The organism is Streptomyces sp. NPDC058620 (assembly GCF_042717135.1).
Lineage (GTDB): Bacteria > Actinomycetota > Actinomycetes > Streptomycetales > Streptomycetaceae > Streptomyces.
The window spans coordinates 1-57,671 of sequence record NZ_JBHXQO010000025.1 but is presented as its reverse complement, the minus strand read 5'-3'; the positions used below and the strand labels follow the sequence as shown (position 1 = coordinate 57,671).

Annotated in this window: 49 protein-coding genes and 2 pseudogenes (1 of these 51 running past the window's edge); 20 read left to right on the top strand and 31 right to left on the bottom strand. The window is 69.8% G+C overall.

Translation table 11 applies throughout. The annotated features are described in order from the left end of the window. Positions 1–6,423, top strand: partial view of a DNRLRE domain-containing protein gene (locus ACFWSK_RS22420; RefSeq protein ID WP_383788979.1) — the 3' portion only. 2,139 nt of this gene lie to the left of the window's left edge; 6,423 of the gene's 8,562 nt are visible here — the last part of the coding sequence; its start codon lies beyond the left edge, outside the window; its stop codon occupies positions 6,421–6,423. Positions 6,424–6,493: 70 nt separating this feature from the next. Next, positions 6,494–6,949 carry a hypothetical protein gene (locus ACFWSK_RS22415; RefSeq protein ID WP_383788977.1) on the top strand — a complete coding sequence of 152 codons (456 nt, stop codon included), beginning with the start codon at positions 6,494–6,496 and terminating at the stop codon, positions 6,947–6,949. 236 nt (positions 6,950–7,185) lie between these two features. On the opposite strand, the gene ACFWSK_RS22410 is transcribed toward ACFWSK_RS22415, so the two are convergent. From ACFWSK_RS22410 to ACFWSK_RS22390, 5 genes are all read right to left on the bottom strand, one after another. After that, positions 7,186–7,746 (bottom strand): SDR family oxidoreductase, encoded by a 561-nt coding sequence (locus ACFWSK_RS22410; protein ID WP_383788975.1) that lies wholly within the window; start codon positions 7,744–7,746, stop codon positions 7,186–7,188. A gap of 61 nt (positions 7,747–7,807) precedes the next feature. Next, on the bottom strand, positions 7,808–7,954 hold the full coding sequence (locus ACFWSK_RS22405; RefSeq protein ID WP_383788972.1) for a class I SAM-dependent methyltransferase: 147 nt from the start codon (positions 7,952–7,954) through the stop codon (positions 7,808–7,810). An 82-nt stretch (positions 7,955–8,036) separates the two neighbouring features. Then, entirely contained in the window at positions 8,037–8,201 is a 165-nt protein-coding gene (locus tag ACFWSK_RS22400; protein ID WP_383788969.1) for a hypothetical protein, read from the bottom strand. Further along, positions 8,201–8,500 (bottom strand): hypothetical protein, encoded by a 300-nt coding sequence (locus ACFWSK_RS22395; protein WP_383788967.1) that lies wholly within the window; start codon positions 8,498–8,500, stop codon positions 8,201–8,203. The genes ACFWSK_RS22400 and ACFWSK_RS22395 overlap by 1 nt, the downstream gene beginning before the upstream one ends. Positions 8,501–8,580: 80 nt before the next feature. Continuing rightward, positions 8,581–10,554 carry a galactose oxidase-like domain-containing protein gene (locus ACFWSK_RS22390; RefSeq protein WP_383788964.1) on the bottom strand — a complete coding sequence of 658 codons (1,974 nt, stop codon included), beginning with the start codon at positions 10,552–10,554 and terminating at the stop codon, positions 8,581–8,583. Between the two features lie 340 nt (positions 10,555–10,894). Here ACFWSK_RS22390 and ACFWSK_RS22385 point away from each other — a divergent pair, with 340 nt between their 5' ends. Then, positions 10,895–13,159: a Dyp-type peroxidase gene (locus ACFWSK_RS22385; RefSeq protein ID WP_383788961.1), complete on the top strand. Its 2,265-nt coding sequence runs from the start codon at positions 10,895–10,897 to the stop codon at positions 13,157–13,159. Positions 13,160–13,233: 74 nt separating this feature from the next. After that, positions 13,234–13,386, top strand: a pseudogene (locus ACFWSK_RS22380) (VapC toxin family PIN domain ribonuclease); the annotation flags it as partial. 120 nt (positions 13,387–13,506) lie between these two features. Here the strand turns inward: ACFWSK_RS22380 and ACFWSK_RS22375 are convergent. From ACFWSK_RS22375 to ACFWSK_RS22345, 7 genes and pseudogenes are all read right to left on the bottom strand, one after another. Then, on the bottom strand, positions 13,507–14,553 hold the full coding sequence (locus ACFWSK_RS22375; protein WP_383788958.1) for a hypothetical protein: 1,047 nt from the start codon (positions 14,551–14,553) through the stop codon (positions 13,507–13,509). Next, positions 14,550–14,909, bottom strand: a complete 360-nt coding sequence (locus ACFWSK_RS22370) for a PadR family transcriptional regulator (protein WP_383788955.1) — start codon at positions 14,907–14,909, stop codon at positions 14,550–14,552. Before ACFWSK_RS22370 ends, ACFWSK_RS22375 begins: the two co-directional genes overlap by 4 nt. Positions 14,910–15,751: 842 nt before the next feature. Then, positions 15,752–15,949, bottom strand: a pseudogene (locus tag ACFWSK_RS22365) (DUF6328 family protein); the annotation flags it as partial. 29 nt (positions 15,950–15,978) lie between these two features. Continuing rightward, positions 15,979–17,334, bottom strand: coding sequence for a protein kinase (locus ACFWSK_RS22360; RefSeq protein WP_383788952.1), 1,356 nt, complete (start codon positions 17,332–17,334; stop codon positions 15,979–15,981). A gap of 523 nt (positions 17,335–17,857) precedes the next feature. After that, positions 17,858–18,655, bottom strand: coding sequence for a VOC family protein (locus ACFWSK_RS22355; RefSeq protein WP_383788949.1), 798 nt, complete (start codon positions 18,653–18,655; stop codon positions 17,858–17,860). Positions 18,656–18,734: 79 nt separating this feature from the next. Further along, entirely contained in the window at positions 18,735–20,201 is a 1,467-nt protein-coding gene (locus ACFWSK_RS22350) for an acyl-CoA synthetase (RefSeq protein ID WP_383788946.1), read from the bottom strand. 33 nt (positions 20,202–20,234) lie between these two features. After that, on the bottom strand, positions 20,235–21,446 hold the full coding sequence (locus ACFWSK_RS22345; RefSeq protein WP_383788943.1) for a nitrate/nitrite transporter: 1,212 nt from the start codon (positions 21,444–21,446) through the stop codon (positions 20,235–20,237). Positions 21,447–21,573: 127 nt separating this feature from the next. On the opposite strand from ACFWSK_RS22345, the gene ACFWSK_RS22340 reads away from it, so the two are divergent. Continuing rightward, positions 21,574–22,005, top strand: coding sequence for an Lrp/AsnC family transcriptional regulator (locus ACFWSK_RS22340; protein ID WP_383788941.1), 432 nt, complete (start codon positions 21,574–21,576; stop codon positions 22,003–22,005). Here the strand turns inward: ACFWSK_RS22340 and ACFWSK_RS22335 are convergent. The 3 genes from ACFWSK_RS22335 to ACFWSK_RS22325 all read right to left on the bottom strand — a co-directional run bounded on the left by ACFWSK_RS22335 (position 21,983) and on the right by ACFWSK_RS22325 (position 25,434). Next, on the bottom strand, positions 21,983–23,671 hold the full coding sequence (locus ACFWSK_RS22335) for a GAF domain-containing protein (protein ID WP_383788938.1): 1,689 nt from the start codon (positions 23,669–23,671) through the stop codon (positions 21,983–21,985). The two genes, ACFWSK_RS22340 and ACFWSK_RS22335, sit on opposite strands and share 23 nt — an antisense overlap. Before the next feature lie 27 nt (positions 23,672–23,698). Beyond that, positions 23,699–24,736: a rod shape-determining protein gene (locus ACFWSK_RS22330; protein ID WP_383788935.1), complete on the bottom strand. Its 1,038-nt coding sequence runs from the start codon at positions 24,734–24,736 to the stop codon at positions 23,699–23,701. A 131-nt stretch (positions 24,737–24,867) separates the two neighbouring features. Beyond that, the gene (locus ACFWSK_RS22325) at positions 24,868–25,434 is read right to left on the bottom strand and encodes a hypothetical protein (protein WP_383788932.1); all 567 of its coding nucleotides are present in this window, start codon (positions 25,432–25,434) and stop codon (positions 24,868–24,870) included. Positions 25,435–25,578: 144 nt separating this feature from the next. On the opposite strand from ACFWSK_RS22325, the gene ACFWSK_RS22320 reads away from it, so the two are divergent. Next, on the top strand, positions 25,579–26,358 hold the full coding sequence (locus tag ACFWSK_RS22320) for a hypothetical protein (RefSeq protein ID WP_383788930.1): 780 nt from the start codon (positions 25,579–25,581) through the stop codon (positions 26,356–26,358). Between the two features lie 31 nt (positions 26,359–26,389). Here ACFWSK_RS22320 and ACFWSK_RS22315 read toward each other — a convergent pair whose 3' ends face one another. Beyond that, positions 26,390–26,827 carry a MarR family winged helix-turn-helix transcriptional regulator gene (locus tag ACFWSK_RS22315; protein ID WP_383788927.1) on the bottom strand — a complete coding sequence of 146 codons (438 nt, stop codon included), beginning with the start codon at positions 26,825–26,827 and terminating at the stop codon, positions 26,390–26,392. 112 nt (positions 26,828–26,939) lie between these two features. On the opposite strand from ACFWSK_RS22315, the gene ACFWSK_RS22310 reads away from it, so the two are divergent. The 7 genes from ACFWSK_RS22310 to ACFWSK_RS22280 all read left to right on the top strand — a co-directional run bounded on the left by ACFWSK_RS22310 (position 26,940) and on the right by ACFWSK_RS22280 (position 34,407). Continuing rightward, the gene (locus ACFWSK_RS22310; protein ID WP_383788925.1) at positions 26,940–27,959 is read left to right on the top strand and encodes an NADP-dependent oxidoreductase; all 1,020 of its coding nucleotides are present in this window, start codon (positions 26,940–26,942) and stop codon (positions 27,957–27,959) included. Positions 27,960–28,057: 98 nt separating this feature from the next. Continuing rightward, positions 28,058–28,486 (top strand): organic hydroperoxide resistance protein, encoded by a 429-nt coding sequence (locus ACFWSK_RS22305; protein ID WP_383788922.1) that lies wholly within the window; start codon positions 28,058–28,060, stop codon positions 28,484–28,486. Positions 28,487–28,702: 216 nt separating this feature from the next. Then, positions 28,703–30,052: an extracellular solute-binding protein gene (locus ACFWSK_RS22300; protein ID WP_383788919.1), complete on the top strand. Its 1,350-nt coding sequence runs from the start codon at positions 28,703–28,705 to the stop codon at positions 30,050–30,052. Beyond that, on the top strand, positions 30,049–30,996 hold the full coding sequence (locus ACFWSK_RS22295) for a carbohydrate ABC transporter permease (RefSeq protein WP_383788916.1): 948 nt from the start codon (positions 30,049–30,051) through the stop codon (positions 30,994–30,996). Before ACFWSK_RS22300 ends, ACFWSK_RS22295 begins: the two co-directional genes overlap by 4 nt. Continuing rightward, positions 30,993–31,856 carry a carbohydrate ABC transporter permease gene (locus ACFWSK_RS22290; RefSeq protein WP_383788913.1) on the top strand — a complete coding sequence of 288 codons (864 nt, stop codon included), beginning with the start codon at positions 30,993–30,995 and terminating at the stop codon, positions 31,854–31,856. Before ACFWSK_RS22295 ends, ACFWSK_RS22290 begins: the two co-directional genes overlap by 4 nt. Before the next feature lie 7 nt (positions 31,857–31,863). Further along, positions 31,864–32,844, top strand: coding sequence for an arabinan endo-1,5-alpha-L-arabinosidase (locus ACFWSK_RS22285; protein WP_383788910.1), 981 nt, complete (start codon positions 31,864–31,866; stop codon positions 32,842–32,844). Between the two features lie 57 nt (positions 32,845–32,901). Further along, positions 32,902–34,407, top strand: a complete 1,506-nt coding sequence (locus tag ACFWSK_RS22280; protein ID WP_383788907.1) for an alpha-N-arabinofuranosidase — start codon at positions 32,902–32,904, stop codon at positions 34,405–34,407. 91 nt (positions 34,408–34,498) lie between these two features. Here the strand turns inward: ACFWSK_RS22280 and mmsB are convergent, their stop codons facing one another. From mmsB to ACFWSK_RS22250, 6 genes are all read right to left on the bottom strand, one after another. Further along, positions 34,499–35,725 carry a multiple monosaccharide ABC transporter permease gene (gene mmsB, locus ACFWSK_RS22275; protein WP_383788904.1) on the bottom strand — a complete coding sequence of 409 codons (1,227 nt, stop codon included), beginning with the start codon at positions 35,723–35,725 and terminating at the stop codon, positions 34,499–34,501. A 7-nt stretch (positions 35,726–35,732) separates the two neighbouring features. After that, positions 35,733–37,277, bottom strand: coding sequence for a multiple monosaccharide ABC transporter ATP-binding protein (mmsA, locus tag ACFWSK_RS22270; protein WP_383789054.1), 1,545 nt, complete (start codon positions 37,275–37,277; stop codon positions 35,733–35,735). A 17-nt stretch (positions 37,278–37,294) separates the two neighbouring features. Next, a complete protein-coding gene (gene chvE / locus ACFWSK_RS22265; protein WP_383788902.1) occupies positions 37,295–38,398 on the bottom strand; it encodes a multiple monosaccharide ABC transporter substrate-binding protein in 1,104 nt (367 codons plus the stop codon). Positions 38,399–38,430: 32 nt separating this feature from the next. Further along, positions 38,431–39,405 (bottom strand): hypothetical protein, encoded by a 975-nt coding sequence (locus tag ACFWSK_RS22260; RefSeq protein ID WP_383788899.1) that lies wholly within the window; start codon positions 39,403–39,405, stop codon positions 38,431–38,433. A 111-nt stretch (positions 39,406–39,516) separates the two neighbouring features. Next, complete coding sequence (locus ACFWSK_RS22255; RefSeq protein ID WP_383788896.1) at positions 39,517–40,536, bottom strand: zinc-binding dehydrogenase; 1,020 nt, start codon at positions 40,534–40,536, stop codon at positions 39,517–39,519. Next, a complete protein-coding gene (locus ACFWSK_RS22250) occupies positions 40,533–41,687 on the bottom strand; it encodes a mandelate racemase/muconate lactonizing enzyme family protein (protein ID WP_383788894.1) in 1,155 nt (384 codons plus the stop codon). Before ACFWSK_RS22250 ends, ACFWSK_RS22255 begins: the two co-directional genes overlap by 4 nt. A 112-nt stretch (positions 41,688–41,799) precedes the next feature. Between ACFWSK_RS22250 and ACFWSK_RS22245 the strand changes: the two genes are divergently transcribed. Further along, the gene (locus ACFWSK_RS22245; RefSeq protein WP_383788891.1) at positions 41,800–42,591 is read left to right on the top strand and encodes an EI24 domain-containing protein; all 792 of its coding nucleotides are present in this window, start codon (positions 41,800–41,802) and stop codon (positions 42,589–42,591) included. A 14-nt stretch (positions 42,592–42,605) separates the two neighbouring features. Next, on the top strand, positions 42,606–43,214 hold the full coding sequence (locus ACFWSK_RS22240) for a LysE family transporter (protein WP_383788888.1): 609 nt from the start codon (positions 42,606–42,608) through the stop codon (positions 43,212–43,214). On the opposite strand, the gene ACFWSK_RS22235 is transcribed toward ACFWSK_RS22240, so the two are convergent. Further along, positions 43,192–43,806 carry a TetR/AcrR family transcriptional regulator gene (locus ACFWSK_RS22235; RefSeq protein ID WP_383788885.1) on the bottom strand — a complete coding sequence of 205 codons (615 nt, stop codon included), beginning with the start codon at positions 43,804–43,806 and terminating at the stop codon, positions 43,192–43,194. The genes ACFWSK_RS22240 and ACFWSK_RS22235 overlap by 23 nt on opposite strands. 123 nt (positions 43,807–43,929) lie before the next feature. Here ACFWSK_RS22235 and ACFWSK_RS22230 point away from each other — a divergent pair, with 123 nt between their 5' ends. Next, a complete protein-coding gene (locus ACFWSK_RS22230; RefSeq protein ID WP_383788882.1) occupies positions 43,930–46,446 on the top strand; it encodes a glycoside hydrolase family 3 protein in 2,517 nt (838 codons plus the stop codon). 53 nt (positions 46,447–46,499) lie between these two features. Here ACFWSK_RS22230 and ACFWSK_RS22225 read toward each other — a convergent pair whose 3' ends face one another. Further along, a complete protein-coding gene (locus tag ACFWSK_RS22225) occupies positions 46,500–47,522 on the bottom strand; it encodes an aldose epimerase family protein (RefSeq protein ID WP_383788879.1) in 1,023 nt (340 codons plus the stop codon). Positions 47,523–47,533: 11 nt separating this feature from the next. Next, complete coding sequence (locus ACFWSK_RS22220; RefSeq protein WP_383788876.1) at positions 47,534–48,451, bottom strand: SGNH/GDSL hydrolase family protein; 918 nt, start codon at positions 48,449–48,451, stop codon at positions 47,534–47,536. A gap of 372 nt (positions 48,452–48,823) precedes the next feature. On the opposite strand from ACFWSK_RS22220, the gene ACFWSK_RS22215 reads away from it, so the two are divergent. Beyond that, positions 48,824–49,318 carry a DUF3145 domain-containing protein gene (locus ACFWSK_RS22215; RefSeq protein WP_383788874.1) on the top strand — a complete coding sequence of 165 codons (495 nt, stop codon included), beginning with the start codon at positions 48,824–48,826 and terminating at the stop codon, positions 49,316–49,318. 108 nt (positions 49,319–49,426) lie between these two features. On the opposite strand, the gene fabF is transcribed toward ACFWSK_RS22215, so the two are convergent. The 5 genes from fabF to ACFWSK_RS22190 form a co-directional block, all read right to left on the bottom strand. Beyond that, the gene (fabF, locus tag ACFWSK_RS22210) at positions 49,427–50,689 is read right to left on the bottom strand and encodes a beta-ketoacyl-ACP synthase II (protein WP_383788871.1); all 1,263 of its coding nucleotides are present in this window, start codon (positions 50,687–50,689) and stop codon (positions 49,427–49,429) included. A gap of 79 nt (positions 50,690–50,768) precedes the next feature. Beyond that, a complete protein-coding gene (locus ACFWSK_RS22205; RefSeq protein ID WP_383788868.1) occupies positions 50,769–51,017 on the bottom strand; it encodes an acyl carrier protein in 249 nt (82 codons plus the stop codon). A gap of 61 nt (positions 51,018–51,078) precedes the next feature. After that, positions 51,079–52,080 carry a ketoacyl-ACP synthase III gene (locus ACFWSK_RS22200; RefSeq protein ID WP_383788866.1) on the bottom strand — a complete coding sequence of 334 codons (1,002 nt, stop codon included), beginning with the start codon at positions 52,078–52,080 and terminating at the stop codon, positions 51,079–51,081. Between the two features lie 13 nt (positions 52,081–52,093). Continuing rightward, a complete protein-coding gene (locus ACFWSK_RS22195) occupies positions 52,094–53,032 on the bottom strand; it encodes an ACP S-malonyltransferase (protein ID WP_383789051.1) in 939 nt (312 codons plus the stop codon). A gap of 89 nt (positions 53,033–53,121) precedes the next feature. After that, positions 53,122–54,321 (bottom strand): PucR family transcriptional regulator, encoded by a 1,200-nt coding sequence (locus ACFWSK_RS22190; RefSeq protein ID WP_383788863.1) that lies wholly within the window; start codon positions 54,319–54,321, stop codon positions 53,122–53,124. Between the two features lie 115 nt (positions 54,322–54,436). Here ACFWSK_RS22190 and ACFWSK_RS22185 point away from each other — a divergent pair, with 115 nt between their 5' ends. After that, positions 54,437–55,108 carry a pirin family protein gene (locus ACFWSK_RS22185; RefSeq protein ID WP_383788860.1) on the top strand — a complete coding sequence of 224 codons (672 nt, stop codon included), beginning with the start codon at positions 54,437–54,439 and terminating at the stop codon, positions 55,106–55,108. Between the two features lie 30 nt (positions 55,109–55,138). Here ACFWSK_RS22185 and ACFWSK_RS22180 read toward each other — a convergent pair whose 3' ends face one another. Next, positions 55,139–55,957, bottom strand: coding sequence for a serine hydrolase domain-containing protein (locus ACFWSK_RS22180; protein ID WP_383788857.1), 819 nt, complete (start codon positions 55,955–55,957; stop codon positions 55,139–55,141). 76 nt (positions 55,958–56,033) lie between these two features. On the opposite strand from ACFWSK_RS22180, the gene ACFWSK_RS22175 reads away from it, so the two are divergent. Together ACFWSK_RS22175 and ACFWSK_RS22170 are read left to right on the top strand one after the other, a co-directional pair. Continuing rightward, positions 56,034–56,495 carry a MerR family transcriptional regulator gene (locus ACFWSK_RS22175; RefSeq protein WP_383788855.1) on the top strand — a complete coding sequence of 154 codons (462 nt, stop codon included), beginning with the start codon at positions 56,034–56,036 and terminating at the stop codon, positions 56,493–56,495. Continuing rightward, positions 56,495–57,508: an aldo/keto reductase gene (locus ACFWSK_RS22170; RefSeq protein ID WP_383788853.1), complete on the top strand. Its 1,014-nt coding sequence runs from the start codon at positions 56,495–56,497 to the stop codon at positions 57,506–57,508. Before ACFWSK_RS22175 ends, ACFWSK_RS22170 begins: the two co-directional genes overlap by 1 nt. Positions 57,509–57,671 lie beyond the last annotated feature (163 nt).

Below are 57,671 nucleotides of genomic sequence, written 5' to 3'. Positions count from 1 at the left end.
ACGAAGGACCGGCAGGTCCTCCCCGCGCAGACCCAGCTGGCCCGCCTCCCGAAGGCGGGCCGGACGACAAAGGTGCTGGAGGCGTCCGCCGACACCACCCTGTCCTCGGCTGAACCCTCGCTGGCGCACGACGCGCTCACCGAGGGCGGTCCGCAGAACTGGATCTCCGCGGGCAACAACTCCCTCACCTACGGCAAGACCCGTGCCCTGCTGAAGTTCCCGGCCCTGGGCATTCCTGCGACCGCGCGTGTGCTGGATGCGACGGTACGTCTGTGGGGCACCCAGACCAGTCAGGACGCGGCCGGAGCGGTCTACGAACTCCGACCTTTGACGCGGGACTTCGATGAGACGGCCACGTGGGTGAAGGCGGACGCCGCCACCACCTGGACGGCCCAGGGCGGTGACGTCGGCGCGGTCGTGTCCGACAACGGGTCCAAGACCAACGACCCGGCGCGCCACGACTGGAACGTCACCTCACTCGCGCAGTCCTGGGTGAGCACCCCGACGTCCCAGAAGGGCGTCGCCATAAAGATGGCCGACGAAACCCTCAAGCAGGAACGCACCCTGTTCCTGTCCTCGGAGGGAGCCGAGCCCAAGCTCCACCCGAAGATCGTCGTCACGTATATCGATTCGACGACCGGCTCGACGTACTTCGCGCCGCAGACCCCGGCCCGGATGACGCCGAACACCACCTACACGGTCGACTTCAACCTCACCAACACCACCACGACCACGTGGAAGGCCACCGACCAGGCCCTCACCTACAAGTGGGCCCTCCCCGACGGCACCGACGTCACCAACGGCGGCAACCAAATCCAGACCACCCTGCCCCGGGACGTCGCACCGGGTGATTCGGTCAGCCTCCAGGCACAGGTCAAGACCCCGATCAACTCCGACTCGGGCAACAAGCGCACCGACTACGCCCTGACCTGGGACGTATTCAACAAGACGACCAGCACCTGGGTGTCAGGCACCGCCGGCATCCCGGGCCTGAAGCAGAACGTCGCGGTGGAGGACCCCACCTCCAACCAGCTCGGCTTGGAGAAGTTCTACTCCTACGCGGGCAAGAACACCGGCGCCGGCTCCACCGTCATGAACAACACGGCCTCCGGGAACAGCGTCTGGTCCTACAACGCGTTCTCCAACCCCGGTCGTGGCATCAGCACCTTCGCCCGCTTCTCCTACAACACACTCGACACCTCCGACACCGTCCTCGGGCACGGCTGGTCCGGCCAACTGGCGGGGCCCACCCGCCTGGGCGCACCGCTGGAGTTCCACCCCAAGCCCCACCCGACCGAGGTCAAGCTCCCGGACGGTGACGGCACCACGCACATCTTCGCCAAGCAGCCTGACGGCAGATGGAAGGCCCCGGCCGGCGTCCACTACAAGCTGGAAGCCAAGCCGGGACTCGACTGCACCCCGCTCAAGGACCCGATCCCCGACGCCTGGACCATGACCCGTCCGGACGGAACTCGGTTCCTCTTCGGCTGCGACGGCTACATGACGTCGACCGTCGACAAGAACGGCAACACACAGACCTACACGTACGAAGAGCGCAAGTCGAACAACAAGCCCACCAAGTTCCTCAAGTACATCACCGACCCGGCCGCCCGCCAGAGCCTCACCGTCGAGTACTACGCCAAGGGTGAGGCCGGCACCAAGGTCGACGACCACGTCAAGTCGATGACCGACATATCCGGTCGCAAGGTCACTTTCGAGTACTCCGACAAGGGCCTGCTCACCAAGCTCACCGACGGCGCGGGCTCGTCACAGCCCAAGGTGTTCCTCTTCGAGTACGACGCCACCCAGGGCAACAAGAACGTCAAGCTGGTCAAGGCCACCGACCCCCGGGGCAATGCGACCGGCCTGGCGTATTACTACCCGAAGGAGGGCGACGACCCGAAGTACCACTGGTGGACCCAGTCCCTCACCGACCGGCTTCAGGGCACCACCGGGTTCGTGTACAAGGTGAACGCGGCCAACCCCAAGTTCACCGACACGACGGTCACCGACGCCGAGCAGCACAGTTCGGCCTTCGTGATGGACGACTTCGGCCGCGCGGTACAGACCGTCAACGCCAAGTCGCAGACCACGAAGCTCCTCTGGGACGCGGACAACAACGTGACGTACCTCGAAGAGGCCAACGGCGCCAAGACCGCGTACTGCTACGACCAGAAGACCGGCTACCCGCTCTGGCAGCGCGACGCCGAGAACAACAAGAGCGGCGTCCCCGAGCAGAGCGAATGCGCATCTGGCGTCGCCCCGGCCAACGCACAGAAGTACGAGTACAAGCCGCGTCCCGACGGCTTCGGAGCCGACCTGGCCAAGAAGATCTCGCCGGAGGGCCGCACCTGGCAGTTCGGCTACGACACCTTCGGGAACCTCACCAAGGTCACCGACCCGAAGGGCGTAGCCACCACGACGGTGGACGACTACACCACGACGTACGAGTACGACGTCTTCGGCCAGCTGACCAAGGCCGTCGACGCCAACGGCAACGCGACCGTGAACACCGGCTTCGCGGCGACGGGCTATCCGGCCACGATCACGGACGCGCTGAACAGGTCGACCGCGTTCGTCTACGACGAGCGTGGCCAGGTCACGCAGGTCACCGACGCACTGTCCAAGAAGACCACCCAGGGCTACGACGTCTTCGGCCGTCCAACCACCAGCACCTCGCCCAAGGACCAGAACGCCGGCGTGCTCATCACGACCCCGGCTCCGGTCTACGACGCGAACGACAACGTGACCCTGTCCAAGGCGCCCAACCTGGCCGAGTCGACCGCCGTCTACGACGCGGCCGACCAGCTGATATCGGCAACCGCGCCCAAGGACACGACCACCGCCGACGAGCGCGTGGCAACGTACACCTACGACAAGGTCGGCAACCTCAAGAGCTCGACCGAGCCCAAGGGGACGCTGACCACGACCACCCCGGACGACTTCCGCACAGTCAGCACGTACAACGAGATCTACCAGCTGACCTCGGTCTCCAACATGGTGGGCGACAAGATCTCGTACGAGTACGACAACGTGGGCAACGTCACCAAGGTCATCGACCCCAAGAAGAACGCGACTGCCGACTCCACCGACTTCACCAGCAAGACCGTCTACGACCTCAACCACCGGATAACGACGGTCACGGACGCCGCGGGCAAGTCGACGTCCAGCACGTACGACAAGGACTCGCTGACGCTGTCCTCGACCGACGCGGAGAGCAACACCACCCTGATCACCTACGACGAGCGGGGCATGCAGAAGGAGGTCAAGACCCCGCACGATGGCACCAGCCCCATCACCTACCGCACGGTCCGGTACGAGTACGACCAGGTCGGCAACACCACCAAGGTCCACTCTCCGCGCGGTACCGCCACGGGTGCCACCTCCGAGGACTTCGTCCAGGAGACCACCTACGACCAGATGAACCGGCCCAAGCGACAGATCCAGCCGTACGACCCGAGCGACACGCGCTACAACCACAAGGTCTGGTCGGAGACCGAGTACGACGAGGTGGGCCGGGTCAAGAAGACCTCCCTGCCTCCGTCGGAGGGGCAGACGGTCCGCAACGACACCGTTTTCCAGTACTTCGACAACGGCTGGACCAAGAATTCCACGGACCCGTGGGACATCGTCACCACGTACGACTACAACAACCTCGGGCAGCAGACCGCCCGTACGCTCACCTCGGCAGGCGGTTCGTCCAACCGGACCATGACCTGGGGCTTCTACCCGGACGGCAAGCTGAAGTCCAAGGCGGACGACGGCGTGCCGGTGGGCAGCTCGGTGGTCCTGGTCGACAACTCCGACACCCAGAACACCTCGTCGACGGGGACCTGGACGAAGGGCAGCATCACCGGCCAGCAGGGCTACGACCACCAGGTCTACGCCGCCGGGACCGGTACCGAGGCGTTCACCTGGAAGCTCAACATCCCGCAGGACGGCGCCTACACGGCCTACGTCAAGTACCCGAAGGTCACTGGCGCTGCCACGGCGGCGAAGTACACGGTGACGCATTCCGGCGGTACCACCGACGTGGCCAAGGACCAGAACGCGAACTCCGGGACCTGGGTCTCGCTGGGCTCGTTCACCTTCACCCGGGGAAATGCGGCCAAGCTTCAGCTGGCCCGGAACACCGGCGGCGCGGTCGTCGCCGACGGCGTGAAGCTGGTGCGGAACAACTCGGGCGACACGGACACCGAGAAGCGTTCGTTCTCGTACGCCTATGACGCCAATGGCAACCTGACGTCGATCGACGACACCTCGTCCGGTGCACGGGTCGACGCGTACACCATCGCCCACACGGGCCTGAACCAGGTCCAGAAGGTCACCGAGGCGCTCGCGGGCCAGGAGAAGAAGTCCACCTCCTACACCTACGACGCCAACGGAAAGCCGGAGACGGTGGTCCATCCCGACCAGCACTCCGCCTACACCTACGATCCCCGGGACCTCGTGAAGACGGTGTCGGTCGGCAAGACCGCAACCGACACGGCGCCCAAGGTCACGTCGTACACGTACACCGACCGAGGGCAGCGGCTCAAGGAGACCAAGGCCAACGGCAACACGGTGGATCACACCTACTACCTCGACGGTGTCGTCAGGACCCAAGCCGAGAAGAAGGCCAACGGCACCCTGGTGTCGTCGCACACCTACACCTACGACCCGAACGGTAACAAGTCGCAGGACGTGGCGAAGAAGATGAACGCCGACAACAACACGGCGTACCTCGACTCCACCACCGCCTACACCTACGACCCGGCCGACCGGCTCTCCAAATCGGTCAAGACCGGAAACGGCGCGGGCACCGACACGTACACCCACGACGACAACGCCAACGTCGTGTCCCAGACCGTCAAGGGCGACACGACCACGTACGACTACGACCGCAACCGGCTGCTCTCCGCGACCACCGCAGGGGCCACGGCCACGTACGACTACGATCCGTTCGGCCGCCAGCAGTCGGTGACCAGCGGTGGCAAGCTCGTTGAGCGCACCGTCTACGACGGCTTCGATCACGTCACCGAGAGCATGAGCCTCGATGACGCCGGGGCCGAGAAGACCACGAAGTACACCTACGACCCGCTGGACCGCACAGCGACCAAGACCGTGGACGCCAAGACCACCGACTTCGACTACCTCGGCCTCTCCGGCGAGGTGCTGGACGAGAAGGTGGCCGGCGAGCTGACCAAGTCGTACCAGTACAGCCCGTGGGGCGAGCGCCTGTCCCAGGTCAAGCACAACACCGACGGGACGAGCGAGGACGGCTTCTACGGCTACAACAGCCACACCGACGTCGAGACGCTGACCACCAAGGACGGAGACACCAAGGCCACCTACGGGTACACGGCCTACGGGAACGACGACGAGTCCGAGTTCACCGGGATCGACAAGCCGGAGGCGGGCGACCCGACGGAGGAGAGCTACAACCCCTACCGGTACAACGCCAAGCGCTGGGACGCCCAGTCCGGCACGTACGACATGGGATTCCGTAACTACAACCCGGGCCTCAACCGCTTCACCACCCGGGACATGTACAACGGTGCCCTCGCGGACATGGGCCTCGGCTCCGATCCGTACACCAGCAACCGCTACGCCTTCACCGGCGGCAACCCCACCAGCTTCATCGAGCTGGACGGGCACCTGCCGTGCGCCGAGGGCATCAAGGACGTGTGCGGCGGCGGCAGCACGATGACCAGCCTCTTCCTGGCACCCTCCAAGCCGGCCAGCGGTGGCGGCTACACAGAGGGCGCGCCAAGTGAGCCCAAGGTCACGTACGACGACGATTTCCCCTACGACCCCAACTCCAAGCCGACCGCGGGCGACTACGTGAGCTGGAACAAGTGGAAGGCCAAGATGATCGGTGGCGGCCTGCTCGCCTCGCTCGGCTTCTACGGTGACGGCGCCCTCGACGACGCCATACCGGCCTACGCCCGCTACAGGGAGAACACCGGGGCGGACTTCGAGGTGAACTACAACGAGGGGTACCACGAGGATGAGGCCATCGGAGCGTTCGTCGACAGCGAGATCGCCCGGGCACAGAACGCCGCGGAAATCCTCAGCGGGAAGACCGGGAAGTCCACCTTCGACATGACGGGCGGGGCGCGGAGCATGACCGGCGCCGGCCTGTACACGAAGACCGAGAACTGGGACAAGACTCTGGGCGATCACAAGATCTGGGGTAGCGCCGAAGTCACCTCACAGGGAGATAAGTTCACCATGACGGTCACGGTCCACGCCATGGACCGCTACGACTTCAACCAGGGAATGACGGACAAGGCATCGGGTGCGGCGGACGCCGAGAACGGCCGTTTCGCTACGCTCGGCTGGGCGAAACCGTTCATGGTGAGCGGATCGCTTACCCGAGTCGTCACATGGAACAGGGGAGACGTGGGAAGCAGCACGGTGGTGACCAATGGCCCGCGGTGACGTCCGTCGGACGCGCAGGGGAGTCATGCTGGTCGCGGCACTGGCACTGATCACCGGCTGCGGCAGCGGTGTGGCCGACACCGCGAGTGTCCGGAGTCCTGCGGGGTCTTCGGCCCGCTCGCCGGAGACGGCGGAGCCGGAGCAGACGATCGAGCGGGACAAGGGGCCGGTTCTCGAGCGGTTCCCGGAGTTCGGGGACATCACCGCCGTCGAATGGGTCACGAAGGAGTTCGGGAGGCCGTCGGAGATGGCGGGCCCCACAGACTTCCGTGTCTCGGGCGTGGCTCAGCTGGCGAGGGGCGATACCGAACGGCTCCAGCAGGAGCACGACTGGGTACCGGCCGAGGAAGCCCCGGCCACGCTGGGAGGGATCTCCCCGAAGGTGCCCAAGGGGGTGGCCTGGGAGGTGAGTGAGAGCTTCACCTCCCAGGTGACGGGAGGAGCGTTCGAAGCGACGTTCTTCCTTGATCCCAAGGCTGGGGTCATGGTGTTCGACGCCGTGAATCCGTCGGTCGCGAATCCCTGAGCACTGCTGGGCAGGCTGTTGGCCGTACGCGCATGCATACGGCCAACAGCCGGACCGGTGAGCTTCGGAGCAACGTCGCGAGGCGCGGGGCGGCAGACACGTAGGAACTGCGTGAGGATGGAGGCTCACGAATCCCGTTGCGGCGCAGGGTGGTCCGCGGCCCTGGGCGCCGGGCTCCCATCGCTCTTCGGGGGTGGTGGCTGTGCTGGGTGAAGGGAAATTGGTGTGGCGAACGCCTAACCGATCCCCGTTCGAGCGGGGTTCATGGTCGCGGGTGCGGGGCTGAGGAGATGGTGGGTGCGGTGGCCGGCCGTGTCCTGCAGGGCCAGGACGGCTGCGGCGGCGAAGTCGACGGGAGTGAGATCGACTCGTACGGGGGCGTCGGGCAGGTAGCCGATGAGCAGTCCGGCACGCACCAGAGCACAGATCCCGTCGCTGTGCGGGCAGGCCCCGGTCACTCCGTTCCCGCCGATACGGCCCGAGCGGATGATTGTGGCCGGGGGCACCGGATAGGGACAGCGGCCGAAGCCGGCTCCCTGCTCGCCCGGTTGCCGCAGATCCAGGGGCTGCCAGCCCGCTTCGCGGAGGAATTCGTGCGGGTCATGGGTGCCGAACTGCCAGGGACTTCCGTCGTCGGAGAGATTCTTCAGGAACGGGCGCGCGTACGGGTTGGTCAGCGCTGTGGCGCTGATGAAGTCGCCAGCCAGCACGGAACCCGGTGCGGAGAGTTCGGCGATGACGCCCAGCAGGCCGCGCACGGCAACGGCGGGCAGACAGAAGAACAGCCCCTCCGCCACCCACAGTGTGGGCCGCGCCGGGTCGAGGCCGGCGGCCGCCAGTGCCGGGGCCAGCCACCGGTCAGGTCGACCGGCACCTCCCGCCGCTCACACCCCTGTGCGTAGCCGTCGCCGAGAAGGCGGCCTTGACGGCCGGCAACTCGGGGTGGTCGACCTCGTACAGGATCGTGCCCTCCGGCCGGCGAAGACGTGCCGCCCGAGTGTCCATCCCAGCACGACCAGCGCCACCTGCCCCACTTCGCGGCTCGCCGCGGTGTGTACGGCCTCGTCGATATACCTGGTCCGCACCGTCAGGTACAGCCTGGTCCCCGCACCGGCGTAGCGGTCGAGCAGGTCGAAGCCCTGCCGCCGGCGAGGGTTCGCGCCCAGGGGTCGGCGGAGAGCGCATCGGACCGCTCGGACTCCAGCGCGCGGGCGGCGGCCGTCCACTGGGCGGTGCAAGAGACCGCTTCCATCAGACTTCCTTCGGTACAGCGAAGAAATGCCGTTCGACGGCGCTGAGGGTGCGGACCTGTTCCCGATCCACTTGGCCAAAGTCGACCGTGCGCCCGCTGAGTTGCTCAATGAGCGGCAGGAGCTCTACGTACAGCAGAGGGTCCAGGACCTGGCCGGTGATCAGATCGGTGCCGGCATTGAGGTCCAACGTCCGGCGTACTGCTTCCAGGGCGCGGGCGTTGTTGTCGGGGCTGATCCGTTTGCGGACTTTCAGCTCACCGAGATCACCGGGCAGGTCAGACCCGCCCGTACGCGACACCGGTGCTGTGCGGTCCGCGGCGAGCCCGAGCCGTGCCCCGTGACCAGGCTGGGGGCTCGTCCCGGAGAAGACAGCGGGTGTCAGTCGCCGGCCTTCATCTTGGCGGCGGTGGCCCCTGCGGCCGTCGGGGGCTTGAGCTGGACCCAGCCGGCCTTGCTCGGTGCGCCCTCCTCGTTGAGGAGGAAGAGCATGTAGTAGCCGGGCGGGGCCGCGGCGGCGGTCGGCGGGGCCTGGAGCTCCAGGAAGTTGCCGCTGCGGCTCTTGATGCGCAGTTCGAGGTGACGCTGGCTGGTGTTGATCGAGTGGGTGGCGGTGGTCGGTGCCAGCAGTACGGCGCGGGTGACGTCGTTGGGCGTGCTGGTGCTGACCGTGATCTTCTCGTTGTAGCCGACGCTGGGGTTGAAGATCAGGCCGAGCGAGGGGCGGCTGGCCTGGTGGAGGTAGGCCGGCTCGTAGATCTCGATGCTGCCGTTGTTGTTGTCGGTGATGTCGGGGTCGTTGGCGAGCTGCTGGAGCTCGTCGCCCGTGATCATGACGCGGCCGTCCGGGAGGACCACGCCGTTGGAGTGGTAGCCGCGTGGCAGCCGTTGGACGGGGCCGAGCTTCCAGTCGCCGTTCTCGTCGCGGAGTTCGACCTGGCGGTACTTCAGGTCGGCGTTGGGGTTGTACGGTCCGTTGCCGTAGTCGCGGATGTCGAAGGCGCCGTTGACGCTGAGCAGGTTGCCGTTCGGCAGGAGCAGGGTGTCGTCCTGGGTACGGCCGAAGGCGCGGGGCTTCTCGGTGCTCCACTTGCCGCCGGCCAGCCGGTAGGTGTTCGGGTCATTGCGGTCGCCGCCGAGGACCAGGACCGAGTCGGGGCCTCGGAAGCCAGCCGGCAGGGGGACCGCGGAGCCGTAGTTGCGCCTCCACTCCCCGCCGTCCGGGCCGGGCTTGTCCTTGTTGATGTCCGGGCGGTTCGGCAGGTCGGTCTTGGTGTCGGCGGCGGTGTCGAAGAGCCATTGCTGGTCCACGGAGCGGCCGAGGCCGTAGATCTTGCCGTCGCGCAGCGAGAACAGCTGCGGATAGTCCCACTTGAACGGGGCTTCGGTCGTGAGCTTGTCCACCCCCCAGCCGACGGGCTTGACCGACTTGTCGACGGGCAGCGGGTGGATCGCGGCGGGGAAGCGCTCGACTACCGGGGTGGGGGTGCCCCAGCCGAGTTCCGACTGACCGGACATGATCACCTGACGTCCGTCGGCGCCGGTGACCACGCTCGGGTACCAGCGGCCGACGGACATGTCCTTGTTCAGGTACCAATCCTCCGTCCATGGGTCGAAGACGAGGGACAGCTTGGCGCCGGAGCCTCCGTTGCCGCCGAGGTTGCCGCCGAAGACGCCGAGCATGCCGTTGGGCAGATAGGAGTGGCCGGCGCAGAAGAACGGGGCCGGGCGGGGCTCGTTCTTGCCGTCGGGCATGTTGATGACCGGCGGCTTCTTCTCGGTGAACGCGCTGGGGCCGGTCCCCTTGGCGGGGTCCCAGATCCAGGCGCGGCCGGCGTTCTCCTTGCCGATGGTGTCGGTGGGGGCGGGTTCCTTCTGCGGGTTGGTCTCGATCCGCTCGAAGGAGAACAGCAGGACCTTGCCGGTGGGCAGCAGCGCGATGTGGGCTGCGAAATCAGGGGACTGGAAGTACTCGCGGAACCGGCCGAACTCGGCGGCGTCGAAGGAAGCGTTGGCCTTCTCCTGGGAGGCGGTCAGTGCCTTGAGCCGCTCCGTACGGGTGGTCTGCGGGTACTCGCCGACGCCGGCCAGTGCCTTCCGGGTACGGGCGTGCTCCTCGGCGTGCTCCTTGCCGAGCGTCGCCGCCTCTGCCGGGTCGATGGTGACCGGTGCGGTCGCCGCCCGGGAGGCGGGGGCGTACGGAAAGGCTTCGCCCTGGTCTCCGTCACCGGTGTGGGCGAGTACGGGGCCTGCCGACGCCATTGCCATGGACGCGGCCATCGCGGTGGCGGCGCAGAGCGAGATCGCCGTGGCGAGCCTCCGGCGGGCGGGCATGGGTGGATTACTGCGGGACATGGGACTCCTTGCAGCAGAGAGGAGGGCGCAGCCGCGCCGACCGGGGACGCGTGGGGGACGGGCTGCGCCGGGACTGCCACGTGTTCACACACGGTGACGAAGCCCAGTGTTCCCGCGTGTCACCTGGCTGTCGCCCTGAGACATGCAGGCGGGTGATCCCGCCCCCGAAAGGCACCTCAACGCACCTCACGTGCCACCGACCAGCAAGGTTGTGGACAGCGAGCGGGTGACGATCGGGCTCATCGGCCAGTCGGTCAGTGGAAGGGTATGCGCGTGCTGCGTACTCTATTGACTACTCTGCGCAACATTGACGTGGAGGTGTCGATCTTCTGGAGAGAACATGGCGGACGATCTCAAACTGCGTGAGAGCGACGACATCCAGGGCGATGTGATCGCCGGCTTCAAGAAGGACCAGATGACCCTGCTGTTCCTCAAGTTCGAGGACCCGGCAAGGGCGCGCACCTGGGTCAAGGCCCTGGAACCGCAGATCTCCACGACGAGGCAGGTGGCGACCTTCAACGCCGCCTTCAGCAAGGCCAGGAAGGCGTCGGTCGGCGACGACCCGAAGGCGCTGAAGGCCACCTGGATCAACGTCGGTTTCACCTGCGCGGGCCTGCGGGAGCTGACCGGAAAGGACCCGCTTCCCTCCGTCAAGCCGGGTAGCGGCCTGGAAGCCTTCAAACAGGGCTCGGACAAGCGGGCGCTCGGGGACACCGGCGACAGCTCGCCGGAGATGTGGCTCTTCGGCAACGGCAAGGGCCAGGTCGTCCACGCTGTGCTCACCGTCGCCTCCGACACCGTCCAGGACCTCCAGGCGACGGTCAGACAGCAGCGCGAGGCGTGCGCCGCGGCAAAGATCGTGATCGTGTTCCAGCAGGACACCGCCACACTGTCCGGCAGCCGGAGGGGCAAGGAGCACTTCGGCTTCAAGGACGGCGTCAGCGAGCCCGGCGTGATCGGCTTCGACGAGCCGGACCCCGTCAAGCCCGAGTACGTCAAGGGCCACCACGGCACCCGGCTGATCCCGCCCGGCGAGTTCGTCGTCGGCCACGACCGCGTCGGCGGCGTGCCGCACGAGACGCCCGACTGGGCCGACAACGGCACCTTCCAGGTGGTGCGGCGTCTCGGCCAGGACGTCCCGGGCTTCTGGTCCCAGGTCGCCGGGCAGCTGAAGGTGCTCAAGGAGGCCAAGGTGGTGCCACGCGAGGCCACCTCGGAGTGGCTGGCGGCCCGCCTCGTCGGCCGGTGGCGCTCAGGCACCCCCGTCGCCACGTGCCCCAACGCCGACAGGCCCTCCAACGCGCTGGCCGGCGACGACAACGACTTCGGCTACCGCAATGACCCCGAAGGCTTCATCACCCCGCTCTTCTCGCACCTGCGCAAGACCAACCCCCGGGACGGCCTGCAGGAGAAGCCCGGTGATCCGCCGTTCGACGAGAATCCGGTGATGGACCGCCGCCGGATCATCCGCCGCGGTGCCCCGTACGGCGCGCCCTTCGACCCCGCCTCGGAGGGACCCGGCGGGCCCGACGAGAAGCGCGGCCTGCTCTTCGTCTGCTACCAGTCGGACCTTGTGCAGCAGTTCGAGTTCATCCAGAAGGCGTGGGTCGACAGCCCGGACTTTCCGCCCAACCGGCCCAACAAGCCCGGCCCCGACGGAATGGTCGGCGCCGCCGGAAAGCTCAGCTACGAGACCCCAGGCAAGACCACTCAGCTGAGCCTGGGTCAGTTCGTCGTCACCGAGGGGTCCGTCTACTCCTTCGTACCCTCGCTGGCCCTGCTGCGGCTGCTCGGTGATGGCCGGCTCACCGACAAGCCGCCCGCTGACGTCCGGCCGACCGACGCCTTCCTGCCCATCCCCGACATGCAGCGGGACAAGGGCAAGAGCTGGTACTGGGCGTACGGGACAGGCAGCGACGGCGCCGTCTGCCGGACCGTCTCCATCGCCGACGGGGACGAGCACGCCGACGTCCGCGAACGCCCCGACCGGCCGCTGACCACCTGGCCGTGCTACGCCGGGGTGAAGAAGGTCGACGCGATCCTGCCCGTTCCGGACGAGCAGCGAATCGACGGCCGCAGCCGGTTCTGGCTGTTCCACACCGTCGAAGGCCGGCAGGTCTACCGGAAGATCTCGATCGCCGACGGCGCCGAGTCCGGACTCCCGCCCGAGCAGACCTCCGCGATCGACCTCCCGGACCGCCCGCTCTCCGCCTGGGTCTCGTTCAACGGCATCGAGAGGGTGGACGCCTTCCTGCCGGTCCCCGACATGCAGCGGGTCGACGGCAAGAGCTGGTACTGGGTGTTCCACACCTTGATGGACCGTCAGATCTACCGCCTCATCTCGGTCGCCGATGGCAGGATGCACCGGGACACCCTCGAACGCGGCGACCGCGGCCTCGACCTGTGGCGATCGCTGGACGGGATCACGCGGGTCGACGAATTCCTCGCGGTACCGGACATGCAGCGGATCAACGGCATGAGTCTGTTCTGGGTGTTCCACCAGGACAAGTACCGGATCATCGTGATCCGCGACGGCCATGGCCACGAGGACCAGGTCACGGTCGAGGACCGACCGCTGACGATGTGGAGGTCCCTGACGGGCTGACCGGCCCCTGACCCTGGCTCCGGCTTCGAGGGCAGCCAGTGGCCCCTGCTACGGCCGCCCCCGGGGGCCCGCCCGGCCGTAGCAGGGCCGGAGGGGCCGGGGCCATCGACCTCTTGCTGTGTGCGACAGCGGTCCATCACGGTCACACGGTGCTCCACGTGGACAACGACTTCGCCACGGTGGCGGCGGTCCTCAAGGAAGTGCAGCAACGGGACGTACGCGCCTGACCACTGTCCTTCTCTGATTTCGCAGGCAGCCCCAGTCGACCAGGTTGCGGCGAAGGCTGGGCGGAGGCGTTCGCCCGCTGAGCTGGACGGGTGGTGTTCTTCCAGTTCCGGCGTGTTCTTTCAGGTGCGGGTTTTCAGAAGGTGTCCAGCCAGCCGCGACAGGGTTAGAGCCAGGGCCCCGAGACAGACCCACAAAGCCCAGCCAAAGTCGCTGTTGACGGCACGGTCCAGCCCGTAGCCCGCGAACAGCACGCCGAGCAGCGTGAGATACCCACCTTCGCGTGTCCACCAGGCCCGCCTGCCGGACTGGTCGGCCAACTCCAGGGCGTAGACCTCCACGGGACCGAACTCCTCAGCCGGTGCGCGCCCGGTGTCAGCGAGGTGAAGCCGGGCCTCGGCGACCAGTTGCCGCACGCGACTGCGGGGGATGCCATGTCTGCCGGACAGCAGGTCACCGAGGTGGCCGAACCACCGATCGGTCACCGCCGCGTCGGCTCCCACGGAGAACGCGGGTTCCGTGCCGCCCGTCTCCTGGGCCGACGCGGTCGTGGCTCTGCGTCGTGAGTCGGCCGAGGGTTCCAGCCGCCAGCCAAAGAGTGCGAGTGACGCCCCGCACACGGCGAACGTCCACGCCGGCAGCCGCCCGACAGGCTCGTGCGACAGTCCGAGGAAGGCAACGGCACCAGCCACGACCAGGACCAGGACGCCGACCGCAGCGGCGGCTGCGGCCTTGGCCCGGCCGGCAGTACGCAAAGCGAGAACCGAGCCACTTGCCGCCATCGCAGCCATGACCAGGACGGACCCGGCGACACCGGCGAAGGTGAGCTTCACCCACCACTCGCCGCGGACCAGCGCCATCCCAGCCCCGACCACCAGCAAGAGGGCAACGCCGTACACGCCTATGCGTAGATGGTCAGCCGGACGAAGTCCGGCCCAGTCCCGTCCGGCCCGCTCACCGACCGGGTCGCGCTCCCGGGCGGCCCGTAGGGCGTATTCGTCAGGATCCCCGAAAGCCTCCCTCGGGTGCTCGCCGGTCTCTGCGCAGTACTCGCCGACTTCGCCGAGTACATCCTCCACCGCGGCCCGGTCCATGCCCGGCTGCAGAGCTAACCGCTGCTCCAGACGCGCCGCCCACTGCTCACGCGTCTCACCGTGCTGTGCGGTCATCCGTCACCCTCGTTGCTTCGATCCGTTTCCAACAGGCCATCCATCAGGGCCGAGAACCTGGCCCACTGCCCCCGCTGATCCCGGAGCCTCTCGACTCCCGCCTCGGTGAGCGCATAGACCTTTCGCCCCGGCCCGCCCTCGCCCGGCTCCCACGTAGCGCTCACCATCCCGTCACGCTCCATCCGCCCCAGCACCGGATACAGGGCACCTCCCCGCACCTGCCCGAACCCCTGCGCGGCCAGGCGCTGCGCCAGCGCATAGCCATGTGCGGCTCCCTCGGCCAGGGCCGCCGCGAGAGCCAGTTCGAGAGCTCCCCGCAGCCACCCCGTCTGCCAGTCGGCCGTCGCGTCCGTCATTCCACCGCCTAAGGAGGATCCCGAGTACCCCCGAACTCATGCTAGTACGAGAATAGACTAGATGCCCTCGGGCAACAGCGATTGCACTCGACATGCATCTGGGCGGCGCCCTCTGCCGCGAGAGGGCGCCGCCCGCCCGTAGAGGTTGCCCGTTACCTTCTCTGCCGACGGCTGAATCCGACGCGTGTTGGTCGTCGAGGGGCCGTTGGCGGGGCTGAGTGTGTCCTCGAGGATGTTGATGACTTCTTCCCGGGGCAGTGAAACCGTGACCCGCACGGCCGCAGCTAAACGCCCTGTGAGGCCAAGGCGGGACTTCTGAGTCTCTGCGCCGGAGCTGGGGTCAGCGTGGGTACTCCTTGGGCGGAGTCGATCCTGCCGCTTTGCGCCCCCATCACTCATTTGTGGGCCTACGGCGTAGGTATTTCGGTCTGTGTGTTGCGAATGCAATGGATCTGCGGGCCGTGCTGACATGTCAACAGGGGAGTCGGATCGAAGGGGATCGAGCGGGATGCAGCCGGACGGACACAGGTTGGTATGCCCGCTTCATCAAGAAAAAGGCAAGTGAGGCGCGTCACCGGTTTGGGTTCGAGTCCAAAACGCACCACCGAGCATCCCCAAGCGGAATCGTTCTGACCTGGGGAAACGTGTTTCACGGGAGCCTTTTGCGCGTGGCGGGCGCCTTGCGAAGGTGCGGCGAACGTGGGTCCTCGCACATTGCGTCGCCTGCGGCCGTACCTTGCCGCGCACGCCGACGGGTCGGGCTCTCTCCGGCAGTCGCATGCAGCAGCGTGCTCAAGGTCGAGTACGTCCACCGTCACGCTTTCCGCACCCGGGCCGGGATCGCCCCCGGATGTAGCACCGAGCAGGATGGCTAGGACGTAGATCGTGCGGTCCGTAGTGCCGAGTTCCGTGAAGCGCGGTGTGAAGGCAACGCCGAGCAGGAAGGCCAGCAGGATCTGTACACCCGTCTGCGCCACCCGCACCTCCTGGAGCAGTTCCACCCAGCGCCGGTCAGCGCGCTCAGCAGCCGTCTCGCCGATCGGCGGACGCTCCTCGGCTGCCGCTCACGTCAACGACGCTTGCCTTTCCCCTCGTCGGTAGAGGCCGGACCCTTGTTTCTGGGAGCGTCGCCTCCGCGGGCGTGCTTCTTGCCGCCCTGGCCCGCGTTCTTCCCCGCCTTCTTGTCGCTCCGACTGTCCTGGCCGTGGGACGGCGCACCGGAGGAGGTGGTGGAGCCCGGGGAATCGGCCGACGGCTTGCCGGCGGACTCTCGAACGGGCCCGGGGGCCGAGGAGCCGACGGAGGGCTCCCCAGTGCTGTGCCGTACGGACGCGGATGTAGGCGAAGTGGGTGCTTCCTGCTCACTGGTGCCGCCTGGCATGAGGGCAGTGGTGGTGAGGGCAGCACCGATCAGAGCGACGAGCGTGGTGCCGCCGACAAGGAGCGTCCGCGCGCGCCGGGGGAGTGATGCCCTTGTGGGTGGCTGAGGTGTCTCCCCTCGCGGAGAGGTTGAGAGGGGAAAAAGTTTGTCGCCCTCCCCTTGATCTCCGACAGCGAGGTGGGACGTGGGGTCGGCCGGCCCCGGGGCGGCGGTGGGGTCCATGGCGAAGTCCGTCAGGGTGGCGGTGCAGTCATGTGCGTCCGGTCGTACGGCCTCGTCGGCGGAAGTCATGTCGCGCAGAAGGCCGGCCAGGGGCGCCGGCATGTGGTCGGGGATGACGGGCGGCCTGTGCAGGCGGGCCACTGCCGCTTCCACGGGCGGGCCGCTGTATTCGAGTTCGCCTTTGAGGCATTCGAGCAGAAGGAGCCCGAGTGCGTAGATGTCTGCCGCGGAGCCGGCCCCCTTACCGAGGACCTGCTCGGGTGCGAGGTAGGCGGCGGTGCCGACGAGTGCACCGGGGGCAGTGTGCGATGTGGCGTCGATGAGGCGGGATATACCGAAGTCCGTGAGATAGGGCTTGCGCTCCGCGTCCAGCAGGATGTTGGAGGGTTTGATGTCCCGATGCACGATTCCCGCTGCGTGCACATGGGCAAGAGCGTCGGCGAGGCGGACGCCAAGTCGAGCGACGGACTCCGGCGTCATGGGGGTGGCTGCGAGTTCCTGCCGCAAGGTGGGGCCCCGTACCAGCTGCATGATCAGGTACGAACGGTCCTCGTGCCGCCCGGCGTCGTACACAGTGACGAGCCCTGGATGCTGAAGGCGTGCCAGCAGCACGGCCTCGTCACGGAATCGCTCCTCGAGGACGGCGTCGGCGCCGGGTCGGAACATCTTCACGGCGACAGACCGCCCGAGGCGTAGGTCGGTCCCCTCGTACACGTCCGCCGCACCGCCCGCGCCGACCAGCTCACCGAGCCGATAGCGGTCGGTGAGGATGCCGTGTCCCCTTCTCGAGCCGACTCTGGTCGACGGCTTACGACCCGGCATGTGACCTCCCGCAGGCGAGGCGCACCGATGTGTACGCATGGACGACCCGAACGCTTCTCCGGTTACCCCGTACGCCGCCACCCATCCGCGGGGGTACCTGCGAATGGTGCTCTCAGGATCGAAGAGGACGCAGCAGGACTGAAACGGACAGACGAGCGACATCCCTCCCGGCCCCGGCGTCAGCGCGCGGTGTCCCCGGGCCTTCAGGAACGGGTGGCCGGTGGCGACTCCGGTGTCGAGGATGGCGATCGCACTGCCTTCGCCCGTCTTACCGGCTGCGGCGGCCTGGTCACCACCGATGAGGGAGACGCTGCCGTCCAGTGTCGGCCGCGCTCGGCAGGTCCGTGCGGTTCTCGGTGACGACGTTGACGCGGACGGTGCCGCCGCCGGCGGCCTCGTCGTACAGCGGCGGGCCGTCAAATCCCGTACTTGAGCGCGTGGTTGCTCGCAGCGCGACCAACGGGACCCGCAGCCGTGGGGAAACGGCCGGGGTCCCGCGTGAGATGTAGGTTTCTGCCGCCGCTCAGCCCGCGTCGCGCAGCGAGGGCATCTCGCCCTCGGTGGTGGTGACGTCGATGACCGAGAACTCCGCCCCCTGCGGGTCGGAGAGGGCCGCGAACCGTCCGAAAGGGCTACTCATCGGCCCGAACCGCAGCACCGCGCCGCGCTCCGTCGCCTTCGCCACCGCCGCGTCGCAGTCCGCGACGGTGAAGAACACGTTGACGTACGAGGGCACCTCGGGCGGGAAGTCGTCCGTCATCTTCATCCGGCCGAGGACGGCGTCCTCGCCCAGGTTGTAGACGGCGAAGTCGATGGCGTCGTCCTCCATCTTCTTCACCCGGTACGGGAAGAGGCGGGGGAAGAAGGTGTCCGACTTCTCCGGCGCCCGGGTGAAGACCTCCGCCCAGCAGAACGCGCCGGGCACGGCCTGCGCCTCGAACCCCTTGTGGGTGTCCGGCTGCCAGACCCCGAACACCGCCCCGCCCGGGTCGGCGGCCAGCACCATCGTGCCGAAGTCACCGACCCGCATCGGCTCCATCAGGACCTGGCCGCCGCTGTCGCGGACCTTGCCCGCGGTGGCGGCGGCGTCCGACGAGGCGAGGTACAGACACCAGGCGGCCGGGGCCTCCTGGCCGGGCATGGGCGGCGACACGGCGGCCACCGCCTTCCCGTCCGCGTACGCCTGGGTGTAGTTACCGAACTCCGGCGACGACTCGCCGAAGGACCAGCCCAGCACATCCCCGTAGAAGCTCTTGGCCGCTTCGATGTCGGGAAACGTGGCGTCCGCCCAGATCGGCGCGCCCTCAGGTGTTTCGGCCATGACGCTGTTCTCTCTTCGCTTGGTGATTGGTCCTGTTTTTCACGCTAACCAACCATTTATCACCTTGCGCGTCGGGACATCAGCGACCCAGTGACCGCTTCATGATCTTTCCCAGGTCGTTGCGGGGCAGGGCGTCCAGGTAGCGGACCGTACGCGGGCGCTTGTGCGGCGCCAGCAGGCCCGCGACATGGCCGGACAGCTCATCGGCCGAGGGGGGCGAGCCGGGATCGGCGGGCACCACCCAGGCGACGATCCGCTCGCCGAGATCCGCGTCGGGCTCGCCGGTGACGGCGGCCTCGCGGACACCCGGGTGGTCCAGCAGGGCGTTCTCGATCTCGCCCGCGCCGATCTTGTAACCACCGCTCTTGATCAGATCGGTGGCCTTGCGGCCGACGATCCGCACATAGCCGTCGGCGTCGAGCGTGGCCATGTCGCCCGTACGGAACCAGCCGTCCGCGGTGAGGGCGGCGGCCGTCGCGTCGGGCCGGTTCAGATAGCCGGTGAAGAGGTTCGGGCCGCGCACCTGGATCTCGCCGATGACGGCCGGGTCGTCGAGCACCGTGCCGTCCTCCTCGACCAGACGGAGTCCGACGCCGCGCAGGGGCGGGCCGACCGTCCCGGGGCGCGCCTCGCCGTCCGCGCGTACACCCGTGTTCATCAGGGTCTCCGTCATCCCGTACCGCTCGATGACCCGGCGGCCAGTGGCCGCCGCGATCCGCTCGTGGTCGTGGACCGGCAGCGCCGCCGACCCGGAGACCAGGAGCCGGGCGCCCGCGAGCGCCTTGGTGAGCCCGGGGGAGCCCGCCGGGTCGCCGAGCGCCTCGGCCAGCCGGTGGTACATCGTCGGCACACCGAAGAGCATCGTGCCGCCGGACAGCAGTTCCGCGGCCACGCCCTCGACGGAGAACCGGCCGAGGTGGCGCACCGAACCGCCCCGGCGCAGCGGCCCGAGCACGCCCAGGATCAGGCCGTGTACATGGAACAGCGGCAGGGCGTGGACGAGCACGTCGTCGCCGGTCCACTGCCAGGCGTCCTCCAGCGCGTCCAGCGAGGCGGCGATCGCACGGCGGGGCAGGATCGCGCCCTTGGGCGGGCCCGTGGTACCGGAGGTGTAGACGATCAGGGCGGGAGCCTCGGGGGAGGGCTCGGGGAAGGCGGCGTCCGGAGCGGCGGCGGCCGTATCGATGTCCAGGCGTGCGAGCCCGGCCAGCGCCGCCGGGAGCACGTCGGCGGCCCCGGCGAGCACCACCGAGGGCGCGCTGTCGGCGACGATGTGCGCGAGCTCGCGTGCGCCCGTCCTCGGGTTGACCGGCACGGCCGGCACTCCGGCGCGCAGCGCCGCCACCACCGCGACGACGGTCTCCGCGGTCGGCGTGGCCCAGACGGCGACCCGTCCCGCGCCCGCGATACGGACCGCGAGGGCGTCCGAGGCGGCGGCCATCTGTGCGTAGGTCAGGGAGAGTTCACCGAACCGGACGGCTTCCCGGGAGGCCATGGTGCCGGACGGGCCGGACGGATCCTGGAGTGCAGGCAGAAGAGTCGTCACCCGGCGAAGCCTAGGGGCCGCGCGGGCCGGGGGTCAGCCGTCGCGCTGGATCGTGCGCATCCGCCCGTACGCGTACACGCATCCGGCCAGCGCCAGATCGGACAGCAGCATGAAGCCGATCGAGTACGAGTCCTTGGCGCTGTAGATCGCGCCCATCACCAGCGGCGGTACGAAGCCGCCGAGACCGCCCATTGCGCCGACGATGCCCGTCACGCTGCCCACCTTGGGCTGCGGTGTCACCTGGGAGACCAGGGCGAAGACGCTGCCGCTCGCGGTGCCGAGACCGGCCGCCATGCAGAGCATCGCGATGGTGCCGCCGGGCACCAGGGGCGGGTCGAATGCCTGGACGATCGCCATCAGAGCGGCAGCCAGCAGGGCCACCGAGGTGACCATCGCCGGGTGGATGCGGTCCGAGAGCCAGCCGCCGATCGGCCGGAAGACGACGGTGACCAGGGCGAACCCGGCGGCGCGGGTGCCCGCGTCGGTCGGCGAGAGGTCGTACCAGGTCTTGAGGTACGTCGGCAGATAGACCCCGAAGGCGACGATGCCGCCGAAGCCGATCGCGTACAGCGCGGACAGCTCCCAGGTCACCCGCAGCTTCCCGGCCTCGCCCAGGCGGTGCGCCAGGGTGTCGGTCGGGATCTTCCGGTCGGGGCGGTCGGTGATCAGTACGGCGGCGAGGAGGGCGTAGAGCACGAGCGCCCCGCCGACCACGAGGAACGGCAGACTGTCTCCGCGCTCGGCGATGCGGGGCGTGAAGTAGCCGGACAGCGCCACGCCGCCCATGCCCATGCCGAAGACACCGAGCGCGAAGCCCCGCTTGGCGGGCGGGAACCACGAGTTGACCAGCGGGACGCCGATGGCGAACGTGGTGCCGCCGAGGCCCAGCAGGAATCCGACCGCGAGCATCGCGCCGTAGGAGTTCTTCGCCGGGATCAGCAGCAGCACGGGGACGACCGTCAGCGCCGAGATCAGCGGGAACATCAGCCGGGCGCCGTACCTGTCGGTGAGCGCGCCCACCGGGATGCGTCCCAGCGAGCCGACGAGCACCGGCACGGCGACCAGGACGGACTGCTCGAAGGAGCTGAGCCCCAGCCTGTCCTTGTAGTCCGCCGACATCGGGGCGATGAGATTCCAGGCCCAGAAGGTGAGCGCGAAGCCGACCGTGGCCATCGCGAGATTGCGGTAGGGAGCGGCGGACTGTTCCGCTGCGGGGGACGGCGGCTGCTTGACGGCGGTATCCACGGCACAAGTCAAGGGCGCGGACCCGGCGCGGGCCCGTCGGAGTGCTCCATGCGGGGTACGGCCGCCCGCGGACCGGGTTCCGGTCTCCGCACAGTCGCTTTCCCGCCCATGCTGCGACAATCGCAGTATGGACAGGCTCGACAGAGAAATCCTCTCCGTCCTCCAGGAGGATGCGCGGATCTCGTACCGAGACCTGGGCGTACGCGTGGGCCTCAGCGCCAACGCCGCGGGCGACCGGGTACGCCGCATGCGCCGTGACGGAGTCATCCGCGGCTTCACCGTCATCATCGACCCGGCCGCCGACACCCGCTCGGGCCTGGTCGTCTTCATCGATGTGTCCCTGCGCCTCGACACGACGAACGAGGAGTTCGAGCGCTCGGTGCTGATGCTGCCCGGCATCACGGAGGTGGTGCATGTGACGGGCGGCCACGACTACCTCGTCCGGGCGACGGCGGCGGACCCGGGCGCCCTGGACACGCTGCTGCGGCGGCTGAAACGTGAGGCGGGTGTCGCCCACTCCACCACCCGCATCGCCCTCAGAGCGGCGCCTGCCAGGTGACGGTCGGTGACCGCGCGCCGTCCTCCTCGCGCCCGTCGTCGGCGACCACCAGACGTACCGCCGCACCGCCCGTGGGCGTACGCACCGTCGCGTCCACCTCGACCTCGATGGTGTGGACCCCGGCCCTCCGGTGCGCGGCGGCCAGGGCGCCGCGCAGCGCGGCGAGCAGTTCCGTGTCGGCGGGTTCCCCGACGAGTGCGTCGACGGCCCCCGTGAAGTGCACCGACGGCTGAAAGCCGAGCACGGCCGCCGCGCCCCCCGTCTCGCGCAGGACCCGGCCGCGGAAGGTGGCGGGCACCTCGGCGGGCGGCTGCTGGAGGGCGAAGATCGTGGTCCGGACCTCCTGGATGGTGGAGTCGAGCTCGTCGACGGCCCTGCCGAGCAGTTCGTCCGTCTCCGGGGCCGTGAACCGGCGGCGCGTCGACTCCAGCATCATCTCGGTCGCGAACAGCCGCTGGACGACGAGGTCGTGCAGATCGCGGGCGATCCGGTCGCGGTCCTCGTAGACCGCGAGCTGCTCCCCGTTGTGCTGGGAGTCCGCGAGGACCAGGGCCAGGGCGGCGTGCGAGGCGAACTGTACGGCGAGCGTCCGCTCCACGGCCGAGTACGGGGGTTCACCGCGCCCGCGGGGCAGGGCGAGGGTGCCGATGAGCCGGCCCCCGCTCTGCAGCGGCAGCATCATGCTGGGGCCGAAACGGGACCGTACCGGCGTCGTCATCCGGGGATCGGACGCCGAGTCGTCGATGAAGACGGGTTCGCCGCCCAGGAGCTGGACGAGGACGGGGGAGCCGGGCTCGATGACCGTACCGACGATGCCGGCCGGGTCGTGGGGGGTGGAGGCCGTGACGATCTCCATCCCGCCCTCGGGGGTCGGCTGGAGGATCACCCCGGCGTAGGCCCCGGCCAGCACCCTGGCCCGCTCGGCGACCGTGCGCAGCGCGTCCGTGGCGTCGGCCCTGGTCAGCAGCGCCGTGGTCACGGCGGCGGCGCCCTCGATCCAGCGTTCCCGCTGGCGGGCCGCCTCGTAGAGGCGGGCGTTGCCGAGCGCGATGCCCGCCTGGGCGGCGAGGACCCGCAGCAGCCCCGTGTCGGTGCCGTCGAAGCGCCCGGAGCGCTTGTCCGCGAGGTAGAGGTTGCCGAACACCTCGTCGTGCACCCGGATCGGGACCCCGAGGAAGGATCGCATCGGAGGGTGCCCCGGCGGCACGCCGCAGGCACGCGGATCGGCGCTCACGTCGTCGCAGCGCAGCGGCTGCGGATCGTCGACGAGGAGACCGAGGACACCGTGGAGGCCGTCCGGGAGCCGGCCGATGCGCCGCCGTTCCGTGTCGGTCAGACCGGTCGTGTACAGCTCGGTGATGCGCTCGCTCGCGGGATCGAGGACGCCGAGCGCCCCGTAGCGTGCCTCGGTCAGGGCGGTGGCGGTGTCCACGATCTGCTGGAGCGTGGCGCGCTGGTCGAGATCCGCCCCGACGCTGAGCACCGCCTCCAGCAGCTCGGGCAGCCGGGGCGGCGCGGCGCGCCGGACTCCCGCCGCCTCGTCGTCCCGCCCGGAGTTCCGCTTCGTGACCCGCTCCGTGTCCTGCTTCGTGGCCTGCTCAGCGTCCCGCTTCGTGTCCTGTGCCGTGTCCGGCTCCGTGTCCTGTGCCGTGCACTCCCGGGGCATGCGCTCCCCCTTCGGCGCTGCCGGCTGTCAGCCGGCCAGCGGGTCGAGGACCATCGGATGGATCTTGCCTTCCAGCATGGCACCGAGACCGAGCACGGAGCACACGTCGGGCCGTTCGGCGATGTGCACGGGCATGCCCGTCGCATCGCGCAGCATCTGGTCGAGGCCGGGCAGCAGTGCGCTGCCGCCGACCATCATGATGCCGCAGTCCGCCAGGTCGGCCACCAGATCGGGCGGGCAGTCGCGCAGCACCTTGCCGAGCCCGTCGAGCACCGCGGTGAGCGGGGTGTGGATGGCCTGCCGGACTGCGGCGGTGTCGACCTGCACCGAGCGGGCCAGGCCGGTGGCCACGTCGCGGCCGTGGATCTCGGTCGTGGCGGGGCCCTTGGGCGTCAGGCCGTTGCCGCTGAGCGCCAGTTGCAGGGGGCGCACGGACTGGCTCGGGAGCATCAGCTCGTGATGCTGGCGCAGGTGCTGGATGATCGCGTGGTCGATGGCGTTACCACCGATCGGGATCCGCACGGCGGTCACGATCGACCCGAGAGAGAGCACCGCGATCTGGGTGGTGGCCGCCCCGCACACCATGATCATGGTGGCGGTCGGCAGCTCCACGGGCAGGCCGCAGCCGACGGCCGCCGCGATCAGGGTGTCGACCAGCTCGACCCGCCGGGCGCCGAGCCCGACGAGGGTCTCGACGGCGGCGCGCTGGGCGAGCGGATCGCTGTTGTGCGGGGTGCAGGCGGCGGCGCGCAGCCGGGGCTTGCGGCGCAACTGGCGGCGGAGTTTGTCGCCGAGCAGATGACGCAGCATGCGCTGGGCCATCTCGATGTCGACGACGGTCCCACCGGAGACCGGGCGGACCACCCGGATGTACGCGGGCGTCCGGCCGGTCATCTGTTCGGCGAGCGCGCCGACGGCGATGAGCGAACCGGTGCGGGTGTTCACGGCGGCGACACTCGGCTCGTCGACAACGAGCCCCAGCCCCTTGACGTACACACGGGTCCTCGCGGCCCCGAGATCGACGGCGATGTGGCAACGGCGCAACTGCTCAAGACTGACGGTCACGGCAGGTTCTCCCAAGAACGCTGGGACGGGGCACCGGCGGCAGCCGGTTCTCCTTGCATCGTTGCCCCCGGGGAGGCGTCGCGCGCGCTGGGATGAGCCGTAGGAGGGTACCGAGCTGACGGGGCACCAAGTCAGCCGGACAGCAGCCGCTGGAACAGCCCCCAGGTGAATTCCGCGACGTACGGCCGCCCGCTGCCGGGATCGGTGATCGCCAGCGCCCACCGGGTCGGCGCGCTGCCCTCCATCGGCCTGGCCGGCGCGAAGGCTCTGGCCACCTCGTCCACGGTGCACGACCAGGGGCGCAGATCCTCGACGGTGAGCAGCTCGGGGCCGGCCGCGTCCGGCGCGCGGACCAGCCACTCGTTCCATACGGCTCCGCCCGGCGCGGCCATCACCTCGAACCGGAGGCCGGGCCAGAGCGGCACCGGCCAGAACAGCACGTCGCACTCCAGATCGCCGACCTTGCGGCGTACGGAGCGCTCCGGCTCCCCGAGTACGGAGCGGTACCGGCGCAGCGTTCCCCGCCCCCGGGGCGCGCGCACCATGGCCTGCCAGCGGCGGTTCGCCTCCCGCATGTCGGCGAGCGAGGCGCTCAGCTCCTGCCGGGCCTCCTCGACGAGCTCCGGCTGGTGATCGGCCATCCGGCGCAGCAGGACGAGCTGGAATTCGAGCGGCCCGAACGGGGCGGGAGCGGTCATGCCGCCCATCCTCCCGTGTGTGCCGCGTATCGGAGCGGTGTCACCCGTATCGGACGCCCACGCCTCGGAGCAGCGGCTTCCACACACGATCCTCACCTGTGCGGCTTCCTCCGTTGAACTGCACACGTCTACTCTGCGGGCGCCATGGATTACTGCCGACCGTGCCGACGACACCTCAACGGCGCTCTGGCCTGTGCCGGGTGCGGAACCCCCGCCGAGGCGCTCGGCCCCTACGCCGTCCCCGCGTACTCCGGCCACGAACCGGAGCCGCGGGAGGAATCCCGCGAGCCCTCCGTGGCCGCGGGACGCCGCCGTCGTGCCGCCGAGCCCGTGCGCGGCCGGAGCGCCGGACGCGGTGCGGGAAGGCGCGGGGGGCGGAGCGGGAAGGAGGGCCGCGGCCGCCGCGGTCACCGGCGGCGGGGCCGTACGGCGCTGCTCGCGGTGCTGGGCGTGGTGCTCGCGGTCGGGGCGCTGGGTGTGACGCGGCTGGCCACCGCGCCGGAGGGGGACAGCGGCGCCGCGGACTATGTGCGCGAGTCCGTCACGACGGCCGAGCCCGCCCCGGAGCCCTCGTCGAGCCTCACCCCCGACCACCCGGCACCCCTGGAGAGCCCCACCGAGCGCCCCACCGAGCGCCCCACGACCCTGGCGGGCACCACCGGGACCGGCGCCGCGAAGCCCTCGGAGTCGGAGACGGAGGCGGCGTCCAGCTCCGGGCCCAGCGACTCCACCTCCCCGTCGGCCACGCCCTCGCCCTCCGGGTCCGCCTCCACGACCGCGGCACCCGTCCCCGACGGCAACGACGCGTCGACCGGTCCCTCGGGCCCCGCCGAGGAGCCGGCCCGGCCCACACCGCAGCCGCCCTCCGCCCCGGCCCCGCAGCCGACCGAGACGTGCGACTGGTTCCTGTGGTGGTGCACCTGACGGGCCGGCGCGCCCGCCGGAGGCCGTGACGTCACGGGGTCACGTCGACGCCCAGCATGCGGCGCAGCAGGTCCCGCAGCACGGTCCGCTCCGCGTCCGAGAGCCCGGCGAGGGGCTCACGGGCGAAGCCGAGGGCCTCGCGCAGCAGGCGCGCCGTCCCGATGCCCTCCTCGGTGGGGGCGGCCAGCTTCACCCGCCGGTCGGACGGGTCGGGCCGCCGCTCCACGAGGCCGCGGGCCTCCAGCCGGTCGACGATGCCGGTGATGTTCGACGGCTCGCACCGCAGCTTCCGGGCGATCTTCCGCATGGGCATCGGTTCCAGGGAGAGCAGCCCGAGCACCCTGGCCTGCGCGCCGGTGAGCGAGTGCGCGGCCGCCGCCCGCTCGTACTCCTCGTAGTAGCGCGCCACTACGGTGCCGATCAGCTCGACCACTTCGAGGGTCAGGGGGTCTGTGCGCGGGGTGGCCATGACACACAGGATACCCACTTGCTTGACAAGGTGAAATATTCAGGAGCATGGTTGTTTCACGTCATGAAGCATTTCCTGCTTCCCCCGGAAGGCATCTAGGAGACCCGAGCCCATGTCTGCAGCACTTCCCACCTCCAGCCGCGAATGGCACCTCGTCGCCCGCCCGAGCGGCTGGCCCGTGGCCGAGGACTTCGCGCTGCGTGAGGCCCCCGTCACCGCACCGGCCGAGGGCCGCGTTCTCGTCCGCAACCTGCACTTCTCGGTAGACCCCTACATGCGTGGCCGGATGAACGACGTGAAGTCGTACACCCCGCCCTTCAAGCTCGACCACCCCATGGACGGCGGTGCGGTCGGTGAGGTCATCGCCTCCAACGCCGAGGGCTTCGCCGTCGGCGACCACGTCCTGCACGGTCTCGGCTGGCGGGAGTACGCCGACGTCCCCGCCAAGCACGCGGTGAAGGTCGACGCCTCCCTCGCCCCGCTCTCCGCCTACCTCGGCGTGCTCGGGATGACCGGACTCACCGCCTACGCGGGCCTGTTCGAGGTCGCCTCCTTCAAGGAGGGCGACACCGTCTTCGTCTCCGGCGCGGCCGGTGCCGTCGGCAGCCAGGTGGGCCAGCTGGCGAAGATCAAGGGTGCCGCGCGGGTCATCGGCTCGGCGGGCTCCGACGAGAAGGTCAAGCTCCTCGTCGAGGAGTACGGCTTCGACGCCGCGTTCAACTACAAGAACGGGCCCGTCGGGCAGCAGCTGCGCGAAGCCGCCCCGGACGGGATCGACGTCTACTTCGACAACGTCGGCGGCGAGCACCTGGAGGCGGCGCTCTCCTCGTTCAACGTGCACGGCCGCGCCACCATCTGCGGAATGATCGCCCAGTACAACGCGACCGAGCCCACCGCCGCCCCGCGCAACCTCGCGCTGGTCATCGGCAAGCGGCTGCGCCTCCAGGGCATGCTCGTGGGCGACCACGCCGCGCTCCAGCCGCAGTTCGTGCGGGATGTCGCGGGCTGGCTGGCCTCCGGCGAGCTGAAGTACCGCGAGACCACCGTCGAGGGCATCGAGAACGGCTTCGAGGCGTTCCTCGGCCTGATGCGCGGCGAGAACACCGGCAAGATGATCGTCTCGCTGGTCTGACCGCCATCCGGCCGCTCCGGGCCACCCGTTAGGCTCTCCGGCAGGCCGTCGCGATCGTGGGCGCGAGTCGCGGCGCATCAGCAGGAGGAATCCTCGGCATGACCATCCAGCAGATAGACGTCGCCTACACCGCGATCGCCACTGCGGAGAACGGCCGTGACGGCCGTGTCTCCACTGACGACGGCAAGCTCGACGTCGTCGTCAACCCGCCGAAGGAAATGGGCGGCAGCGGAGCGGGCACCAACCCGGAGCAGCTCTTCGCGGCGGGCTACAGCGCCTGCTTCCAGGGCGCTCTCGGTGTGGTCGCCCGTCAGGAGAAGGCGGACGTCTCCGGCTCGACCGTGACCGCTTCGGTCGGCATCGGCAAGACCGGGGCGGGCGGCTTCGGCCTGGAGGTCGCGATCACCGCGACCATCCCGAACGTCGACCGGGCCACGGCCCAGTCGTTGATCGAGAAGGCCCACCGGGTCTGCCCGTACTCGAGCGCGACCCGCGGCAACATCAAGGTCGCCCTGTCGGCAGCCTGATCCGCACAACGCCCATAGGGCCGCACCCCGTCGTTTCGGGGGTGCGGCCCTTTGCCGTACCGCAGGGCGAAAGGTCACCTGACGGTGCTTCACCGTTCGGGATTTCGGCTGTTGTCCGAAACCTTCGCGTAACCCATTGACGCGCCGTTGAATCGATTTTACGGTCCGTCCGAAGTTACGAGCGCCATTCGAAATGTCGAACAGTAAGGGCAGGGCATGGGACGACCTGACCTCAACCGAAGGCAGCTGCTCAGCGGGCTCGGTGGGCTGACTGTGGCAGGAAGCTTCGGATTCGCGGCGACGGGCAGCGGGGCATCCGCACTCGCCTCCGGTGCGGACACGCGCGTGCGCTACTGGAATCTCTTCAGCGGCGGCGACGGCATCAACATGATCGCGATGCTGGACGCCTTCCGTGCGGCGAACCCCGGCATCGGTGTGAAGGACTCCACCCTCCAGTGGGGGAATCCGTACTACACCAAGCTGGCCATGGCGGCCGCGGGCAGCCGGGCTCCGGACCTGGGTGTCATGCATCTGGGCCGGATACCGGGCTTCGCGCCGGGGCGGCTGCTCGACGCCTTCGACGTCACGCTCCTCGCCGAACACGGCGTGCGCGAAGAGGACTTCAACCCGGTGCTGTGGAAACGCGGCGTGGTCGACGACAAGTTATACGGCCTGCCGCTCGACATCCACCCCCAGTTGAACTTCTACCGCAGGGACGTCTGCGAGAAGGCCGGGCTGACCGGCGACGACGGCAACCTGGTGCCTTTCGCCTCCACCCAGGAGTGGTTCGACGGGCTGAAGGCCGCCAAGAAGGCGGTCGGCGGCGGTCTGCAGACGCTCGGCCTGCACGCCGCGGACCAGAACTTCTGCTGGTGGTTCTTCCTCTCCTTCTACACCCAGCTCGGCGGCACCTGCGTCGGCTCCGACGGTATGAGCCTCACCTTCGACGAGGACAAGGCGACCGAGGTCCTGGAGTTCCTGCGCCGGCACGTCACCGACGGCTACACGACCGTCGGCGCGGCCGACGCCGAGACGTTCATCAACGGCTCCGCCTTCACCTGGGAGGGCGGCTGGTCGGTGCCGGTCTACGCGGGCGCCGGGCTGGACTACGGTGCGACACCGCTGCCGCCCGTCTTCGGGAAGGCCGCCACCCACACCGAGTCCCACTGCTTCGTGCTGCCGCACCAGCGCAGCCGCGGCGGGGCCGCGGACGAGGGTGCGCACCGGCTCGCCGCGTACGTCGTCCAGCACGCCGTCGACTGGGCGAAGGGCGGGCACATCCCCGCGTACACGCCGACGCTGACCGACAAGGCGTACCGGGCACTGAAACCGCAGTCCGAGTACGTCTCCGCCATGGACCACATGGCCGTCGAGCCACCGGTGTGGTTCGCCGGTTCCACCGGAATCCTCGCCCAGCGCGTCGGACCCGTCATCGCGGGCTCCAACCTCGGCTCGGTCAAGCCGGAGATGGCGGCCCGCCGGATGAGGGCCGTCCTGGAAAAGCTCCTCGCGATGAAGAACCCGATGGAAGGCAAGGCCGTCACCGAGGGAGGCGGAGCCGCATGAGCGCCGTCGAGACCGCTGTCCGGCCGGCCGTCGTACGTCCCGTCCGTGCCGCGGACACCGGGACGAGCCGGGCCCGCATCGGACGCGGGTTCCAGCACGGCGGCTGGTTCATCGCCCCGTTCCTCGCGCTGTTCGCGCTGTTCGTGGTCCTCCCGGTGGGGCGCGGGATCTGGCTGAGCTTCACCGACGCCAACATCTCCGGCGCCGACACCCGTTTCGTCGGACTCGACAACTACACCGAGGCGTTCCGCGACCCGCTGATGTGGGAATCCCTCGGCCACAGTGCGTACTTCACGCTTCTCGTCGTGCCGTGCATCGTCGTGGCCGCCTTCCTGATGGCGATGCTGGCGCACCACATCGACCACGCCAAGTGGCTCTGGCGGCTCTGCTTCTTCGCGCCCTTCCTGCTGCCGTCCGCCGTCGTCGGCAACCTGTGGCAATGGCTGTTCAACCCGGGCACCGGCATGGTCAACCACGTGCTGGGCCTGGACACCCCCTGGCTCACCGAGAAGTCCACCGCCATGATCGCCGTCGTCATCGCCACCCTGTGGTGGACGGTCGGCTTCAGCTTCCTGCTCTACCTCGCCGCACTGCAGAGCATCCCGCACCACCTCTACGAGGCGGCCGCGCTGGACGGCGCGAACGCCTGGCGGCGCATGGTGCACATCACCCTGCCGATGCTGCGCACCATCACCGGCCTCGTCATCACCCTCCAGGTCCTCGCCTCGCTCCAGGTCTTCGACCAGGTCGTCGTTATGTACGACTTCGGGTCCGGTCCCGAGGACAGCACCCGCACCTATGTGCAGTACGCCCTGGAAGAGGGCTTCACCAGCTATCGCGTGGGATACGCCTCCGCGATCTCCAACATCTTCTTCGTGATCATCGCGGTCCTCTCGCTGGGCCGGATGTGGCTGCTGCGCAAGCGTGAGGAGGGCGTGCGATGACCGCCGCCACGGTGACCCCCGGCAAGAGCGTCCGCAAGAAGTGGTCCGCGAGCCAGACCGTGCTCACCGCGCTCGGAGCCCTGCTCTCCGCGGTGTGGATGGCGCCGCTTCTCTGGACGCTGTTCACCTCGCTGAAGTCGGAGGCCGAGTCCGTCGCCATCCCGGTGCACTGGCTGCCGCGGGACTGGACCCTCCAGGCGTGGCGGAACGTGTTCGAGGCGGGGAACATCCCGACCTGGTTCGTCAATTCACTCGTCGTCTCGGTGTGCGTCACCGTCATCGTGCTGCTGGTCAGCGCCCTGGCGGGCTACGGGTTCGCCCGTACCGAGTTCCGCGGCAAGAACGCGGCCCTGGTCCTCGTCATGGCCGGTCTCATGGTGTCGCCCGCGATCCTCGGCGTCCCGCTGTTCAGCACCGTCCAGTCCCTCGGGATGGTCGACACCTACTGGGGCATGATCCTGCCGCAGTGCGCGCCCGCCGCGATGGTCTACATCCTCTACAAGTTCTTCCAGTCCATCCCGCGCGAACTGGAGGAGGCGGCGTTCATCGACGGCGCCGGACGCTGGCGGGTCTTCTTCACCATCGTGCTGCCGCTGTCGAAACCCGCCCTGTCCGCGGTCGGCATCTTCACGTTCATCGCGTCCTGGAACAACTTCCTGTGGCCGTACATGGTGACCACCGACCCCGACCTGATGACCATGCCGAACGGCATCGCCACCGTCATGAACTCCTACGGGATCCAGTGGGCCCAGCTGATGGCGGGCGGCCTGATCGCCGGTCTTCCGCTGGTCATCGTCTTCGTCTTCTTCCAGCGGCAGATCGTCAGTGGCGTGGCCCACACGGGCCTCGCCGGACAGTAGGAGAACCGTGTTACGCACCCGAGCCGTGGCAGCCCTCGCCGTCGTCGTCGGCGTACTCCTCGCGACGCTGCCCTCGGCGGCGACGGCCACCGCCTACCCCGACCCGCAGACCGTCACCGGCGACACCGCCATCCACGACCCGACGATGATCCGTCTGAAGGACGGCAGTTACGTCGCCTACTCCACCCACGGCCGCCTGGAGGCCCGTGTCTCGAAGGACCGCACCCACTGGGAGCGGGCGGCCGTCGACGCCTTCGCCACCCCGCCCGCCTGGTGGTACGCGTACAACGACACCGCCGACCCGTGGGCGCCGGAGATCACCTACCGGGCGGGCACGTACTGGCTGTACTACTCCCTGTCCTCCTGGGGCTCCAACCACTCCGCGATCGGCGTCGCGACGTCCGCGTCCGGCCGGCCCGGCACCTGGACCGACCGCGGCAAGGTCTTCGCCAGCGAGACCGGCGACGCGTGGAACGCCATCGACCCGTACGTCGTCGAGGACGGCGACCAGCTGTGGATGGCCTTCGGTTCGTACTGGTCGGGCATCCGCATGATCAGGCTCGACCCGCGTACGGGGAAGGCGCACACGGCCGACACGGCCGTCCGCCACCTCGCGACCCGCCCCGACCTGCCGTACGCGGTGGAGGCGCCGGCGATCGTCAAGCACGGTGCGTACTGGTACCTGTTCAACTCCTACGACGCCTGCTGCTCCGGACTGAGCGCCACCTACAAGATCAAGGTGGGCCGCGCCACCTCACTCACCGGCCCGTACACCGACAGCGGCGGCACGCCCATGCTCCGGGGCGGCGGCGATCTGCTGCTCGCCGGACACGGCAGGTACATCGGCCCCGGCGGCCAGTCGCTGATGAGGGACCGGGGCGCCGACGTGCTCGTGCACCACTACTACGACGGCGAGGACGACGGCGCGCCCAAGCTCGGCCTGAACGAGCTGCGCTGGGGCGAGGACGGCTGGCCGTCCGTTGTCTGAGACCCCGTGCCCGGTAGACCGACGCCCGCCCTTCCGCACACACATGACGAGGGAATCATGACCCGACCCGCACGCTTCACCCTGCACCCCTCCTTCACCGTCGGTGAGGTGAACCCCCGCCTCTTCGGCTCCTTCGTCGAGCACCTCGGACGCTGCGTCTACACCGGCATCCACGAGCCCGGCCACCCCACCGCGGACGAGGCCGGCCTGCGCGGCGACGTGCTGGAACTGATCCGTGAGCTCGGCCCCACGGCCATCCGCTACCCCGGCGGGAACTTCGTCTCCGGATACCGCTGGGAGGACAGCGTCGGCCCCGTCGAGGACCGCCCGCGCCGCCTCGATCTGGCCTGGCGGACCACCGAGTCCAACCGTTTCGGGCTGAGCGAATTCGTCGACTTCGTACGGAAGGCCGGCCCGGAGGCCGAGACGATGATGGCGGTCAATCTCGGCACGCGGGGTGTGGCCGAGGCCATCGAGCTCCAGGAGTACGCCAACCACCCGGGCGGCACCGCGCTGTCGGACCGGCGCGTCGAGCACGGCGACAAGGACCCCTTCGGCATCAGGCTGTGGTGTCTCGGCAACGAGATGGACGGCCCCTGGCAGACCGGCCACAAGACGGCCGGGGAGTACGCCCGCGTGGCGGCGGAGACCGCCCGGGCGATGCGCCGGCTCGACCCGGACGTGGAGCTCGTGGCCTGCGGTTCCTCCGGCTCCTCGATGGACACCTTCGCCGAGTGGGAGGCGACGGTGCTCGAGGAGACGTACGACCTGGTCGACCTCGTCTCCATGCACGCCTACTACTGGGAGACCGACGGCGACCGGGACTCCTTCCTGGCCTCCGCCGTGGACATGGAGTCGTTCATCGAGAACGTCGTCGCCACCTGTGACCACGTGGGCGCGCGGCTCAAGTCCAAGAAGAAGATCAACATCTCCTTCGACGAGTGGAACGTCTGGTACCTGGACAGGCCCAACCCGAGCGACTTCGAGGAGTGGCAGGAGGCCCCCCGCCTCCTGGAGGACGTCTACTCGGTCACCGACGCCGTCGTCTTCGGCTCGCTGCTGATCGCCCTGCTCCGGCACGCGGACCGGGTGGCGGTCGCCTGTCTCGCCCAGCTGGTCAACGTCATCGCCCCGATCATGACCGAGCCGGGCGGCCCCGCGTGGCGGCAGACCACGTTCTTCCCCTTCGCCCAGGCCGCCAGGCACGGGCGGGGACAGGTCCTCGACGTCCGGGTGGACTCGCCCACGTACGAGACGGCGAAGTACGGCGAGGCGGACCTGCTGCACGCCACGGCGGTACGCGGCGAGGACGGCTCCGTCACCGTGTTCGCGGTCAACCGCAGCCAGACCGGGTCCCTGCCGCTGGAGGTCGCTCTGCACGGCCTCGGCCTGACCGGCGTCGCCGAGCACAGCGTCCTCGCCGACGCGGACCCGGAGGCACGGAACACACGGGACGAGCCCGCCCGTGTCGTCCCGCACCCCGCCGAGGGCACCACGCTCACCGGTTCCTCGCTGACGGCCACCCTGGAGCCGATGTCCTGGAACATGATCCGGCTGGTCTGACGGAGTGGGCGGCGGCAGAACAGGAGCGGCGCCCCCCCGTGTACAGGGGGCGCCGCTCCTGATGCCCGACCTCCTTCTGTGCGAAGGGTGGTTACGAGCCGGCCTTGCGCTTGTTCCAGACGTCGAAGCCCACCGCGGCGAGCAGCACGAGCCCCTTGATGACCTGCTGGTAGTCGGTTCCGATCCCGACCAGCGACATCCCGTTGTTGAGGACGCCGAGGACCAGCCCGCCGATCACGGCCCCCATCACCGTGCCGACGCCGCCGCTCATCGACGCGCCACCGATGAACGCCGCCGCGATGGCCTCCAGTTCGAAGTTGAGGCCCGCCTGCGGGGTACCCGCGTTGAGCCGGGCCGCGTAGACGCAGCCCGCGAGCGCCGCGAGGACGCCCATGTTGACGAAGACGAGGAAGGTGACCTTCTTGTCCTTGACCCCCGAGAGCATCGCCGCGGCCTTGTTGCCGCCGAGCGCGTACACATGGCGGCCGACGACCGCGTTGCGCATGACGTAACCGAGGCCGAGCAGCAGCGCGCACATGATCAGCATCACCACGGGCACGCCGTGGAAGCTGGCGAGCGTCAGGGTGAAGGCGACGATCGCGGCGGTCATCGCCACGCACTTCGCCGCCCACAGGCCGGCCGGGAGCACCTCCAGCTCGTACTCCAACTGGCGCTTGCGGTCCCGCCATTCGCGAAGGAGGAGGAAGGCGATCGTGGCCAGGCCGATCAGGAGCGTCGGGTTGTGATACTGCGTGTACGGGCCCATCTCCGGGATGAAGCCCTTGGCGATCTTCTGGAAGCCCTCCGGGAACGGCGACAGGGACTGGCCCCCGAGCACGATCTGCGTCAGACCGCGGAAGAGCAGCATCCCGGCCAGCGTCACGATGAACGACGGGATGCCGAGATACGCGATGAAGTAGCCCTGCCAGGCCCCGGCCGCCGCGCCGATCAGCAGCGAGAGGACGAGCGCGAGGACCCAGGGCATGTCGTGTTTGACCATCATCACCGCCGACATGGCGCCGACGAAGGCCACCAGCGAGCCGACGGACAGATCGATGTGACCGGAGATGATCACGATCATCATGCCGATCGCCAGGATGAGGATGTAGCCGTTCTGCTGGATCAGGTTGGAGACGTTGTTCGGCAGCAGCAGCGTGCCGTCGGTCCATATCTGGAACAGCACGACGATGAAGACGAGGGCGATGAGCATGCCGTACTGGCGCATGTTCGTCCGCACGCTCTGTGCGAGCACACGCAGGGCGGGCTGTGTCACGGACGGCGAGGTGGCGTCCTTGGGTGGTGTGGCGGTGGTCCTCATGGCGGCCTCAGCTTCTGTTCTCTGATGTCTGGCGCGTCATCCGGCGCATCAGGGCTTCCTGGGTGGCGTCGGCCCGGTCGATCTCACCGGTCAGCCGGCCTTCGGCCATCGTGTAGATCCGGTCGCACATGCCGAGGAGTTCGGGCAGCTCCGAGGAGATGAAGAGCACTGCCTTGCCGTCGGCCGCGAGCTTGTCGATGACGCTGTAGATCTCGAATTTCGCCCCGACGTCGATCCCCCGGGTGGGCTCGTCGAGGATCAGTACCTCGGGGTCGGCATGGACCCACTTGCTCAGCACGACCTTCTGCTGGTTGCCGCCGGAGAGCCGGCCCACCTGCTCGAAGACCGTGGGCGCCTTGATGTTCATCGAGGCGCGGTAGCGCTCGGACACCCGGCGCTCGTGGTGCTCGTCGACGATGCCGCGTCTGGCCATGCCGGGCAGCGAGGCCAGCGAGATGTTGCGGTTGATGTTGTCGATGAGGTTCAGGCCGTACGTCTTGCGGTCCTCGGTGACGTACGCGATGCCCGCCGCGACCGCCTCCGGCACGGTCTTCGTACGGACCGGCCTGCCGTTGACCTCCACGTCCCCGGCGACGTAACTCCCGTACGAGCGGCCGAACACCGACATGGCCAGCTCGGTGCGGCCCGCGCCCATCAGGCCCGCGATCCCGACGATCTCACCCCGGCGCACGGTCAGCGAGACGTCGTCGACGACCTTGCGCTGGTGGTCGACGGGGTGCCGGACGGTCCAGCCGCTCACCGTGAGCGCAGTACCCTGCTCGCCCTCGTACCTGGTGCGTTCGGGGAAGCGGTGGTCGAGGTCGCGGCCGACCATGCCGCGGATGATGCGGTCCTCCGACAGCTCCGGCTCGGCTTCCGCGTTCTCCCGCACGGTCAGCGTCTCGATGGTCCGCCCGTCGCGCAGGATCGTCACCGAGTCGGCGATCTCCCGGATCTCGGTCAGCTTGTGGGAGATGATGATGCTGGCGATGCCCTGCTCGCGCAGCTCCCGGATGAGGCCGAGCAGCTTCGCGCTGTCCTCGTCGTTGAGCGCGGCGGTCGGCTCGTCCAGGATGAGCAGCTTCACCTCCTTCGACAGGGCCTTGGCGATCTCCACCAACTGCTGCTTGCCGACACCGATGTCCGAGATCGGGGTCTGTGGATTGTCAGGCAGGCCCACCCGCCTGAGCAGCCGCGACGCCTCGCGCAGCGTGCCGTTCCAGTCGATGAAGCCCCGCCTGCTCCGCTGTTCGTTGCCGAGGAAGATGTTCTCGGCGATCGACAGATGGGGGACGAGCGCCAGTTCCTGGTGGATGATCACGATCCCGTGCCGCTCGCTGGCCCGGATGTCCTTGAACGCGACGGGCTCGCCCTCGAAGCGGATCTCGCCCTCGTAACTGCCGTGCGGGTGAACCCCGCTGAGGACCTTCATCAGGGTGGACTTGCCGGCCCCGTTCTCGCCGCAGATCGCGTGGATCTCCCCGGCCCGCACGGTCAGGTTCACCTCGGAGAGCGCCGTGACCCCGGGGAAGGTCTTGGTGATGGAGCGCATCTCCAGTGCGGGGCGGCTCACTTGAGCTGCCCGGCGGTGAAGTACCCCTCGTCGACGAGGAGCTGGGTGTTGGACTTGTCGATGGAGACGGGCTTCAGCAGGTACGACGGTACGGTCTTCACGCCGTTGTTGTAGTCGCTCACGTTGTTGACCTCGGGCTTCTTCCCGGTGAGGACCGCGTCGCCCATCTGCACGGCCTGCTTGGCGAGTTCGCGGGTGTCCTTGAAGACCGTCTGGGTCTGTTCGCCCGCGATGATCGACTTGATGGAGGCGAGCTCGGCGTCCTGCCCGGTGACCACCGGCAGGTCGTCGCCGTCGTAGCCGGCGCTCTTGAGGGCCGAGATGATGCCGATCGAGATGCCGTCGTACGGCGAGAGGACCGCGTCGACCTTCTCGGTGCCGTAGCTCTTGCTGATCAGGTCGTCCATCCGCTTCTGCGCGGTGCCGCCGTCCCAGCGCAGCGTGGTGGCCTGGTTGAGCTTCGTCTGCCTGCTGCGGACCACGAGCTGCCCGGACTCCAGGTACGGAGTGAGCACCTTCATGGCGCCGTTCCAGAAGTACTTCGTGTTGTTGTCGTCGGGCGACCCGGCGAACAGCTCGATGTTGTACGACTCGCCTGAACCCTTCTCCGGCTCCTTCAGCCCCATCCGGTCCAGGATGTACCGGCCCTGGAGCTCGCCGACCTTCTCGTTGTCGAAGGAGGCGTAGTAGTCGATGTACTTCGTGCCCGTGATGAGGCGGTCGTAGGAGATGACGGGGATGCGCGCGTCGTGCGCCTTCTGCAGGACGTCGGAGAGTGCGGAGCCGTCGATCGCGCCGACGACGAGCAGCCGGTGGCCCTTGGTGATCATGTTCTCCAGCTGGGCGACCTGGTTCTCGACCTTGTCGTCGCCGTACTGGAGGTCGGTCTTGTAACCGGCCTTCTTGAACTGGGTGGCCATGTTCTGGCCGTCGGCTATCCAGCGCTCCGACGCCTTGGTCGGCATGGCAAGGCCGATGGTTCCGCCCTTGGCGTCGTCGGCCCGGTAGCGGCTGCCACCCCTGGCCTCCTGGCCGCAGGCGGTCAGAACGAGCCCCAGGGTGACGGCGGTTGCGGCTACGGCGGCTCCGCGTACACGCATCGTGATCAGCGCCTCTCAGTGGTTCAGGACAGTCATGGGCCGGTCGGGAAGCGGTGCAGCTCGCCCGGCAGCCGGGAGCCGAGCGGTGACATGCCGCCGTCGGCACCGTGCCGGGCGAGCAGGTCGAGTACGAGCCGCCCGCGGCGGACCCGCTCCCGCGCGGTGGCGAGCGCGAGCTCCCGCACCTGCCTGCCGTACGGGTAGATGCCGGGCGACTTGCTGAGCCCGAACTTCAGGTAGAGCGGGGCGCCGCGCCGGATCAGCTCGGCCGCCTCGTACATCCGGACGTATCCGCCGAGGTCGTCCGGTGCCTCGACGTACAGGTCGAGGGGGACGCGGCTGGCCCGCCGGATCTCCGTGAAGTGGGCGAGCGTCAGGTCGGAGGGCACGTTGACCGAGTCGGCGCCGAGCCGCTCCTGGACCTGTACGGCGGCCGGGTTCACCGCGCCGATCAGTGCGGACACCTTGAGCGTGGTGCCGGCGGGCAGCAGCCCTTCGTTCCGCATCCGGTGCAGGGTCCACAGGACCCCTTCGTCGGCGATGAGCAGGCACTTCACGCCCAGCTCGGTCGCCCTCACGGCATCCTCGACACAGCCGGCCAGGGCATCGTGCCCACGGGCCCGCAGGCCCGCGCCGCCGGAGTCCGTGCGCGTGGACGCGCCGGTGTCCCAGGTGCCGCGCGGTCCGGTGAACAGGCACAGCTCGACGCCGCGTTCGGCGCAGCCCGCCACCATCTCGCTGATCTCGGCATCGGTCAGCATCCAGACACCGCTGCCCTGGCTGATCCGGTGCACGGGGACGTCGAGCTCGGTGGACTCCTTCAGGACGACGGAGAGCGCCTCCGGACCCTCCACGGACGGAATCTCGGTACGCCAGCTGCCACCGTCGGGGAAGACATGGGGCGAGGCGTCGGCGGGGGACAGGGCCGCCGCGCCGAGGCCGAGCGCGGTGAGCGCGGAGTCGCCGGGGCGGCGCGGGCCGGGGGGAGAAGCTGTGGCGTCGTTCACGGCTGGTCCTTCATATTCGAGAGCTCGGAACAAGGACAGGTTGGGTGTACGCCGGTACGGGGGGTCGTCGTTCGCCTCCGTACCGGCGTACGGATCAGGGCGGAGCCACCGTCACGGGCGCAACAGCACCTTGCCGGTCTCCGGGTCCCCGGCGCCGACGAGGGCCACGGCCTCCGCGAACCGTTCCAGCGGGAACTCGTGGGTGATCAGCGGCGCCGGATCCAGGAGCCCGGCGGTGAACGCCCGCACCGCGTACGACCAGGCCGCCGACGGTGCGCCGAACACGCTGCGCACGGTCAGCTGGCTCAGCGACAGGTGCACCGGGTCGATGCCCACGGCCCCCGGCGTGAACATGCCCGTGAGCACCACGCGCCCGCCGCGCCGCGCCAGCAGGCACGCGTCGGCTGCGGTGGTCGCCGCGCCCGCGGTCTCCACGACCAGGTCGTAGCGGCCCCGGACCTCCTCGGCCTGCTTCGGGGTGCGGGTGTCGCCCGCCCCGAAGTCCACGGCCAGGGAAGCCCGTTCCTCCCGCGGGTCGATCACGGTGAGCTCGCCGGGCGACACGGCGGCCAGGAGCTGCACGGCGAGCAGCCCCAGCGTGCCCGCACCCACCACCGCGATGCGCTCGCCGGGCTCGGGCGCCCCCGCCCGTACCGCGGCGGCGACCACCGCGGCCGGCTCCAGCAGGGCGGCGGCCCGCAGATCGGCGTCGTCGGCCAGCAGGTGCAGCAGCCGGGCCGGGACCACGAGGTGGTCGGCGAAGGCGCCGGGGCGGGTGAAGCCCGTCTCGTCGTACCCGGCCGTGCACAGCGAGGTCTCCCCGCAGCGGCACCGCTCGCACTGCCCGCAGGCCCGGAACCCCTCCGCGACCGTCCGCCGGCCGGTCAGCGCCGGGTCGACACCCTGGCCCACCGCGTCGACGGTCCCGGCCCACTCGTGTCCCGGCACCATCGGATAGCGGACGTAGGCCGGGTCGCGACGCCCGTCGTACACCTCGCGGTCGCTCATGCAGATCCCGGCCGCGGCGACCCGCACCCTGACCTCGCCGGGCCCCGGCTCGGGCAGGGGGCCCGTGGCGAGGCGGTGCTGCCCCGGCCGGTCGACGACCAGCGAGCGTGAGAGGGCACTCACTTGGGCTGCCTCTTCTCCCAGCCCTCGGCCCACAGGTCGAACCGGGCCTGCTGCTGCGGGAACTCGGCCGCGGCGTCCACATCGAGCTCCACGCCGAGCCCGGGGGCGTGCGACAGCTCGAAGCAGCCGGTGGCGGGGTCGACCTGCGGGGCGCCCTTCACGACCTTCTTGATGTCGGCGTCCGCGAAGTCGTTGAAGTGTTCAAGGATCTTGAAGTTCGGTGTGCAGCCGGCCAGCTGGAGACTGGCGGCGGTCAGTACGGAGCCGCCCACGTTGTGCGGGGCGACCAGCGTGTAGTGGGTCTCGGCGGTCGCGGCGAGCTTGCGGGCCTCCAGGATGCCGCCGATGTGGCCGATGTCCGGCTGGATGATGTCGGCGGCCTGCGACTCGAAGAGCTCGCGGAACTCGATCCGGTCGTGGATGCGCTCGCCGGTCGCGATCGGCAGATCGACCTTCTCGGCGACCTTGCTCAGCGCCTTGAGGTTCTCCGGCGGCACCGGCTCCTCCAGCCACGCGGGCCGGAACGGCGCCATCTCGCGGGCGATCCGCACGGCGGTCGAGGGGCTGAACCGGCCGTGCATCTCCAGCATCAGCTCGGTGTCGGGGCCGATGGCGTCCCGTACGGCCTCGATGAGGGACACCGCGTACCGGGTCTCCTCCTGCCCCAGCTCGAAGTGGCCCGTACCGAACGGGTCGATCTTCAGCGCGCGGTACCCGCGCTCGACGACCGCCTGTGCGGCCTTGTGGTACGCCTCCGGGGTCCGCTCGGTGGTGTACCACCCGTTCGCGTACGCCTTGACCCGGTCGGTGACCTTTCCGCCGAGCAGCTGCCAGACCGGGACGCCCAGCGCCTTGCCCTTGATGTCCCAGCACGCCATCTCGACGACCGCGATGCCGGACATGACGATCTCCCCGGCCCGCCCGTAGTCGCCGTACTTCATGCGGCGTACGAGGTCCTCCACCGCGAACGGATCGGAGCCGGTGACGTGGTTCGCCGCAGCCTCGTGCAGATACCCGACCAGCGCGTCCGTACGTCCGAGCATCCGGGTCTCCCCGACGCCGGTGAGGCCCTCATCGGTGTGAACCTGGACGTAGGTGAGGTTGCGCCATGGTGTGCCGACGACATGCGTGCTGATTCCGGTGATGCGCACGGAAGAACGCCTCTCGGTTGTTCGATATTTCGTCACTCGTTCGAAATGCTGGCGTGACCGTAATGACGGGCCAGGGGACGTGTCAATGGTTCACGCAAGTACGCTGATCCGCATGAGCGATCTCGGGGTGGGCTTCGGTTATCTGATGAAGGGTCAGCGCTGGGCCTTCCGGCACGGCCGGTGGTTCGGTTTCGGTCTGCTGCCCGGGTTGATCACCCTGGTCGTATACGCGGGTGCGCTGACCGGACTGGGCTACGGCGCCGACGACTTCGTCGCCTGGGCGACCCCGTTCGCCGACGACTGGTCCTCGCCCTGGCTGGGTCTGCTGCGCAACACCCTCGTCGTGCTGGTCTTCGTCTTCGGCCTGTTCCTCGCCGTGATCACCTTCACGGCCGTGACGCTCCTGGTCGGCCAGCCCTTCTACGAGTCGCTCTCCGAGGAGGTCGACCGCAGCGAGGGCGGCCAGGTCCCCGAGTCGGGGCTGCCGCTCTGGCGCGAACTGTGGATCTCCGCCCGCGACTCCCTCCGCATCCTGCTGCGCGTCGCGCTGTACGGGGTGCTGCTCTTCGCCCTCGGTTTCATCCCGGTCATCGGGCAGACCGTGGTCCCCGCGATCGGCTTCTGCGTCTCCGGCTACTTCCTCGCCCAGGAACTGACCTCGGTCGCCCTCCAGCGCCGGGGCATGGTCCTGGCCGACCGGCTCACCCTGCTGCGCGGCCGGCGCCTGCTGGTCCTCGGCTTCGGCGTCCCGCTCACGCTCTCCTTCCTCGTCCCGTTCGTCGCGGTGCTCCTGATGCCGGGTGCCGTCGCCGGAGCCACGCTGCTCGTCCGCGACCTGATCGGCGTGCCCGGGGGCGGGGCCGTCGGCGCCGCCCAGTCCCCGTACACCCTGCGGAAGAACTGAGGACGGACGTACCCATGACCGAGATGGTCGCCGTCGCCGTCATCACCGTCCTCGCCGTCATCAGTCCTGGCGCCGACTTCGCGATGGTCGTTCGCAACAGCTATCTGTACGGGCGCACGACCGGCCTCCTGGCCGCCACCGGAGTCGCCGCGGGCGTCCTCGTCCACGTCACGTACACGATGCTCGGCGTCGGCCTGCTGATCGCGTCCTCCACCGCGCTGTTCACGGCGATCAAGCTGGCGGGAGCCGCCTACCTCGTCTACATCGGGGTCCGCACGTTCTTCGCGCGCAACGACCTCTCCGTCGACCTGGCGTCGAAGCCCGAACTGAGTCCGTTCGGCGCGCTGCGCACCGGTTTCCTCACCAACGCGCTGAACCCCAAGACGACGCTCTTCGTCGTCTCCACCTTCACCCAGGTCGTCGGCCCGGACACGGGCCTTTGGCAGCAGGCGGGCTACGGTCTCTTCATGTCCGTGGCGCACTTCGGCTGGTTCGGCCTGGTGGCGCTCTTCTTCTCCCACTCGCATCTGCGCACCGCGATGCTGCGCTGGCAGAAGGTCCTCAACCGGACCATCGGCTCGGTGCTCGTGGGTCTCGGTGTCACCCTGGGTCTGGCCCGCTGACCCGGGGCTTCCCGTCCGGACCCGGTCGGTCCCGCAACAGCCGCAGGAAGTCACGGAACGCCCCCGGCATGTCCACCGCGTCCGGGTCCAGCAGCCACTGGTACTGCAAGCCGTCCATCACCGCCACCAGCAGCGTGGCGGCGCGCTCCGGCGTCAGCCCGCCCGGCAGTGCCTCGCCGTGCTCCGCCCGGAGCGAGGCCGCCATGTCCGCGCGGACCTGCGTGTAGCGCGCGGTGAAGAACTCCCGCGCCGGGTGCTCCTCCGTCACGCTCTCGCCGAGCAGCGCCGAGAAGGTCTGGACGATGGCGGGGCGCATCGCGTTGTACTCCACGAGCGAGCCCAGCAGTTCGAGCGGCCACGGGCCCTCGCCGCGGCTTCCGCCGCCACCGGTGTCCCACCGGTCGCGGTCCTCCAGGACGGCGACGAGCAGGGCCTCCTTGGTGGGGTAGTAGTGCAGGAGCCCCTGCTGGCTGAGGCCCACCCGCTCGGCCACCGCGCTCAGCGTGGCCCCGCGGTATCCGCGCTCGGCGATGACTTCGAGGGTGGCGCGGAGGATCTCCGCCCGCCGCTCCTCGCTCCTGGCCCGTACCATCGCCGGCCCCTTCCGTGCGTATCGGCCCCTGTCAGCAGGACCGTACGGCATCCCGGTGGCGCGCGAACCTTGCGGTAACGGACTGGTAACCAAAGCTACCGGGTTACCCGGATCGACGTCACTATGGAGACCTTCGCAGTAACTCGACGAGGAGGTACGGCCGTGGCAGACGCGTCCACACCCAGCACACCCGAGGCGGTCCGCGAGGCCGTGGTGGAAGCGGCGCTCGCCGCACTCGGCCTCGACGACAAGGCGCGGCTCCTGGCAGGCCAGGACATGTGGTCACTGCCCGCGCTGCCCGCGATCGGACTCCGGTCGCTCGTCATGTCCGACGGCCCGATCGGCGTCCGCGGAGTCCGCTGGACCGCCGACGACCCCTCCGTCGCCCTGCCCTCGCCCACCGCCCTCGCCGCGACCTGGGACGCCGCTCTGGCCCGCCGCGCCGGCAGGCTGCTCGCCCAGGAGGCCCGCCGCAAGGGCGTCCACGTCCTGCTGGCACCCACCGTCAACCTGCACCGGTCCCCGCTCGGCGGCCGTCACTTCGAGGCGTACAGCGAGGACCCGTACCTCACGGGCGAGATCGGCACGGGCTATGTGCGCGGCGTGCAGGAGGGCGGAGTCGGCACCACCGTCAAGCACTTCGTGGCCAACGACGCCGAGACCGACCGCTTCACCGTCGACAACATCGTCGCCCCGCGCCCCCTGCGCGAGCTCTACCTCGCCCCGTTCGAGCGGATCGTCAGGAACGCCCGCCCCTGGGGCATCATGGCCGCCTACAACCAGGTCAACGGCTCCACCATGACCGAGCACCACTACCTCCAGAACGCGGTGCTGCGCGGCGAATGGGGCTTCGACGGCTTCATCGTCTCCGACTGGCTGGCCGCCCGCTCCACCGTCGGCGCCGTCACCGGCGGCCTCGACGTCGCGATGCCCGGACCGAGGACGGTGTACGGCGACGGGCTCGCCGCCGCCGTCAGGGCCGGGCAGGTCGACGAGGCGGTGGTCGACGGCGCCGTACGCAACGTCCTGCTGCTCGCCGCCCGCGTCGGCATCCTCGACGGCGCCCCGCCCGTCGTCGGCCCGGCCGACCGTCCGGCAGGCATCGACGGCGAGGCGCTGGCCCGCGAGATCGCCCGCCGCTCCTTCGTCCTCGTACGCAACGAGGGCGCCGCACTCCCCATCCGCCCCGAGTCCGTCCGCAAGGTCGCGCTCATCGGCGCCCTGGCCCGGGACGCCCGCGTCCTGGGCGGCGGATCGGCGCAGGTCTTCCCCGACCACATCGTCTCCCCGCTCGACGGCCTCACCGCCGCGCTCCCGGACGGCGTGGTCGACTACCGCGTCGGCGCCGACCCGAACGACCGGCTCGCCGCCGCCGAGCAGGGCTTCGAGCTGAAGGCCGTCTGCTACGACCTGTCCGGCACCGTCCTCGGCACGGCCCCGCTGCACAGCGGTTCCGTCCAGTGGGTCGGCACCGACGTACCGGACGGTGTCACCCTCGACGCGCTCCACAGCGTCGAGGTGACCGGCACCTACGTCCCGCGCGAGACCGGCGAGCACATCTTCGGCACCCGTGGCACGGGCGCCCTCACGCTGAAGGTCGCAGGCGAGACCCTGTACGACGGCGTGCACCGGGTCACCGGCTCCACCGACCCGGGCGAGGCGTTCTTCGGCAACCCCGTGGAGCGCGGCCGGGTCACCCTCACCGAGGGAACCCCCGTCGAGGTCTCCCTCCGGCAGGTGCCCGACACCCTTGGCGCCGACTCACCGATCCCCGGCGTCTCGTTCGCGCTCGTCCACCTCGGACCGCGCCGTGACCCCGCCGAACTGATCGCCGAAGCCGTCGAAGCGGCCCGCGCCGCCGACACCGCCGTCGTGGTCGTGGGCACCACCGAACACGTCGAGTCCGAGGGCTTCGACCGTACGGACCTGGCGCTCCCCGGCCACCAGGACGCCCTCGTGAGGGCGGTGGCCGCCGCCAACCCGAAGACCGTCGTGGTCGTCAACTCCGGTTCCCCGGTGGAGCTTCCGTGGCGGGACGAGGTCGCCGCCGTGCTGCTCAGCTGGTTCCCGGGCCAGGAGGCGGGACACGCGCTCGCCGATGTCCTGCTCGCCGTGGAAGGCGCCGAACCGGGCGGCAGGCTCCCCACCACCTGGCCGGCCACCCTCGCCGACGCCCCGGTCTCGGGCACCGCCCCCACCGGCGGTGAACTCCACTACGACGAGGGCGTCTTCATCGGCTACCGGGCGTGGGAGCGGGCCGGTACGGCCCCTGCCTACCCCTTCGGCCACGGCCTCGGCTACACCACCTGGGCCTACGAATCCCTGCACGCCACCCCCGAGGCCGCGACCGTCCGCCTCCGCAACACCGGCCCGCGCGCCGGTGCCGAGACCGTCCAGCTCTATCTGGCACCGGAGACGGAGACCGCCGGGCGCCCGGCCCGCCAACTGGCCGGTTTCGCCCGCGTCGAGGCGGCGCCGGGGGAGACCGTCGAGGTCACCGTGGTGCTGGACCGGCGGGCGTACGAGATCTGGGACGAGAGCGCCTACGGCTGGCAGCTGGTCCCCGGTACCTACCAGGTGCAGGCGGCCCGTTCCGTCGCCGACATCCGGCTGTCCGCCCCGGTGGAGACCAAGGAGTAGACCGGCCTCCCGTGGGCGGCGAAGTCCCTCCGCCCACGGGACCCGGCCGTGCTTCAGCGCACCGAGAAGCCGTACACGGTCGTCGACACGTACTCCTCGCCCGGCCGCAGCACCGTGCTCGGGAACTCCGGCCGGTTCGGCGAGTCAGGGAAGTGCTGGGTCTCCAGAGCGATGCCCGCGCACGGTCCGAAGGGATGCCCGTCGAAGTGATCGGCGGTGTACAGCTGCATGCCCGGCTCCGTCGTACGGACCGTCAGCACCCGTCCCGACCCCGGCGCGTACAGCTCGGCCGCGATCCCGTCGTCCGTGGACCCGTCGAGCACGTAGTTGTGGTCGTACCCCCCGCCCAGCGCCTTCGGCTCCCGGAAGTCGAACCGCGTCCCGTCCACCGCGGCGAGCTCGCCCGTCGGCAGCGAGGCACCGTCCACCGGAGTGATCCGCCCGGCCGCGATCCGCAGCTCGTGCCCGAGCGCGCTCGTGCCGTCCGCGCCGGCCAGGTTCCAGTACGTGTGGTTCGTCAGGTTCACCACCGTGGGCGCGTCCGTCGTCGCCCGGTAGGCGATCCGCAGCGCCCCGCCGGGGTCCAGGCCGAACGTCACCGAGACCGCGAGCCGCCCGGGGAAGCCCTCCTCGCCGTCCTCGGCCACCAGGGAGAGGCACACGCCGTCCGGGACCTCCCGCGCCTCCCACACCCGCTTGTCGAAGCCCCGCGCTCCGCCGTGCACATGGTTGCGGCCCTCGTTGGGCGTGACCTGATGGGCCGTACCGTCGAGCACGAAACCGGCGCCCGCGATCCGGTTCGCGTACCGACCGACCAGGGCCCCGAAGTAGGGCCCGGAGAACTCCTCGTACGCCGCGAGATCCGGCAGCTCCAGCGCCACCGGGCCGCGGGCACCGTCCCGGTCGGGCACCTCGACCGACTGCACGATGCCGCCGTACGTCAGCACGCGCACCCGCGTGCCGTCCCGCTCCAGGGTCCAGCGCCGGACGGGCGTGCCGTCGGCGAGGGCGGAGTAGTCCTCCGCGTGTATGTCCGTCTCTGATGTACCCGACGTATCCGTCGTACCCGTCGTCATGATCAGGGACCCTACGTGGGCGGTCCGACGGCCGTGACATTGCGGTAAGCGATTTCTGCCAGCCGGGCCTGGCCGTCGCGGCCCGGGTGGAACCAGTCCCACTGGCTCAGCTGCTTCCCGGTGAACCGGTAGTCGAAGACCGCCCCGCCGTCGTACCGGCAGCGCGCGTCCTTCGCGCAGACGTCCTTCAGGACCTGGTTGTACGCGATCACCCGCTTCCGCACCGTGTCCCGCCGCGCGACGGCGGCCGCGCCCATGTTGTCGGCGTCGCCCAGCATCGACCGGCAGATCCCCAGCTTCCAGATCTGCTTGCCCAGCTCGTTGGTGCGCCCCGTCGACCAGAGACGCTTCAGGTCCGGCACGCTCGACACGTAGACCTGTGCCTTCGGCGCGGTGGCCCGCAGCTGCCGCATCGACGCCTCGAACGAGGCCCGGAAGTCCGCCACCGGGGTCATGATCCGCGCCGAGTCCCGGCACGCGTCGTTGGCGCCGATCATCACGGTCACCAGCTCCGGCTTCACCTTCGCCGCCAGCGCCATCTGCTCCGGCAACTGCGCTATCCGGGCGCCGGAGACGGCATGGTTCCAGCTGTGCGTCGCCGCCTTCGACGCGCCGAGCAGCCGCACCGCGAGGCTGCGCACCGCGCTGTCCGTGCCGGTGGCCCAGGAGACCTCCGGGCAGTCGGCCAGCACCGAGCAGGCGTCGAAGCCCGTGGTGATGGAGTCCCCGACGGCGGCGAGCGAGGCGGGCGTACGGTCCCAGAGCGGGGCCGCGGCGGGGGACGGCCGGCGCGGACCGTCCGAAGCGCGTTCCTCCGGCCCCTCGGAGCCGTCGGAACAGCCCGTGAGCGCGAGGCCCGCGGTGATCGAGAACGCCGCCAGCGCGGCGACAGCGGCGTGCCTGCGGCGGCGTGACGCACGTTCCGGCATTCCTGGTCCCCTCCGGTCGAAGCCCCTGGTTATGCCGCTGGCCATGCCTCAGGCAAACCCCTGCGGTGCAGGTGGCGGGCCCGCGCGCCCTGCCGGGTGAAAGCTGTGCGCATCATGGGCCCGGGACCGACGGTACGTCACACGCCCGGCCCCGGCGCACGGTAGCTTTTCCCCGTCGGCCCAGTGGAGCCTCGCTCACCGCGTACATATGGGTGGCTCCGGTACGTTGCACCTCGTCACATATTGTCCCTTTTCAGGAGATTAACTCCCGATGCTGTTTACTGATGACAACCTCGGGAGCCGACCGGGAAGAGGCGGTACGGGCGCGGGGCCGCTGGGCAAGGCGAACTTCGTCCCACACTGGAGGTCCCGGTGACGACACGTGGAGTTCTGTACGTTCACTCCGCACCGCGCGCGCTGTGCCCACACGTCGAGTGGGCGGTGGCGGGTGTCCTCGGTCTGCGGGTCCAGCTGGACTGGATCAGACAGCCGGCGGCCCCCGGGACCTGGCGGTCCGAATTCTCCTGGCAGGCCAGACCCGGCACCGCGTCGGAGCTCGCCTCGGCGCTCAGGGGCTGGGACCTGCTGCGCTTCGAGGTGACGGCCGAGCCGTCCGCGACGGCCGAGGGCGAGCGCTACAGCTCCACGCCCGGCCTGGGCATCTTCCACGCGGTGACCGGTGTGCACGGCGACATCCTGATCCCCGAGGACCGGCTGCGGGCCGCGCTCGCCCGGTCCGTACGCGGTGAGACGGACCTGGAGGCGGAGATCGCCAAGCTGCTGGGCAAGCCGTGGGACGACGAGCTGGAGTCCTTCCGCCACGCGGGCGAGGGCGCGCCCGTGCGGTGGCTGCACCAGGTGGTGTGAGCGGCGGTAACGCCCGGAATCCGGCCTCGCCTGCGTGTGAGGCGCGCAGCGCGAAAAGCCCGCCCCCCGTGTCGGGGAAGCGGACCTCTCGCATGTGGACCTGCGGGATCAGACCGAACGGAACGCCAGCACCACGTTGTGCCCACCGAATCCGAACGAGTTGTTGATCGCGGCGATCGGACCCTCGGGCAGCGGTCGCGGCTCGTCACGGACGACGTCCGCCTCCACCGCCTCGTCGAGGTTCTCGACGTTGATGGTCGGCGGCGCCATCCGGTTGTACAGCGCGAGCACCGTGGCGACGGTCTCGATGCCGCCCGCGCCACCCAGCAGGTGACCGGTCATCGACTTCGTCGCGGAGATCGCGACATGGTCGAGGTCGTCGCCCAGGACCTTGCGCAGAGCCTTGATCTCGGCGACGTCACCCTGCGGGGTCGACGTGGCGTGCGCGTTGAGGTGCACGATCTCGGCCGGCTTGAGGTCCGTCGCGTCGAGCAGGTTCTGCATCGCGGCGGCGATCCCGCGGCCCGTGGGCTCGGGCTGGGCGATGTGGTGCGAGTCCGCGGACAGACCCTGGCCCACCACCTCGCAGTAGACCTTGGCGCCGCGCGCGGCGGCGTGGTCCGCGGACTCCAGGACGACGACGCCCGCGCCCTCACCGAGGACGAAGCCGTCACGGCCCGTGTCGTACGGGCGCGATGCCTTCTCGGGCTCGTCGTTGCTCTTGGACATCGCCATCATGTTGGAGAACGCCGCGATCGGCAGCGGGTGGATGGCCGCCTCCGTGCCACCGGCGACGACGACGTCGGCACGGCCGGTACGGATCATCTCGACGGCGTACCCGATGGCCTCGGCGCCCGAGGCGCAGGCGGACACCGGGGTGTGGACACCGGCCTGGGCGTTGACCTCGAGGCCGACGTTGGCCGCCGGGCCGTTGGGCATGAGCATGGGAACGGTGTGCGGGGAGACGCGGCGTACGCCCTTCTCCTTCAGCACGTCGTACTGGTCGAGCAGGGTGGTCACGCCGCCGATGCCGGAGGCGATGACGGAACCGAGCCGCTCGGGGCGGACCTTCTCGTCCTCCCCGGCCTTGCCGGTGTAACCGGCGTCGGCCCACGCCTCACGGGCCGCGATCAGCGCGAACTGCGCCGAGCGGTCCAGCTTGCGGGCGAGCGGACGGGGCAGGACATCGCCCGGCTCGACGGCCGCGAGGGCGGCGATCCGGACGGGCAGTTCCGCGAAGCGCTCGCCCTCGAGGGGCTTCACGCCGGAACGGCCGGCCATCAGACCTTCCCAGGTCGATGCGGAGTCGCCACCCAGCGGAGTGGTTGCGCCGATACCGGTGACGACCACGGTGCGATTGGTCGGGCTCACTGGAAAATCTTCTCCACGTGTAGAGGGTCGTGAATCAGCGGCGCCACCGCCGGGTGGCGACACACGAACCGGGGCTGGATCAGCCCTGGTTCTTCAGGATGTAGCCGGCGGCGTCGCCGACGGTCTTGAGGTTCTTGACGTCGTCGTCCGGGATCTTGACGTCGAAGCGCTCTTCGGCGGCGACGACGACCTCGACCATGGACAGCGAGTCGACGTCCAGGTCGTCGGTGAAGGACTTGTCCAGCTGGACGTCCTCGACCGGGATACCGGCGATCTCGTTGACGATCTCGGCGAGACCGGTGACGATCTCTTCCTGAGTGGCGGCCATGTGGCGCTCCTTCGTGGTTTTCTTCAGGGTTCGGGCGTACGGACCGGAAGGTCCGGTGTGACTAGGGGAGGGTAACGACCGTCGCGGCGTAGACGAGACCCGCCCCGAAGCCGATGACGAGCGCGGTGTCGCCGCTCTTCGCCTGACCGGTCGCCAGGAGCCGCTCCATTGCGAGCGGGATCGAGGCGGCGGACGTGTTGCCGGTGGTCTCCACGTCACGGGCGACCGTGACGTGCTCCGGCAGCTTCAGGGTCTTCACCATCGAGTCGATGATCCGCATGTTGGCCTGGTGCGGAATGAAGACATCCAGGTCGTCCGCAGTGATCCCGGCCGCCTCCAGCGCCTGCTGGGCGATCTTCGCCATCTCGAAGACGGCCCAGCGGAAGACCGCCTGGCCCTCCTGTGTGATGGCGGGGAACTTCTCCGGACGCTCGGCGTGGAATTCGTCCCACGGCACGGTCTGCTTGATCGTGTCGGACTTGTCGCCCTCGGAGCCCCAGACGGTCGGGCCCATGGCCGGTTCCGTCGAGGGGCCGACGACGACCGCGCCGGCGCCGTCGCCGAACAGGAAGGCCGTCGCGCGGTCCTCCAGGTCGGTGAGGTCGCTCAGCCGCTCGACGCCGATGACCAGCACGTACTCCGCCGAGCCTTCGACGATCATGCCCTTGGCGAGCGTCAGGCCGTAGCCGAAGCCCGCGCAGCCGGCGGAGATGTCGAAGGCGGCGGGCTTGCCCGCGCCGATCTTGTGGGCGATCTCGGTCGCGACGGCCGGGGTCTGCTTGAAGTGCGAGACGGTGGAGACGATCACTCCGCCGATCTGCTCGGGCGTGATTCCGGCGTCGGCGATCGCCTTGCCCGACGCCTCGACGGACATCGCGGACACGGTCTCCTCGTCGGAGGCCCAGTGCCGGGTCGCGATGCCGGAGCGCGAACGAATCCACTCGTCGGACGAGTCGATCGTCTCGAGGATCACCTCGTTGGGCACGACACGGGTGGGGCGGTAGCCGCCGACACCCATGATGCGTGCGTACGGGGCGCCCTTGCTGGGCTTGATCTTCGACATGCTCTCGGGCTCCTTAGGCGTCGCCCGCCGCGTCAGCGGCAGGTGTCCGGGCCTCAGCGATGAGCGCGCGCGCCGCGTCGAGGTCGTCGGGGGTCTTGAGCGCGAGGGTCTGCACACCGGGCAGCGCGCGCTTGGCGAGACCGGTGAGCGTACCGCCGGGACAGACCTCGATCATCGCCGTGACACCGAGCTGCTGGAACGTTTCCATGCACAGGTCCCAGCGGACCGGATTGGCGACCTGGCCGACCAGCCGGGCGATGATCTCGCTGCCGGTGGCGACGGTCCTGCCGTCGGCGTTCGACACGTACGTCACGGCCGGGTCGGAGACGGTCAGGTCCACGGCGGCCGCCCGCAGCTTCTCCACGGCCGGAGCCATGTGGTGCGTGTGGAACGCGCCGGCCACCTTGAGCGGCACGACACGGCGTACGCCTTCGGGCTTGTCCTCGACCAGCGCGGCGATCTGCGCGGCGGTGCCCGCGGCGACGATCTGGCCGCCACCGTTGACGTTGGCCGGGGTCAGACCCAGCTTCTCCAGGTGCGGGACCGTGACGGCGGGGTCGCCGCCGAGCAGCGCGGCCATGCCGGTCTCGGTGACCGCGGCGGCCTCGGCCATCCCGAGCCCGCGGATGCGTACGAGACGGAGCGCGGCCTCGTCGCCGATGACACCGGCGAGGGCGGCGGCGGTGATCTCACCGACGCTGTGACCGGCGACGACACCGGGCGAGGCGTCGAGCGCCGCGGCCGACAGGAGGCCCGCGGCGACGAGCAGTGGCTGAGCCACCGCCGTGTCACGGATCTCGTCCGCGTCGGCCTTCGTGCCGTAGTGGGCAAGGTCGAGCCCGATGGCGTCGGACCAGGCCGCGATGCGGTCGGTGGCACCGGGGAGGTCGAGCCAGGGAGTCAGGAAGCCGGGCGTCTGAGCGCCTTGGCCGGGAGCGACGAGTACGAGCACCCTCACACTCTCTCTTGTGGACGGTCCCGGACGCCCGTGGGGACAGGGACGAAGAACCGTCGGGGGAATTGTTGAAGTCCGACAAAAGTCTAGGACTGAGGATCTACGGCGGCCAAGCGCCCCAGGATCAGGGCGATCCGCAGCGTGAACGCGGACCGTACGTCGGAAGGCGACCACCCGGTGACGTCGGTCACACGTCGCAGCCGGTAGCGCACGGTGTTGGGGTGCACGAACAGCATTCGGGCGGCGCCTTCGAGGCTGCTCGCCTGTTCCAGATACACACTCAGCGTCTCCAGGAGGGCCGATCCCGCTTCTTCGAGCGGTCTGTAGATCTCCTCCACCAGCTGGTCCCGCGCGGCAGGGTCTCCCGCCATGGCGCGTTCCGGAAGAAGATCGTCCGAGAGTACGGGACGTGGCGCGTCCTGCCAGGCGGAACACGCCTTGAGTCCCGCTGCCGCCGCCTGTGCGGACCTGGTGGCCGCCAGCAGGTCGGGCACCACGGGCCCGGCGACGACGGGCCCGGCCGCATAAGGGCCGATCAGCGCCTTCGCGACGTGCAGGGGGTTGTCGCTGCCGCCCGCGATGACGACCAGACGGTTGCCGAGCACCCCGGTGAGGACCTGGAGCTTCGCGTGCCGGGCGGCCCGGCGGATCGCCTCGACCGTCAGCTCGCTGTCGCCGTCGGGCGCGGTGCCTAGCACCACGCAGACGTGCTCGGGGGAGCTCCAGCCCAGTGCCGCGGCCCGGGACACGGCACCCTCGTCGGCCTCGCCGGACAGCACCGCGTTGACCACCAGCGATTCCAGCCGGGCGTCCCACGCGCCCCGCGCCTCCGCGGCCTGCGCGTACACCTGGGCGGTCGCGAAGGCGATCTCCCGGGCGTAGACGAGCAGCGCCTCACGAAGGACCGATTCGTCACCGGGCGCGGCGACCTCCTCGATCGCGGTCTCCATGACCTCGATCGTCGTCCGCACCATCTCGACGGTCTGCCGCAGGGTGATCGCCCTGGTCAGTTCGCGCGGGGCAGTGCCGAACACATCGGTGGAGATGGCCTGCGGGGTCTCCGGATGCCGGAACCACTCGGTGAAGGCCGCGATACCCGCCTGGGCGACCAGGCCGATCCAGGACCGGTTTTCCGGTGGCATCGCCCGGTACCACGGCAGCGTCTCGTCCATGCGGGCGATCGCGTTCGCGGCCAGCCGGCCGGAGGACTGCTCCAGCCGCTTCAGCGTCGCGGCATGCAGATGGGCTTTGTTCGCAGCGGGCTGCTCAGGATCGGGTCGGGGCACGGACACAAGACTGCCTTATCGGGGCACCGGGACGGAGGGGCGGGGCGTCCGGGGCTGCTGCGGCCACCGGCCTTCTTCCACTCCCCCCATGTGCCCGACGGGCTAACGTGGGCACGTGATCGACGTACGCCGCTCCGGCGACCGCTTCCGCGGCGGGGACCCGTCCCCGGGAGTCTCCGCGGGCATCGAGACGCTGCACGCCTTTTCCTTCGGGCGTTTCTACGACCCCGACAACCTGCGCTTCGGGCCGGTCCTGGCCTGCAACGAGGAGCGTCTGGCCCCGGGGGCGGGCTTCGACGAGCATCCGCACAGCCACACCGAGATCGTCACCTGGGTCGTGGAGGGCGAGCTGACCCACCGCGACTCGGCAGGTCACGCCACTCTCGTCAGGGCCGGTGACCTCCAGCACCTCAGTGCGGCGGCCGGCGTCCGCCACGTCGAACGCAACGACGGCGAGCACCCGCTGACGTTCCTTCAGATGTGGCTGGCGCCCCTGTCCCCGGGCGGCGAACCCTCGTACACGATCGTCCCCGGCATCGCCGACTCCACCCCGTACGCCCTCCCCGCGGCCGGGGCGATGCTGCACGTCCGCAGGCTGGCCGAGGGCGAGCGCACCGCGGTGCCGGACGCGGTGGGGGTGTACGTGCACGTGGTGAAGGGCGACGTACGGATCGGGGACGAGGAGCTGGGGCCCGGCGACTCGGCGCGGATCACGGGCCCGGAGGGGCTCGACATACGCGCCGCCACGCCCGCCCAGCTGCTCCTCTGGGAGCTCAGCGCCGCCTGACGGCCCGGAGCGGCCGCCGGGGCGCCCGGCTTACCGTCCCGTCAGCTCCGCGAGCACCGCGTCCGTGAACGGCGGCCACACCTCGGCGGCCCACGGTCCGAAGGCCCGGTCGGTGAGCGCGACACAGGCCGCTCCCGCCACCGGGTCGATCCACAGGAACGTACCGGACTGGCCGAAGTGCCCGAAGGTCGCCGGGGAGGCGGAAGCGCCCGTCCAGTGGGGCGACTTGGAGTCGCGGATCTCGAAGCCGAGGCCCCAGTCGTTGGGGTTCTGGTGGCCGTAGCCCGGCAGGACCCCCTTGAGGCCGGGGTGCACGACGGTCTGCGCGGCCAGCACCGTGCGCGGGTCCAGCAGCCGGGGTGCCTGCACTTCCGCGGCGAACCGCACCAGGTCCTCGACGGTCGAGACGCCGTCCCGGGCGGGCGAACCGTCCAGGGTGGTCGACGTCATGCCCAGCGGCTCCAGGACGGCCTGGCGTACGTACTCGGGGAACGGGATGTCCGTCGCCTTCGCGATGTGGTCCCCGAGCACCTCGAAGCCCGCGTTGGAGTAGAGCCGGCGGGTACCGGGCGGGGCCGTCACGCGGTGCTCGTCGAAGGCGAGACCGCTGGTGTGCGCGAGCAGGTGCCGCACGGTGGAGCCCTCGGGTCCGGCCGGCTCGTCCAGCTCGACGGCCCCCTCCTCGTACGCCACCAGCGCCGCGTACGCCGCGACCGGCTTGGTGACGGAGGCGAGCGGGAAGCGGTGCGCGACCGGACCGCGGGTACCGAGGATGGTGCCGTCCGCCCGTACGACGGCTGCCGCGACGGTGGGGACGGGCCAGTTGTCGATCATCTCCAGGCTCTGCATGGTGGTGAGCCTAATCCGAAACACGCGGCCGATTGTGCTTGCTTCGAGTGCACTCGAAGGTTCTAGCGTGGAGGGCATGACGGTGATGGAGAGCACTTCCGAACGGACGGCTGTCTGCGCTGCGCCCCCACGGGCGCATCCGCGACCCGAGGGCCAGGACCGCTACACCATCAGCGAGGTCGCCGCCTTCACCGGCCTCACGGCGCACACCCTGCGGTGGTACGAGCGGATCGGGCTGATGTCGCACGTCGACCGTTCGCACACGGGACAGCGCCGGTTCACCAACCGGGACCTGGACTGGCTGGGCTTCGTCGGCAAGCTCAGGCTGACCGGGATGCCGGTCGCCGACATGGTCCGGTACGCGGAGCTGTTGCGCGAGGGCGAGCACACGTTCGAGACCCGGCAGGAGCTGCTGGAGGCGACCCGCCGCGACGTACGGACGCGGATCGCGGAGCTCCAGGACACGCTCGCCGTACTCGACTTCAAGATCGAATTCTATGCGGGCGCCCGACGGGCGCCGGAAAGGCCAGGTGTCTGATGTCTGACAACAAGATCGCCACGGTGCGGCTCGGCAGCGACGGCCCGCAGGTCGGCGTGCAGGGACTCGGCTGCATGGGCATGAGCGAGTTCTACGGCGACACCGACGAGGCCGCCGCCCGCGACACCCTGGAAGCGGCGCTGGATGCGGGGGTCACCCTCTTCGACACCGCCGACGTCTACGGGCGGGGCGCCAACGAGGAGTTCCTCGCACCCTTCGTCGGAGCGCACCGCGACGAGATCACGCTGGCCACGAAGTTCGCCATAGAGCGGACCGACGACCCGCACTACCGCGGTATCCGCAACGACCCGGCCTACATTCAGCAGGCCGTCGAGGCCAGCCTGCGCAGGCTGAACACCGAGGTCATCGACCTGTACTACATGCACAGGCGGGACCCCATCGTGCCGCTGGCCGAGTCGGTCGGCGCCATGGCCGAACTGGTCCGGCAGGGCAAGGTCAAGCAGCTCGGACTGAGCGAGGTGACCGGCGCCGAACTCCGCGAGGCACACGCCGTGCACCCGATCGCCGCCCTCCAGTCGGAGTGGTCGCTGTTCAGCCGGGACGTGGAGCGCAGCGCGGTCGGCGCCGCTGTCGAGCTCGGGGTGACGTTCGTGCCGTACTCGCCGCTCGGTCGCGGCTTCCTGACCGGCGCGTTCGCGGACGCTGGCAAGGACCTGACGGAGGGCGACTTCCGGAAGTTCCAGCCGCGCTTCACCGGCGAGAACGCGAAGACGAACGCTGCCCTTCTGGAGCCCGTGCACAAGATCGCGGCGGCGCACGGGGCGACGGCCGCGCAGGTGGCCCTCGCCTGGGTGCAGCAGCGGGCGGAGGTGCACGGGCTGGCCGTGGTGCCGATCCCGGGGACCCGTAAGCGGAGCCGTCTGCTGGAGAACGTGGGTGCGACGCGGCTGACGCTGACGGGGGAGGAGCTGGCCCTGCTGGAGCCGATCGCCGGGCAGGTGGCGGGGGACCGCTACCCGGACATGAGCAGCACGTCGGCGGCGCGCGAGTAGGGGGCCTGCGGTCGGCTTGTCCTCAAGCCGGACAGGCTGTCCTCGATCGCCGGACGGGCTTGCTGGGTCGGCCTGCCCGGCGGGGGAAGTGGACATGGCCCGCCCACCCAACCCGGCCCGCCTACGAGGTTCCGGGTCACGGCGGAGGCCGGGGCGAGTTACC

Coding starts and splice junctions, on each gene's coding strand:
- ACFWSK_RS22405 (WP_383788972.1), bottom strand. CDS start 7,954: ATGGACACTCGGGCGGCACGTCTTCGCCGGCCGGAGGGCACGATCCTG.
- ACFWSK_RS22400 (WP_383788969.1), bottom strand. CDS start 8,201: ATGGAAGCGGTCTCTTGCACCGCCCAGTGGACGGCCGCCGCCCGCGCG.
- ACFWSK_RS22390 (WP_383788964.1), bottom strand. CDS start 10,554: ATGTCCCGCAGTAATCCACCCATGCCCGCCCGCCGGAGGCTCGCCACG.
- ACFWSK_RS22385 (WP_383788961.1), top strand. CDS start 10,895: ATGGCGGACGATCTCAAACTGCGTGAGAGCGACGACATCCAGGGCGAT.
- ACFWSK_RS22375 (WP_383788958.1), bottom strand. CDS start 14,553: ATGACCGCACAGCACGGTGAGACGCGTGAGCAGTGGGCGGCGCGTCTG.
- ACFWSK_RS22370 (WP_383788955.1), bottom strand. CDS start 14,909: ATGACGGACGCGACGGCCGACTGGCAGACGGGGTGGCTGCGGGGAGCT.
- ACFWSK_RS22360 (WP_383788952.1), bottom strand. CDS start 17,334: ATGCCGGGTCGTAAGCCGTCGACCAGAGTCGGCTCGAGAAGGGGACAC.
- ACFWSK_RS22355 (WP_383788949.1), bottom strand. CDS start 18,655: ATGGCCGAAACACCTGAGGGCGCGCCGATCTGGGCGGACGCCACGTTT.
- ACFWSK_RS22340 (WP_383788941.1), top strand. CDS start 21,574: ATGGACAGGCTCGACAGAGAAATCCTCTCCGTCCTCCAGGAGGATGCG.
- ACFWSK_RS22335 (WP_383788938.1), bottom strand. CDS start 23,671: ATGCCCCGGGAGTGCACGGCACAGGACACGGAGCCGGACACGGCACAG.
- ACFWSK_RS22325 (WP_383788932.1), bottom strand. CDS start 25,434: ATGACCGCTCCCGCCCCGTTCGGGCCGCTCGAATTCCAGCTCGTCCTG.
- ACFWSK_RS22320 (WP_383788930.1), top strand. CDS start 25,579: ATGGATTACTGCCGACCGTGCCGACGACACCTCAACGGCGCTCTGGCC.
- ACFWSK_RS22315 (WP_383788927.1), bottom strand. CDS start 26,827: ATGGCCACCCCGCGCACAGACCCCCTGACCCTCGAAGTGGTCGAGCTG.
- ACFWSK_RS22310 (WP_383788925.1), top strand. CDS start 26,940: ATGTCTGCAGCACTTCCCACCTCCAGCCGCGAATGGCACCTCGTCGCC.
- ACFWSK_RS22305 (WP_383788922.1), top strand. CDS start 28,058: ATGACCATCCAGCAGATAGACGTCGCCTACACCGCGATCGCCACTGCG.
- ACFWSK_RS22300 (WP_383788919.1), top strand. CDS start 28,703: ATGGGACGACCTGACCTCAACCGAAGGCAGCTGCTCAGCGGGCTCGGT.
- ACFWSK_RS22295 (WP_383788916.1), top strand. CDS start 30,049: ATGAGCGCCGTCGAGACCGCTGTCCGGCCGGCCGTCGTACGTCCCGTC.
- ACFWSK_RS22290 (WP_383788913.1), top strand. CDS start 30,993: ATGACCGCCGCCACGGTGACCCCCGGCAAGAGCGTCCGCAAGAAGTGG.
- ACFWSK_RS22280 (WP_383788907.1), top strand. CDS start 32,902: ATGACCCGACCCGCACGCTTCACCCTGCACCCCTCCTTCACCGTCGGT.
- mmsB (WP_383788904.1), bottom strand. CDS start 35,725: ATGAGGACCACCGCCACACCACCCAAGGACGCCACCTCGCCGTCCGTG.
- mmsA (WP_383789054.1), bottom strand. CDS start 37,277: ATGCGCTCCATCACCAAGACCTTCCCCGGGGTCACGGCGCTCTCCGAG.
- chvE (WP_383788902.1), bottom strand. CDS start 38,398: ATGCGTGTACGCGGAGCCGCCGTAGCCGCAACCGCCGTCACCCTGGGG.
- ACFWSK_RS22245 (WP_383788891.1), top strand. CDS start 41,800: ATGAGCGATCTCGGGGTGGGCTTCGGTTATCTGATGAAGGGTCAGCGC.
- ACFWSK_RS22240 (WP_383788888.1), top strand. CDS start 42,606: ATGACCGAGATGGTCGCCGTCGCCGTCATCACCGTCCTCGCCGTCATC.
- ACFWSK_RS22235 (WP_383788885.1), bottom strand. CDS start 43,806: ATGGTACGGGCCAGGAGCGAGGAGCGGCGGGCGGAGATCCTCCGCGCC.
- ACFWSK_RS22230 (WP_383788882.1), top strand. CDS start 43,930: ATGGAGACCTTCGCAGTAACTCGACGAGGAGGTACGGCCGTGGCAGAC.
- ACFWSK_RS22225 (WP_383788879.1), bottom strand. CDS start 47,522: ATGACGACGGGTACGACGGATACGTCGGGTACATCAGAGACGGACATA.
- ACFWSK_RS22220 (WP_383788876.1), bottom strand. CDS start 48,451: ATGCCGGAACGTGCGTCACGCCGCCGCAGGCACGCCGCTGTCGCCGCG.
- ACFWSK_RS22205 (WP_383788868.1), bottom strand. CDS start 51,017: ATGGCCGCCACTCAGGAAGAGATCGTCACCGGTCTCGCCGAGATCGTC.
- ACFWSK_RS22200 (WP_383788866.1), bottom strand. CDS start 52,080: ATGTCGAAGATCAAGCCCAGCAAGGGCGCCCCGTACGCACGCATCATG.
- ACFWSK_RS22180 (WP_383788857.1), bottom strand. CDS start 55,957: ATGCAGAGCCTGGAGATGATCGACAACTGGCCCGTCCCCACCGTCGCG.
- ACFWSK_RS22175 (WP_383788855.1), top strand. CDS start 56,034: ATGACGGTGATGGAGAGCACTTCCGAACGGACGGCTGTCTGCGCTGCG.
- ACFWSK_RS22170 (WP_383788853.1), top strand. CDS start 56,495: ATGTCTGACAACAAGATCGCCACGGTGCGGCTCGGCAGCGACGGCCCG.